Source organism: Deferribacter abyssi, assembly GCF_049472655.1.
Lineage (GTDB): Bacteria > Chrysiogenota > Deferribacteres > Deferribacterales > Deferribacteraceae > Deferribacter > Deferribacter abyssi.
In genome coordinates this window covers 1-57,671 of record NZ_JAQNCS010000012.1, presented here as the reverse complement: position 1 = coordinate 57,671, position 57,671 = coordinate 1, and the positions used below count along the sequence as shown (strand labels likewise).

Sequence of the window (57,671 nt, the reverse complement as noted above, 5' to 3'; positions counted from 1 at the left end):
TTTATAAGTCATATTTTGAATTTTTCAAAACCTGGCATTGATAAACAGATTATTATACATATTTTTAATTTTGGAATTTCATTTATTCTTAGAGTTTTGGCTCCTTTTTTTATGTTGATGATTATGGTGGGGGTAATAGTTAATATTGCACAATTTGGATTTATTATATCTCCTAAGGCCTTAGAACCTAAATGGGATAGACTAAATCCTGTAAACGGATTTTCAAATCTTTTTTCTAAAAGAAGCTTTGTAGAACTTCTTAAGTCTTTATTTAAAATTTTTGTTGTAGGGCTTGTGGCTTTTTATATTGTAAAAGGTAAGATGGTTACTATACTCAATTTGGCTGATACAGATCCGTTTTCGAGCATGGCTTTTTTAGGTAAATTAGTTTTTGAATTGTGCTTTAAAATAGGTTTATTAATTTTATTAATGGCTATTTTAGATTTTTTTTATCAAAAGTGGCAGTATGAACAGGATTTAAAAATGACAAAACAGGAAGTAAAGGAAGAATTTAAGCAAATGGAAGGGGATCCTTTAATTAGACAGAGGATCCGTAGTATGCAACGTGAAATGGCTAGGAAAAGAATGATGGAGGAGGTACCTAAAGCTGATGTAGTGATTACTAATCCAATACATTATGCAGTGGCTTTAAAATATGAAACAGGGAAAGATAAAGCTCCAAAAGTAGTGGCAAAAGGACAACGGCTTATTGCTCAACGAATTAAAGAAATTGCAAAAAAAAATGGTGTTTTTATCCATGAGGATCCACCTCTTGCAAGATCACTTTATTCTCAAGTTGAGATAGGAGATGAAATTCCAGAAAATCTATATAAAGCTGTTGCTGAAATACTTGCCTTTGTATATAAAATGAAAAATAAGAAAATTTCTAATCAATAGGTGTGTAATTAAATGGCAGAAAATGTTATCGTTAAATATTTAAAGCAATCAGAAATGCTTATAGCTTTAGCTATCGTTGGTATTTTGATTGTAATGATTTTACCAATGCCAGCCTTTTTGTTAGATTTTTTCCTTACATTAAGTATTACTTTGGCAGTGATGATACTTCTTGTTTCTGTTTATATAAAAGAGCCTCTTGAATTTTCAACGTTTCCTTCAGTATTACTAATTGTAACGCTTTTTAGACTATCGTTAAATGTTGCCACAACAAGAAGAATCTTATTACATGGTAGTGAAGGGGAAGAGGCAGCTGGAGCTGTGATTAAGGCTTTTGGACAGTTTGTTGTTGGTGGTAACTTTGTGGTGGGATTTATAATATTTTTAATCTTAGTGATTATAAACTTTGTTGTTATAACTAAGGGCTCTGGAAGAGTTGCAGAAGTTGCTGCAAGGTTTACTCTTGATGCAATGCCTGGTAAGCAAATGAGTATTGATGCTGATTTGAATGCTGGTTTGATAGATGAACAGACCGCAAGAAAACGCAGAGAAGAAATTCAGAAGCAAGCTGATTTTTATGGAGCTATGGATGGTGCTAGTAAATTTGTTCGGGGAGATGCGGTTGCTGGTTTGATTATTACTGCAATTAATATTGTTGGTGGTCTAATTATTGGTGTAGCTCAGCATAGTATGACAATAAGTGATGCAGCAAAAAGATTTACTATTTTGACTGTTGGTGATGGGCTTGTAAGTCAGATTCCTGCGTTAATAGTTTCCACTGCAGCTGGTATTGTGGTCACAAGAGCTGGTTCAGAGGCTGATTTAGGAAGCCAACTGATAAATCAATTATTTCAAAGTTCAAAAGTTTTATTTGTAGCAGGTGGAATACTTTTCTTTTTTGCAATAATTCCTGGTATGCCTAAGGTTTCTTTTGTTTTACTTGCTACTCTTCTTTTTGTAGTGGGTTATATGATGAGGAATATTAAGGAGAGTGTTACTGCTGAGACAGAAGAACAAGATGAACAAGAATCGGAGGAAACTCCTGAAGAAGAGATGGTTAAAGAGCTTTTAGATATTGATTTAATGGAGTTAGAGATTGGTTTTAATCTTATTCCACTTGTAGATACGAATAGAGGAGGAACTCTTTTAAACAGGATAAAATCTTTGCGTAGGCAAATCGCTATGGAGATGGGGTTTATTGTACCTCCAATAAGAATTCGGGATAATTTACAGATTGATTCAAATTCGTATTTAGTTTTTATAAAAGGAGTTAAGGTTGCATCTGGTTCTGTATATCCAGATAAATACTTAGTTATGAATCCTGATGGTGACCTTGAAAATATTGATGGGATACCTACAAAAGAGCCTGCTTTTAATTTAGATGCAAAGTGGGTGGATGATATAGAGAAAGAAAAAGCTGAACTTGAAGGAATGACGGTAGTTGATCCAGCAACTGTGATATCTACTCATTTAGCAGAAATAATTAAAACATACGCTTACGAATTGCTTGGAAGACAGGAAACTCAAGAATTAATTGATAGATTAAAAGAAAAATATCCTAAGTTAGTTGAGGATGTTATACCTAATATTTTAGATATCGGTTTGGTTCAAAGAGTTTTGCAAAATTTACTTAAAGAGAGGGTGTCCATAAGAAATTTGCCTACAATTTTAGAAACACTTGCCTCTTATGGAACGCAAAATAAAGATGTTGAATATCTCACAGAAAAGGTAAGGGCAGCTTTGAAAAGACAGATAACAGAAAGTCTTTTAGCTCCTGATGGAAGGCTGTATGTTTTTACTTTGGCGCCACAAATTGAACAGGTTATTGCACAAAATATTCAGCAAGGAGATGATGGAAGAGAAGTGGTAATGGAACCGAATACTGCACAGAAATTGTTGCAGCAGTTAATAAATAAAACTAAAGAGATAACTGATCAGGGGTTTAATCCGGTTTTAGTAATTTCACCACCTATAAGATTTCCATTTAGAAGATTTGTAGAAAAATATGTACCTAATCTTTATATTATTTCTCACAACGAGATTTCTGAGAATGTTCAGATTGAATCATTAGGAACAGTGGAGATTAAAAGATGAAGATAAAAAAGTATGAAGTTTATGATATGCGAGAAGCTATAGAGCTGATAAAAAAGGATTTAGGTCCTGATGCAGTTATTTTATCCACAAAGAAGATTGTAAAAAATGGGAGTTTTGGTCTTTTTTCAAGACCTATTATAGAGGTCACTGCTGCGGTAGATTATGAACCAGATGTTAGAAATAAGAAGGAAAAAGTAATTAATAATGCTAAGCAGAGTAAAAATATTGGTTTTGATATAGAGGAGCTTATTAATAGACTTGGACTTGATAAATTTGAGGTAATGTTAAAAGAGATAAGTGAAATTAAAAGGCAACTTTCAGAAATGAAGAACCAGAGTAAGGGTGAATTGAGTAGTATTGATTTGCCAGAGAGACTCAGTTTCATTTACAATATAATGGTAAAAAATGGTGTTGATGATCTTATAGTATATAAATTTTTAAGAAAAATAGAGAAAAGGATATCTACAGAATTTAGTAATGCTCAGATTAAAAAGGTTGTTGTACAGTTGATGGGAGATCTTATACCAGTTGAAAAAGATTATCTTACCTCGCTGAGGCAAAAGATAGTAGCAATGGTTGGACCCACAGGTGTTGGTAAAACTACTACAATTGCAAAAATTGCGGCTAATTTAAGTTTAAAACATCAAAGTAAAGTTGCTCTTATTACCATTGATACTTTCAGAATAGGTGCTGTTGAACAGTTGAAAACATATGCTGAAATTGTAAATATACCGTTAAAAGTTGCATCAACACCTAATGAACTAAAGTCTCAGATTGCTGAGCTTAAAGATTTTGAGTATATCTTTATAGACTCTATGGGAAGAAGTCAGTATGATGACGCACAAATCAGAGAGTTAGCTAATTTTTTAGATGTTAGTCCATTGATTACAACAGTATTGGTATTATCTATGAGTTCAAATCATGCTGAGATGTATGATACATTTGATAGGTACAAAATGTTGCACCCTGAATATCTTATATTCACAAAACTTGATGAAACAAGACATTTTGGCCCATTGATAAATGTTCCTATTATAAAAAAAGTGCCGTTATTATTGCTTTCTACAGGACAGAATGTTCCTGAAGATTTAGAAATACCAGATGGCAGAAAGATTGCTATTAAATTATTGAACGAAATTCAGAGGATGTGGAGAGAGTAGTGATTGATCAAGCAGGACTATTGAGAAAAATGGCATGGGCTAAGAATAGAAAATCTGTTTATATATCTGTTGCGAGTGGAAAAGGTGGGGTAGGTAAAACAAATTTTGCGGTAAATCTTGCCTATCAACTTGTGAAAAGAGGGAAAAAAGTTCTTCTATTTGATGCTGACTTGGGGCTTGCTAATGTAGATGTAATTTTAAACATAGCACCAATTAAAACAATTAAGGACTATTTTTTAAATAACGCTAAAATCGAGGAAATAGTTATAAAAAATGTGAAAGGGTTTGATGTGTTTCCTGCCTCAAGTGGATTTTTGGAGTTAACTCATATTGAAACGGAAGTTTTTGATAAGATTTTAGATATGTTTGTATTACTTGATGAAAGCTACGATTATATAATTTTTGATACAGCAGCAGGAATAGCAGAAAATGTTTTAAGATTTATTATTTTTTCTGATCTTTTTATTGTGATAACACTTCCAGAACCTACTGCAATAACTGATGCATATGCATTGGTTAAGGTTGTGCACAATAAAAATAAAAATATTACACCGCATTTTGTTATAAATATGGTTAAAGGGGAAGTTCAAGCTGAGACTGTTTATGAGAATCTAAGAAAAGTTATTTATAATTTCTTAAAAAAAGATATCGAGTTATTAGGTTTTATAAGAAGAGATGATAAACTTGTAAAGGCTGTAACTAGGCAAAAAATTCTATCGGAAATTTTTCCATCAACGGAGTATGCCAAAGATTTAAGAATGATAGTTGATAATGTGTTGAGATTTAATGATAAAAACAGAAGCATAAATGTAGAAGAATTTTTTGTTATGAGAGGCTGATATGAAAGGGATTTATGGCCATGTAGCATTATTAATTGCTTCTTTTGTTTTTATAATATCTTTTACTTATAAAATTATTCATTTTTACGATATAAGTTTAACTGTTTTTTTTAGAGATTTATTGATTTTTATAATAATATATAATATTTCAAAATATTTTTTACGATACATTGAACAACTTTTTAATAATTATAGAAAAATATTATGAATAGTTATTACAAGGTAAATAACAGTTATTTAAATCAGGAAGAGTTGATTAATGAGTTTATTCCTAGAATAAAATCGTGGGTCATTCGTGCTGTATCTGCTTTACCTGATAGTGTTGATGTAGACGAGATTTATTCGGCTGCATGTTATGGTTTTGTGGAAGCATTAAATAGATATGACAAATCTAAAGGGGTTGATTTTAAAGTATATGCTGAACGCAGAATAAAAGGTGCTATTTTAGATTGTCTTAGAAGTTTAGATAATCTTTCAAGAGGTATGCGTAGTAAAGTTAAAGATTTAGAAGAGAAGGTAGCAAGACTGTCAACAAAACTGGGAAGAAAACCGACAGTTGAGGAAATTGTGAAAGAATATCGTATGGAGGAGGATGAGGTTAACAAGCTGTTAGAATTGATTGAAAATTCAGATACAGCTAGCCTTGATACAGTAGTAGGAGATGATGAAAATAGTTCATTAGTTGATTTTATTAAAAGTGATATTTTAACACCAGAAGAAAATATAGAGAAACAGGAATTAATAAATATTTTGTCTAAAGAGATTGAAAACTTAAAAGAAAAAGAAAGACTTATTGTTACTTTGTATTATTATGAAGAGTTAACGATGAAAGAAATAGGAGCAGTTTTAGGTATTTCAGAATCAAGAGTGTGCCAAATACATAACAATGTAGTGAATAAACTCAAGAGGAGGATTAAAAAATACTATGAATAAAATAAAAGTTTTAATTGTAGATGATTCTGCTTTTATGAGAAAAGCTATAGAAACCATGTTAAGAAAAGAGCCAGAGATAGAGGTTGTTGGTTTTGCTAGAAATGGTAAAGAAGCTATTGAGTTAGTTGAATCGTTGAATCCCGATGTTGTTACCCTCGATATAGAAATGCCTGTAATGGATGGTTTAGAAGCTTTGAAAATCATAATGAAAAAGTTCCCTAGACCAGTAATAATGGTGAGTTCGTTAACAACTGAGGGAGCAGAAGCTACTCTTAAAGCATTAGAATTAGGTGCTGTTGATTTTATTCCAAAAGATAAGTCATTTGCTACATTAACAGTAATGAAAATTGAAAGGGAGCTGATTGAAAAAATAAAGCATTTTGCAAAAAAGAGAATAACAGAAGTTTTTTCTCATAAAACCAGAAAGGTTACATTTGGTAGAGAAGATAAAAAAGAAAAGCCTGCACAAATTCAGCCAGTTGGTAGAGCTGTAAAGAAAATTCCAATTAGTATGGTTTTGATAGGGACATCAACAGGTGGTCCTCAATCTTTACAGCGTGTTATTCCTCAGATAAGCCCAAGTATTAACAAGCCGATATTAGTTGTTCAGCATATGCCACCTAATTTTACAAAGTCTCTAGCAAATAGACTAGATTCTTTGAGTAAATTGACAGTAATTGAGGCTCAAGGAAAGGAAAAGATTGAACCTAATGTCGTTTATATTGCAAAGGGAGGATTTCATCTAAAGGTTCGTAAAATTGGGACGAATTATTATACAGAAGTTACAGAACAGCCCAAAAATATACTACATATACCAAGTGTTGATGTGATGGTGAGTTCCGCAGTAGAATGTATAGGGGGAAATGGGTTAGGGGTGATAATGACAGGGATGGGATCTGATGGAAAAGAGGGGTTGAAAAAATTGAAGCAGCGAGGTGGTATTGTTATCGCTCAGAATGAGGAAACGTGTGTAGTATACGGAATGCCAAGAGCTGTGGTAGAAGCGAAAATAGCTGATGAGGTAGTTCCTTTAGATAGGATTGCCGAGAGGATTGAATATTATTGTAAATAAAAAATGGATAAAATATGGCTGATATCTTAAGTCAAGAAGAAATTGATGCACTTTTATCTACAGTAGCTGAAGAAGGGTTAGATGAAAAAAAGGTCGAGACCCTAGAGTTTGTTCCTAAGAAAGTATCGGTATATGATTTTAGAAGACCTGACAGGGTTTCTAAAGAACAGCTTCGTTCTATTAGAAATTTGCATGATAAATTTGCTAGGAATTTCAGTTCAGCATTATCTAACGTTTTAAGAGCAATTACAGATATAAACCTAGTTAGTGTTGATCAGATGACATATGGCGAGTTTTTGATGTCTCTTCCAGATCCCACAAGTTTTAATGTTTTGAGCATGATTCCCTTAGAAGGTAATGTGGTGTTGGAGATTAACCCTTCAATTGTTTTTCCTATTGTAGACAAGCTGTTAGGAGGGACAGGCCAACCATTATACAAGATGCGTGAATTAACAGCATTAGAACAGAAGTTGTTGGATGGTGTAATTAATCTTTTACTTAAAGAGCTAGAAGATGTTTGGAGGCAGGTTATTCCTAATGTGAAATTTAAAAAAGAAGTGAGTGAAAATAGTCCTCAAGTTATACAAATAGTTGCTCAGAACGAAGTTGTGGTATTGATAGTTTTTGAGTTAAAATTTGGAGAAGCATCTGGTTTAATAAATCTTTGTTTTCCAGCAATAACTTTAGAACCTATCTTAGGAAAGATTAGTTCACAGGATTGGATAATAGGGGGCAAGAAAGGGAAGTTTGGGAATTATGAAGAGCAGATTTATCAGTTATTAGAAGATATTTTAATAGAGATTCGTGCTATATTGGGAGAAAACATTCTAACAGTAAATGATATATTGTCGTTAAAGGTGGGAGATACTGTTGTTTTGAACAATAAAGCATCTATGCCGGCCGTATTGTATATTAATAACTTAAAGAAATTTGAACTAGAATTAGGAATTTCAGGTGTAAAAAAAGCGGTTAAGCTTAAAAGAAATATTGTTGAAGAAAACAAAGTTGGGGTAGATTTGTGAAAAAGATAATAAGTTTTGATGAGATTCCAAAGTTAAAGGATGTAGTTAATTTAATTAACGAACATTTTTCAAATTCTTTAGAAACTGTGATAAATCAAGAAGTTAAGTTGCAAGTAGAAGAATTTTATACTGGATATTTAGATGATATTGTCAGTGATATAGAGAATCCAGTTTTTGTAAAAGGTGAAGAAAATGAAAATAATTTATTTTGTGGTTTTATCTTTAGTTTGAAAGATATAACAGCATTGGTAGATTATATGATGATGGGAGAGGGGGAATCCAAGGACGAGCTTGATGAGGATACGAAAGATGCAGTTAAGGAACTGACTAGTCAAGTTGTATCTTCATTGAATGTTCCTTTATCTGAGTATGTTGAAAAGAAATTTAGTTTTTCTATAGCTGATGTTGTATTTGAAAAACCAGAATTTGAAGAAGAGATTTGTGGAATTACTTTTATCCTTAAAGCTGGTAAAATTGATTCTAGATTTGTATTTTTCGTAGATTCTAAGTTTAATGATATGATAAAGTATAGTAAAGAGGTTGATGATATTACACCAGATGTTGGTGATTTTGATAGTAATTTGGGTAATGAAATTGAGGTAGGTGGTAATATAGATATATTGCTTGATGTAGAAATACCTGTTTCCGTTAAAATAGGTTCTACGAAAATGTATTTAAAAGATATTTTGGAACTTGGCCCTGGTAAAATTATTGAATTGGAAGAGTATGCTGATGAACCAGTAGAACTTTTAGTTAATAATAAGGTTATTGCTAGAGGAGAAGTTGTTGTAGTTGATGGTTATTTTGGACTGAGGATTCAAGAGATTGTTAGTCGGGCAGAAAGAATAGAAAAGTTGAAAGACTGACTATGAAAAAACTTGAATAAATTTAAATAACAATGTATTAATTTTTTAAATATAGTATTTAGGAGGCTTTAATGGCTTATGATGATGTTATTATAACAGTTGATGATTCATCGACAATGCGTAGGATTATAAAGAATACTCTACATAAAATAGGATTTTCAAATGTACTGGAAGCATCTAACGGTGTTGAGGCTTTGGAAGTTTTATCTAAAAATAGTGTTGATCTTATTATAACGGATTGGAATATGCCAGAAATGGATGGATTGACCTTTGTTAAAACAGTTCGAGCTAACAAAGAGTATGATGAAATACCTATTTTGATGGTTACTACAGAGGCTGCTAAAGAAGATATTTTAATTGCTTTGAAAAGTGGGGTAAATAATTATGTTGTTAAACCTTTTACTCCAGATACTTTGAAGGAGAAGGTATTTAAACTGCTTGGATATTAAGATGAGTGAATATTTGAATGATTTGAATGAACTTATTGAGATTGCGAAAAAGATAAATAGTGGGGATTATGATTTAATAGAGATTAATATTAAGCCTGAAAGTGAGTTGTTTCATATTGCACAATATTTTAATGAAGCTTTGAAAAAGCTAAAGATAGTGGATGATACTTTTTCTGATGCTTATGAGGATTTACCTTTATTTGAGAAAATATTGCGCGAAATAATTAATGATATGAAAAAAGCTACTGAATCAATTTTGAGTGAGATTGATAAAATCAATTTTAACATAGATTCTATAAAAGAAAGTTTAAAAGGGTTGAAAGAAACAATTCAGCTTGGAGATTTTGATAAAGCAAAAATATATTTAAACGGGATAAAAGATTCGATCATGGAAGGTGAAGATATTTGTTTTGATATGATAGCTGCTTTAGAGTTTCAAGATATAACCAAACAGAAAATTGATAAACTTATGATCATCTTGGATGAAATAGAAAACAGAATTGCTGATTTGATAATAAAACTAGGCTTGAAAACTAATAAGCTAGATTTAGAAAAATTGAGTGAAGTAAAAGAAAAGAAAGAAGTTTTAGAGGATCAAGAGCTAGTAGATAAGTTGCTGGAAGAATTAGGTTTTTAGGAGTGTGTTATGGATAATGAAATGGGTGATTTAATACAGGATTTTTTAATTGAAACAGAAGAGCTGATTGAACAGCTTGATCAGGATCTTGTGGAACTTGAGCAGAGAAAGGATGATTTAGATTTACTAAATAAGATTTTTCGTGCTGCTCATACAATTAAGGGTTCGTCGTCTTTCTTAGGTTTTGATAAATTGACAGAAGTGACTCATGTGGCAGAAGAGATATTAAATAAATTGCGTAAAGGAGATATGGTAGTTACAACTGAGGTAATGGACGTTCTTTTAGAGTTTGTTGATTGTGTGAGGAAAATTGTTGAGGATATAAAAAATGGTAGTGATACGACGGATACCACTGAAATTGTTAAAAAGCTAAAATTGGTTAATGAGGGTAAAGCTTTAAAAAAAGAATCTCAGTCTGATGTTAAGAAAGCTGAGAAATCTAAAACTACTGGAAAGAATGAACCTTCACAGATAAGTAAAGTAACGAAAGCTATAGAGCAGACAATAAGAGTAGATGTAAGTAGACTTGATACATTGATGAATCTTGTGGGAGAACTTGTTTTAAGTAGAAATAGAATAGCTCAGATATCAACAGAATTTGAAAAAAAATTTGATGGGGATTTTCTGGTAGAACAACTTCTTGAAACATCTTCTCATCTTGGCCTTATTACAACAGAATTACAATTAGCAGTAATGAAAACAAGGATGGTACCTATTGGAAAGGTATTTAATAAGTTTCCAAGGATGGTTAGGGATTTATGTAGGGAGTTAAACAAAGAGATAGATTTGGTGATTTCTGGAGAGGATACAGAGCTTGATAAATCTGTTGTGGAAGAGATTGGCGATCCATTAATTCATATGCTTAGAAATGCCGTTGATCATGGTATTGAGCCACCTGATGTGAGATTAAAAAAAGGAAAACCAGAAAAAGGTACAGTACATCTTACAGCATATCACGAAGGTAATCATATTGTAATAGAAATACGTGATGATGGTAGAGGAATGGATCCTGAAAAGCTTAAAAAGAAGGCTGTTGAAAAAGGTATTATTACTCCAGAGGAAGCTAAGACATTGAGTAAAGAAGAAGCCTTAGCATTGATTTTTAGACCTGGATTTTCCACTGCTGAAAAAGTGACAGGGGTTTCTGGTCGTGGTGTTGGGATGGATGTAGTAAAAACTAATGTAGAGAAATTAAATGGTATTATACAGATTGATTCAGAAATTGACAAGGGAACTACCTTTAGGATGAAATTACCTCTAACTTTAGCAATAATACAGGCGCTTCTTGTAGAAGTATCCGGTGAGATTTTTGCTGTTCCTATTGTGTCTGTAATTGAGACTGTTAAAATTGATGAAAACGAGATACATAACTTTGAAGGTAGAGAGGTTTTGAAACTAAGGGAATCAGTTCTTTCGCTGGTTAGGATTAATGAAGTTTTTGAATTAGAACCTACATTTAGCAACGAAATGTATGTTGTTGTGGTTGCATTAGCAGAAAAACGTGTTGGTTTTATTGTGGATAGGCTTATAGGGCAAGAAGAAATAGTAATTAAGTCTTTGGGTGAGTATTTAGGTGGAACTGTGGGAATAGCAGGTGCTACTATTATGGGGGATGGTACTGTCAGGTTGATACTCGATGTTGCAGGAATAATGGATATAGCTTCGAAAATGCCGAGAATTCCAAGGGCAAGAAAAGGAAAAGGAAGTAAAACAACAGTTCCTGAGACTGGAAATAGGATAAGGCTAATGTTAGTCGATGATTCTGCTACTGATAGAAAGATAATGAAAAGGTTGTTGGGTGGTACAGGTTGGATAGAGGTGATTGAAATTACTAATGGTAAAGATGCTATAGCTGCTGTTAGAAATTTTGATGTGGATATGGTAATAACTGACATTTTTATGCCAGAAATGGATGGTTTTGAGCTGGCAAGGTCTTTGAGGGAAGCTGGGTATAATGGACCTATTTTGGCAATTTCATCAAGAGGAGAAGTTAACGATAGTAAGAAATTTTCTGCATATGGAATCGATGCCTTTTTGACTAAACCAGTAAGTTTGGATGATATTTTAAATAAAATAAATGAACTTAATTCGATTTATAAAAAATAGTATAATTTTTCTTTTAGTTGTGTTTGTTTATGAGGTTACCACCTTAGATAGGAGATTTCAAACGGTAAGTAAGTTAGATTATAAGTCTTTTTATTACTATAATGGTGGAGCCGACGTAATAAAAGAACTAAAGATTATTAAGATATATTCCGATTCTAACTTTAAAAGGGCTTTAAGGGATTTTAAAATTGAAAAAACAAATTATAAAAAACTTTTACCTAAGTCTGTTAATCGTTTTAATAAGTATCAATATATCTGGTGGAGATGAAAAGTATAAGTTCAAAGTTATTGCAGAAAAACCAGGTTCTATAAGTACATCTTTTTACGTATATAGCGAAAGTATCGAAGATGCCAAAGAGGAAATCTCATTAAACGGTTGGAAAGTAATTAGTGTCGAAAAGGTTGGGGCAGTTAGGCTGAAACAAAAGCCGGATGATAGCTTGGTAATAGAAGATACACAGGCAAGCTTTACAAGATTAAAACTTATAAAAACTTTTTATTTTGATAAAGGTTCGTATTCTTTTAGATTGGATAATAAAACGTTGGAATTTGTTAAGTCGTTAGATAAAAAAAAAGTTTATTATATCTATGGGCATACGGACTCAGTGCCTGTAAAACCTAATAATAAATATAAAAATAATTATGAATTATCTATATTAAGAGCAAAGTTTGTGAAAAATCTTTTGAAAAAATATGCTGATATTGATGAGAATGCGAAGATTGTTGGTTTAGGTGAATTTTATCCTTTAGTATCCAATAGTTTTAAGGGAGCTGTTCAAAATAGGCGAGTAGAGCTTTATGAGTCAGATTAGAAAAATAAATCCTAAAGATTTGTATGATATCAATATTGCAAATTTTTATAATTATGTTGCTGAGATAATGGATGATTTTCATTATGCATTTCATGTTAGTATTAGAGAAATTCCAAATAAAACAAGATGTGAGATATGGAAGCATAAAAAAAGTGATGAAGAGGCCTTAGTATGGGTTGAAGTTGTTAAAGAAAGCAAAGATGTGGCATCTGATATAGTTGTGGAAGTACTTAGAATTATGAATGACAACAACCTTACTAAATTGTTTTTTTTCACTAATGGTTCATTGAGGGATGATGATAGACAAATTTTAGATGATGAAGGGCATTTCATTTTTACTACAGATGAAATAATAGAGACTCTTATAGCATTAGATAAAAAAAAGATTCCTAAAAAGAAAGTTGTTAGAAAACGGGTTAAGGTTCCATCAGGTTTTGTTTTAATTAAAAATTATCTTAGAAGTAGAGAATTGCCTAAAGAAAAGAATGTAATTAGGATAAATTTGATAAAAGACATTGTTTATAGATATGTTTCTCTTTATGAGCCTATTAAAGAGATGATTTCAAATATAAAAGATTTTGATGAAATACCTGATGATACAAAAGAAAGATTAAAAAAAGAACAGTTTAAATTGCTACCTAACTTAGTTGTTATTTCTACATATAGTTTTATGGATAAATTTCAATATTTAAAAGTAGATTTATTTAACTATGTAAAACTTTTGATTATGTATATTGGGGCTATCATTGAATATGAATTAATGGAGGATGTTGAGAAATATAGAAAAGAAATTGAAAAATATCTTGATAAATTTAATAAGATAGAAGAAGAGATTGAGCAGTATAAAAGAGAGTATATTGATGAAAACAAGAGATTATCTATGAAATTGCTAGTGTCATCAGCACTGTTTATTATTATTTTTTTTATATTATTAATAATCTTGGTAGTTAAATGATGAAAGGTTTTGATTTTTCGATACTGCTAAATAGTATTGATGAAATTGTTGTTGTGGTTGATGAAGAGTATAGAATTCAGTTTATAAATAATAAATTAAAATTGCTCACCAATAAGATTCCTTCTCAGGTAATTGGTAAAAAATGTTATTCAATATTGTTTAAAAGAACAGAACCTTGCGAAAACTGTTCTTTATCTGTCTTAAAGGAAAAAGGGTTTGCTAAGGATATTATACACGATACGATAAATTTTAGAGGATTTAGGAAGATTTTTAGAGGGAAATTTGAGTATGTTGATGACAAATATTTTATTGAAGTGCTTGATGATATCACTGAAGCAAAAGTACTGGTAGATAAACTTACACATCAAGCTAAAGAATTGAAAGCAAATAATGTTATTTTAAATCTCAAAAAACAAGAGATTGAAAAAAAACATCGTTTTTTGACAAAGGTGATAAATAGCATTAGTGACGGCTTGATGGTGGTAGAAAAAGATTATTCTATAAATGTCTTAAATTATAAAGTTTCAGATTTCGTTGGTAAGCATTCTGAAAAATTAAAAGTTGGTAAATGTTTTGAAGTTTATGGTTTTACTGAGCCTTGTACAGAGTGCCCTTTGGTAGATAAAAAAATAGTAAAGTCTGTTAGAAAAGTTAATAATAAGACTCTTACGTTACAGTTTAATAGTTTCGATAATTATATAGTTGAAAGTATACGTGATTCCACAAGAGAAGTGTTGCTTCTTGATGAAATCAAAAGACAACAGCATGAATTGAAAGAGAAGCAACATCAGATGATGAAACTTAATGAAGATTTATTAAAAATGAATGAGAAACTCAAAAAAGCTCAAGAGATTATTGATGAAGAGTTGCGTCAAGTTGGAGAGATTCAATCAAGTCTTTTACCAGAAAAATTGCCTGAAATAGACGGGTACGAGTTTGCGGCTTTTTATACCCCTGCAGAGCAAGCGGGTGGTGATTATTATGATTGTATTGAAATGAGTAACGGTTATTGGGGATTTACTGTGGCTGATGTTAGTGGTCATGGTGTACCTGCTGCGGTAATAATGGCTATTACACGAGCGATTATGCGATCTTATACTTATGATGTAATATCTTCATCTGAGGCTTTAACTATGGTGAATGAGATTTTGTGTGAAAATATCTATACAAATGACTTTGTGACAATGTTTTATGTTGTTATGAATAGTATTACTGGTGAATGCAATTATGCAAGTGCTGGGCATAACCCACTGCTTTATTTTGATAAATCTGAAATGGTTGTAAGAAAAATTACTGCAAATGGTTTATTTTTAGGTGCTTTTGATGTAGTGGAGTATGAAGAAGGGAACTTTATCTTTGATGATGGTGATATTGCATTTATGTATACAGATGGACTTGTAGAAGCTATGAATAAAAATGATGAACAATATGGATACGATAGATTAATAAATAAAATAATAATGTTTCACAATGAAAAATGTGATGATATAATTAAATATATTATGGAGGATGTAAAAGAGTTTGCAGAGGGAAGACCTTTTGAAGATGATATTACTATATTTATAATAAAGAAAAAAGGAGGTTAGTGATGTATGAAGTGAAGGATGTTTCCGGTAAGAAAGTTGTTTACCTGACAGGGGAAATCAATGCACAGACAGGACAGATAATGAAAAATGAAGTGTTAAAGTTATTCAATGATGTGGACACGGTTATACTTTCATTTAAAGGGGTTGTATATATGAACAGTTCGGGACTTAGAGAGATTATAGATTTATATAAACAGAGCAACAAGAATAAAAAAAGCTTAAAGATTTGTGATTTATCAGCTGATTTAAAGGAAATGTTTTCTTTTACAGGTTTAGATAAAGTTTTTAAGATTTTTTCTACTGAAAAAGATGCTTTGAGGTAATGTATGTCATATAAGCTGGATAAAAAGGATGGTGTTTTAAAGGTAATTTTAAGTTCAGATATTAGTTTAAGTGATTTTAAAGGTATTAAAGAGGAATTGAAATCTTATGATAACGTTAAAGAGGTAAGGCTTGATTTAAAAAATTGTGAATATATTCAAAGTAAAGAGTTGGCTGGATTTGTGCAGTTAAATAAATTTTGTAAAGAAAAAAATATAAGTTTCATATTAGTAAATGTTAATGAAAGTATCATTCAGCTTTTAGAGCTGACAAATTTACTTACAATTTTCAAAATTGAGCAAGATTTTACTTCTTATACTCCTGAAGAATTGATTGGTTTTTTTGATGATGTTGAGCTATCAGATAAAGTGTCAGATTTTATTGCAGAAAATTATAGTGATAGCTATAAAGTTTTGATGAAAAATTTAATCATAAGTGATGATCCTATTCTAAAAGAATATGCAATTTTAACAGTGGGAAAAGCTCATGATTACGATTTCTTGGAGGATATTAGAGCTGCACTGAGAGATGAGGTAGGAAATGTGGTAAAAGCAGCAATAACTGTTTTGGGTTGGTTGCAAGATTTTGATTCTAAAGAAGAAATATACCCCTTTTTGAATAGTGAATTTGTAGATGTGGCTGAGGCTGCAGCTGCTACAATAGCTTTGTTAGCAGATGACGATGATGCTGAGAGATTAGCTAAGCTATTGGAAAAAAAAGATGAAAGATTAAAGAAGATTGTAATCCAAGCGCTTACACTCATAAATGATGATAAATGTTATGATATAGTTAAAAGGGAGTTAGAGGTAGAAAAAGATGAACAGCTTATTGCTTATATTGTGAAAATGTTATCTTTTTTTAATAGAAAAGAAGTTGAAGATATTTTAATTAATTATTTGTCACATGATTCAAATATTGTCAGAGAAGCTGCAGCATCATCACTCGTTAGGATAAATGCCGTATCTAAAGTAGATGATATTTTAAGAAAAGTAACAGATCCTGATAGTATGGTGGGGTATTTTTCAACAAAAGCTGTGGGTGAACTTTGCAAAGATAAAAAATGTGCTGATTATTTGATGAGAGTTTATCATGAGGTATCTGATAATGTAAAATTAGCCATCATTGAGGCTCTTGGTAAAATGAGTGTTGACTGTTCAGATTTTTTATATCAAGCACTTTCTGAAGATAATGAGGACATTAGAAAAGAAGCGCTTAATTCACTCTATTTGGTATTGGGAGATAAAGTTGGGAATATTGCATTAGATTGCTTAAAGGATGAAAGTTGGCTAGTTAGATATAAGGCTGTAGAAATTCTCGGGAAAATTAATATTGCTAATTTAGAGAAGATTTTGAATGATCACTTAAAAAGGGAAAGTAGCAAATTTGTGAAAGAAAAAATATACTTAATTTTGGGAGAGTTATGATTAATACAGGAATAATTAAGATTAAGGACGATGAATTTTTAGAAATTACTGAGCTAATTTATAAGCATTCAGGAATTTACTTTACTCAAAACAAAAAATATTTGTTGGAAAACAGATTGTCAAGATTGCTTCATGAGCATAATTTTACATCCTTTAAGGATTATATTTATTATCTTAAATATAATTCTAGAGGAAAGAGTGAGTTAGAAAGGTTGATAAATTTAGTAACAATAAATGAAACCTATTTTTTTAGAGAAAAAGGACAAATAGATTATTTGGTAGATAAAATTATTCCTTCTGAAATTCAAAAGGGGAAAAGAAGCTTTAAAATTTTGTCGGCTGCTTGTTCTACTGGAGAAGAACCGTATAGTATCGCAATGGCATTAAAAGAGAAAATGCTTGATACTAAAGCAAGATTTGATATTATTGGTGTGGATATAAACACAGATGTTATTAAGACTGCTCAGGAAGGTATTTTTCGTTCTGTATCATTTAGAGGTGTAGATCCTAAAATTATTGCAAAGTATTTTAAAAAAGATGGATTCAATTATTATTTAACCAATGATATTAGACGTATGGTTAGATTCATGCAGGGTAATTTGACTGAAAGAACTATGTTTATAAAGATAGGTAAATGTGATGTCATTTTTTGTAGAAATGTGTTGATATATTTTGATGTAGAAACAAAAAAGAAGGTAATTGAGCATTTTTATAATTCATTGAATATTCCTGGTTATTTATTTTTAGGCCATTCTGAGACAATGAATAGACTTAGTGATAAGTTTGAAATGAATAATTTTAGAACAGGTATTGTGTACATAAAAAATAAGTGAGTAAAAAATGGGATAGGTCCAAAAGATTTGCAACATGTAATAGGCAAGGCTAGTTTCCCTGAGAAAGTACAGGAGGTCCTTGATAAGAGTAGTTTTAATAAATACGGTTTTGTTTCTAAAGAATTTATAGAAGGTAATTTAGTTAATTTATCAGTTATTTCAGATATCAAAAAGATTGAAATGTCAATAATTGATAGTAGAAAAAGTGTTAAAAAGTTTTTAAAAGGTAAATCTAAGGATAAAAAGATAATGAATAAAAAAAGAAAATCTATTTTAGAAGAAGAAGTTGGTAAAATAATAGATACAGAGGGTTAAGTATGAATAAAGTTGTTTTAAAGATTTATCAACCAGAAGATGTAAAAACTGTTTATGCGATGTTTGTAGATGAAAAGAACTTTGGTATAAAATCAAATAGTTTAAGTGAAGATTTATTTATGGATTCGCTGAAGATTAATGCGTTGTGGTATGAAGGTGATGTATTGGTTGGTGCTGATGTAGAATATGTGAGAAAAGATAAAGATATATATTATTTTAAAATAACATCAAAGATTGCAAAAGGACTAAAAAGGGAGCATTATCGTATCGACTATAAAGGTAATTACTACATAAAACTGATAGATATGGATTCTGTTAGTGAGTTTAAGAGATTGATAGATAGAAAGAGTATTCAAGCAAAAACAAAAATGTCAAATAAAATAAAAAACATTATCCAAAAAGAAACTACAAACATGCAATATGTTCTTAGGTTTTTATTAGAAATTGATTTAAAATTAGATACAATTCTTGAGATGATAGGGGATAAAGAGGTGGACTTGGATTTTATGTTGGTTGATGCAATAGATATTAGCGGTGGAGGTATAAGTTTTTTTTCAACTGAGCAAATTGACAAAGATCTATACTTATATATAGAAGGTGATATTAGAGAGGCAATGAATAGGGTTACGTTTTATGCTTTAGGCAAAGTAGTCACAGAATTTAAAACTCCTAAAGGGTATATATATGGTGTTGAGTTTAAATATATAGATCATGAATTAAGGGAAGATATAATAAGATTTGTTTTTGAAAAAGATAGGGAGCTAATTAAAAGGGCGTTACAGAGTTGATGAGGTAATATGTGAATTATAATTTGATTTTAATAATTGCTTTTTTGTTGATAGGTATTTTATATGTTTTTGTTTTTATATTATTGATCAAGTTGAAATCTATTGAAAAAAAGTTGATAGATGTATCCTATGAGGATGTGCAAATTATAATTAATGAGCTAAAAGAATTATTAGTTGAGAGTGAAAGGGTATCAGAGCAAATTGATAATAATCTTAAAGAAAAAGAGGCTTTACTTGAAGATCTTGTTGATCTTATTGATGCTAAAATTAATAGGTTGGAAGTGATTTCCTCTTCAGTTCCTTCAGAGAAAGATTTAAAATCTCAAATAATAGCTCTTTATAAAAGTGGTAAAAACGTGTCTGAGATTGCAAAAGATTTAAATATATCTGTTACAGAAGTTAATCTTGTTTTAAAATTGCTCTATGAAAATTGAGAACAGTAATCTCTCACATATTCTCAGTAAAGAACTACCTCCGTTGAAAAAAGGTGAAGTAGTAAATGTAAAAATAATAAGATTAATTGATAAAAGGCAGTTTATAGTAAGTATTAAAGGGAAGCTTTTAAAAGCTATGATTAATTCTGAGATTACTTTATCTAAATTCAAAGCTGAAGTTATAAAAACAGAGCCATTTTTAGAGCTGAAAACTGTAAAAGAGCCGGTTCAAAACCTTGACGTAATGTTTTTAAAAAAGATTGCTGTAAGATTTAGTAAAGATGAGATTTTTAATTTTCTAAGATCTTTTACACACTTTAATTTAAAAAAGCTAGACAAAGAAGAAATAATGAAATTAATAAAGGATAGCGGTTTGTTTTTTGAAAAGAAGATTGCTGATGGTGAGGATGTGTCTAACAATGTGAAGGGGCTTATTTATAAAGATAATAGTAACTTAAAAGATATGTTTTTGAAGTTACAGGTAAATCTTTTAATGCATGGTGAGATTTTTTTGCCCTTTAAATCATTAGAGTATGGCATAGAGGATGGAGAGATTAAAATAAAAAAAAGTAGAGATTGCTTTTATGTTACTATAAAAACAACTTTTTCCAAACTTGGGACAATAATGGTTAAACTAAGAGAATTTCAAGGGGAAATAACAGGTACTATATTTACAGAAAGTAGGTTTAAGGGATTGATAAATCAAATAAATGTTGAAAATGTTAGATTAAGTTGGAAAGAGCTTAAAGAGGAAGAAATAGAAAAAGAATTTGATTTCGATTCAATGTTAATATCAACTTTAGGGCATTTTGAGACGATTGCATAAAAAAGTTCTTTACAAATGAAAAGTATGTTGTTATATTTTACATATGATGAGTTCAATATTTTTTAACGCTAATTTAGCATCAAATTTTAAAGCTTGGTGGTGGACAGCATTGGATAAGTAGGCTGTTCACCATAGATGTGCGATTAAGAGGGCCGTGTGGTGGACAGCCACACGGCCCTTTTTGGTATACAGAGTTTAAGGGCCGTGGGATGAAAAATCTCACGGCTTTTTTTTTTTGAAAACTGGAGGTTGAAATGATAAACATTACTTTTGATGAATTTAAGAAATTGTCAGAAAAATACACTCATATTCCCATTGTCAGGGAAATTGTGGGAGATATTTATACTCCCATTTCGCTTCTTAGAAATTTTTCCAATGAGAAATTTTTATATCTCTTAGAAAGTGCGAACATTGATAAGAGTTTTTCAAGATTTACATATTTTGCAAAAAGGCCTGAAAAAGTGTTACTGTTTCAAAAGGGGAAACTTATTGAAGTTGGAAATGGTAAAAAAAGCGAGATTTTTTTAAATCCCATTGATTACCTAAATTATGAGATGAATGCATTTAATGGGATGAGGGATGAAAATATTGGAGATTTTTGCGGTGGTTATGTAGGTTTTTTTGGATATGAGATGATAAACTATATGGGAATTTTGCGCAAAAAAATAAAGGAACCTGATGAGTTACTTATGGGACTCGCATTGATAAATGAGTTTTATGTTTTTGATAATCATTTAAATAAATTTTATGCTGTTTCAGTGATAAAGACAGATTTAGATCTGGAAGAAGCTTACCGAATAGGACTGGGTAAAACCATTGAGATGGTGGACGAGCTTCATAGGGTAAACTTTGACCTGTCAAACTCAGATGAAATCATCTCTATAAAGAAGGATTTTGATAAGGAGGATTTCATAGAAATTGTGGAGAAAGTGAAGAGGGAAATAATTGACGGTGAAGCAATACAGATTGTTATATCAAATAAATATGAAGTAGAAGGATTTATAAATCCCATTAATTTTTACAGAGCATTACGCAATATAAACCCTTCGCCATACATGTTTTTCTTTAAATTTGAAGATTATATTGTATGTGGTTCATCTCCAGAAATTCATCTAAAAATCAAAGATAATAAAGCAATTTTAAAACCCATTGCAGGCACTTATCCTGTGGAAAAAGATATAAAGTCTGTAAAAAATAGTCTTTTGCATGATGAAAAAGAAATTTCAGAACACCTTATGCTTTTGGATCTTGCAAGAAATGATCTTTATAGCGGTTGTTATCCAGAAACGGTAAAAGTTAATTCTGCTTTTATCCCTGAGGTATATTCCCATGTGGTGCATATAGTTTCAGAAGTGGAGGGAGTGAAAAAGAAAGAAATAAGCAATCTTGATTTATTTATCAGGACGTTTCCCGCTGGCACAGTTTCAGGTGCTCCAAAGGTGAGAGCTATGGAGTTGATAGATGAGTATGAAAGGAGTGCAAGGGGGTTTTATGCAGGATGTGCCGGATATTTCTCTTTTGCAGGGGATATGGATACGTGCATTACCATCAGAAGTGCTGCTTTCCTGAAAGGGAAAATGGTACTTAGAGCTGGAGCAGGTATTGTGTATGACAGTGTGCCTGAAAAGGAATTTTATGAGGTAGAAAACAAGCTAGGGGCTTTGTTTAAAGCAATAGAAGTAACAAAAAATATGGAGAGTGGTCATGTTTTTACTGGTAGATAATTATGACTCTTTTACTTACAACCTTTTTGCACTTTTTAAAGAGGCAGGTGTTGATCTTGATGTGATAAAAAATGATGAATTTAGGGATGCATCAAATTATGAAGGGATAATTATTTCACCTGGGCCATCAAATCCTCAAAATTCTGGTTTTTCAATGAAATACATTGAGGAATATGCCGGGAAAAAGCCTATCTTTGGTGTCTGTCTTGGTATGCAGTGTATTGCTTATTATAAAACCGGGATAATTCGCAGTGCTAAGACTATTATGCATGGGAAGATTGATGAGATAGTTAAAACTAATGACTCAAGGATTTTGAAGGGGTTGCCTGATAGATTTAAATCTGTGCGTTACCATTCTCTGGCTATAGAAGTAAGTGAGCAGTTTGTCTGTGCAAGGGCATTATCTGATAATGAAATTATGGCCATAGAGTTTAATGAAGAAAAGCTCTATGGAGTTCAGTTTCATCCAGAATCTATCAAAAGTGAGTATGGCTTACAACTTATTAATAATTTTATAAAAATATGTAGGGAGGATGTAACATGAATGAAATTATAAAAAAAGTATATAGTGGGCAAAAACTTACTGAGAATGAAGCATTATTATTTTTTGATTCAATAATGACTGGCAGTTTAAGTGATGCTCAGATAGGTGGAGCATTAATAGCTATGAAAATGAGAGGGGAAAGTGCTGATGAGATTTTTGCAGCGGCTAAAGTATTAAACAAATATAAAGTTAGATTTGAACACAGTAAACAAAGATGTATTGATACATGTGGGACTGGTGGTGACGGTAAAAGTTGTGTGAATGTGTCATCAGCAGTGGCTATTATACTTTCGTCCATGGGATATTCTGTAGTAAAGCATGGAAACGTGGCTATAAGTGGTAGAGTAGGTTCTGCAAATATTTATGAGTCTTTTGGTATTCCAGTGAAAATGGTGCTTGATGAAGCCAGAAGGTTTTTTGATAACCACAATTTTGTTTTTCTTTTTGCACCAAATTTCCATCCTGCAATGAAATATGTTGCCCCAATAAGAAAGGATTTGATGGTGCCCACAATTTTTAATCTTTTAGGACCTTTAGTTAATCCAGCAGAGCCAGAATACCAGATTATAGGTGTGGGAGATTTTTCTAAATTGGAAATTTATGCTGAGGCAGTAACAAGGTTTAAGAATAGGAAATTTATAGTTTATTCATCAAAAGATGGATATGACGAAGTTTCAACAAAGGATATGACAATCTGCTACAAGATTGTTAATGGGGTGGTCGAGCACTTAACCGTTAACCCTGAGGAGTTTTTTGAGCCTTTTGATATGCCTTGTGTGAGGGATGAAGTTGAAGCAAAGAGACTTTTTCTTAATGGAATAACTGGAGAAGATGAAAACGTGGCCAAACTTTTTGCACTCAATACTGCCCTTGCTCTTCATCTTTTAGAAGATATAGATTTGAAGAGTGGATATTTGAAAGCGTATGAAAAAATAAAAAGTGGTGAATGTTACAATAAGATGAAAATGCTATCAGCTGTTGAGGTATAGCATGTTTTTAAAAAAAATTTATGAGCTTAAAAAAGCTGAAGTAAAAAAACTTAAAAAGGGGGTAGGGGAAAGATTTAAAGAGGTTATCCCTTTTGAAAGATTTCTTTCTGATAGAAGGATTATTGCTGAGGTGAAGCAAGCTTCTCCGTCACTTGGTGAAATAAAGAAGGTGGATGTAAAAAGACAGGCTAAGTTGTATGAAAAAGGTGGTGCAGCAGCTATTAGTGTACTAACTGATAAAAATTATTTTAACGGTGATTTCAAATTTTTAAAAGAAATTTCTAGTGCGGTAAATTTGCCAATTCTTTGTAAAGATTTTATTGTTGATGAGGTTCAGATTGATTTGGCTTATGAGTATGGAGCTGATGTAATTTTGCTAATAGCTTCGATGTTAGAAGGTGATGAACTGAAAAGATTGTTTGAATATTCTAAAAAATTAGGTTTAGAAGTATTGGTAGAAATACATAAATATGAAGAACTTATTAAATTAGAGAACCTTGATGTTAAATTTATGGGAGTCAATAGTAGGGATTTGACTACTTTGAGGATAAATAAAAATAGAGCAATGGAAACATTGTCCAGGATAAAAGGTAATTATATTAAAGTAGCTGAAAGTGGGATTGAGACAAAAGAAGATATTATAAGATTTAAAGAAGCTGGAGCTGATATGTTTCTAGTGGGTACATCACTAATGAAAAGTGATAATCCAGTAAAGCTGCTAAATGAATTATCTGCGGGGTGTTTATGTTTGTAAAAGTATGTGGTATAACAAATTTTATTCAGATTGACTGGGCAGTGGAGTTAGGTTTTTCTGCTATTGGTATAGTTTTATATCCAAAAAGTAAAAGATATATTGATAGTAATTTTGCGAAAAAATTAAGTGCTTATGCAAGAGGAAAAATACTCACAGTATGTGTAAGTCTCACTTATGATGAAGTGAAAGATTGTGTTGCTTTGTTTGATTATGTACAGATTTATGAGTATAAAAAAGTTAAAGGTTTGATATATGCTTCTAGCACAGAACCTCTTTGTAAAAATTATGATTATTTTTTGTATGATTCAAGTATGGGGAGAGGTGTTTTTAACGAAGATGTTCCTGAATGGATATATAATTATAAAGAGAAACTGATTTATTCTGGTGGTCTTGATGAAAAAAATGTTCGTAACGTGATAGATAAAATTAAACCTTTCGGTGTAGATGTATCGTCATCTGTTGAAAAATCTCCAGGTGTCAAATGTTTTAATAAGATGAAAAGATTTATTGAAGCATGTAAAAGCGTTGTTGCAAAAGATTAGTGGATAGAGACTGTAATAAGTTTTACTATTTTTAATAGTTGTAAAAAGGTATAGAGGTGGAAGATGGAAAAATTATTTTATGGAGAGTTTGGTGGTCAGTTTGTAGCAGAAACCCTTATTCCTGCTCTTGATGAACTTGAAGAAGCTTTTTTTAAGATAAAGGATGATATAAATTTTAATAAAGAATTAGATGCCTTATTAAAAGATTTTGCAGGTAGACCAACCCCTGTGTATTTTGCAGAAAATCTATCTAATAAATATGACATAAATATTTATTTGAAAAGAGAGGATTTGCTTCATACAGGTGCTCATAAGATTAATAATACTCTTGGTCAGGCTCTCCTTGCGAAATTTATTGGGAAGAAAAGGGTTATTGCTGAAACTGGAGCAGGGCAACATGGTGTAGCCACGGCTACAGTTTGTGCTCTTTTAAATCTTGAATGTACTGTCTATATGGGTAGTATCGATGCGCAGAGGCAGGCTGTAAATGTGGAAAGGATGAAGATGCTAGGTGCTGAGGTAAGAGTGGTAGATGAGGGGAGTAAAACTTTGAAGGATGCTGTGAGTGCTGCTCTTAGAGATTGGGTTAGCAGTGTGGATAATACACATTATCTCATTGGCTCAGCAGTGGGGCCATATCCATTTCCTGAAATAGTGGCTCATTTTCAATCAGTAATTGGTAATGAAGCAAAAGAATACTTTTTTACAAAAGGGGTTATGCCTGATGTTGTGGTGGCCTGTGTGGGTGGAGGAAGTAATGCCATAGGTATTTTTAGAGGTTTTATGGATGATAAAGATGTGGAGTTGATAGGGGTAGAAGCAGGTGGTATTTCTGATGAGCCTGGAAAACATGCTATGAGTATTAGAAAAGGGAAAAAGGGAATTTTTCAAGGTAGTCTCTCTTATGTGATTCAGACAGATGAAGGGCAAATTGCAAAGGTTCATTCAATTTCTGCAGGGCTTGATTATCCTGGGGTGGGTCCAGAGCATGCATATTTAAAGGAGGCTGGTAGAGTGAAATATGAATGTGTGAGAGATGAGGAAGCTCTCAAAGCATTTTTTGAGCTGACAAAGAATGAAGGGATTTTACCTGCTTTGGAATCGAGTCATGCTATTGCATACGTTCTTGAAAATCATAAAAAATTTAAAGGTAAAAATGTGTTGATAAATCTTTCGGGAAGAGGGGATAAAGACTTGCATATTATACATGAGGTAAAGGAGCTGATATGAAAGGTGTATATATTGTTTTGAATTATCCAGATAAAGAGAATTTTAGAAGAATTTATGATTATTTGATTAATTGTAATTTAATAGATTTTATTGAAATTGGTTATCCTTTCAATGACCCTGTAGCTGATGGTTCAGTGATAGCTGAGGCTGTTGAAAAGGTTTATGATAAAGTTAGTTATAACGATTTGAAGGATATATTGAAAATCCCATGCAATAAAAAAAGGTATGTAATGACTTATGCTAATATTATATATAACTATGGTATAAAGAAATTTTGTGAAGAGTTTTTATCCAACTTAAATGGTGTAATTATTGCTGATTTACCAAATCGTATGCATACAATTTTTAAGAGGATGGGTTTTAGTATAAAAATTACTCCGTTTATAACACCAGCTAGTAGACTGGTAGATATTGAAAAATTAAAAGAAAGTGATTCAGATTTTATATATTATGTTGGGGTAAAGGGAACAACTGGTACATTTGTAGATAGTGATAAGAGTTTAAATGAGGAGAAAGTGAGGCTTATAAAAGAGATTACTGGGAAAAAAGTTGTGTATGGCTTTGGAATAAAAAGTAAAGACGATGTGACACGAGTGTTAAAATTTGCAGATGGTGTAGTAATTGGCACTGAAATTGTGAGAAGACAACCAAGTTATAAAAGTGTTAAATCATATATAGAGAATATTTATAAAATGCTTTAAAATGCAATACTTTCAATCAGAAAAATGTATTTTTAACAGTAAGAAGAGTTATTCATCATTATCTAATGATAAGTCAAAGATATGCATATCTCCTACATATTTCATGAGTCTGTATTTTTTTAGAGAAGACAACTTGTCTACAATTTTTGAAATTTTTGCAGTAGAATCTTCGCACATTTTCAGATATTTATCTATAGTTTTTAATGCTTCTGGGTGCTGCGTTTCTAAAAGAGTTCTTATTATTTCAAATCCCATAGTTAACACTGTTAGTGGTTGATTAAAATGATGAGCAATACCTCCTCCAAGTTGTAAGGCTACTTTATCCCTTTCATATCTTAGTAGCTCTTCTTCCATTTCTTTTGAACGCAAAATTCTTTTTACTCTAGCAAGTAGCTCGTTTTCATAAAATGATTTTAATATATAATCATCAGCTCCTCTTTCAAAAGCTTCATCAATTGCTTCAGCATCAGCTTTTACTGTAAGAATAATAATAGGTATCCTTTTTAAGTTTTCATCTTCCTTAATTTCAGATAATACTTCAAAACCACTTTTTTCAGGCATGAGTAAATCTAGTAATATTAAGTCCACAGGATTTTCACGTATAAAATTTAACCCTTCATCTGAGTTTTTAAAGCCGTAGAAATTGCATTCAAGGAATTTCTTGAGTTTTTTTTCTAAGTTTATTAATACAGATTCTTCATCATCAATGGCAACAATGTGTTTTTTCTTAAATGTCATGTTACACCTCATCTCATTTGTAAGATTTAGAACTTATATGATTTAAAATTATTTTTTTTATTGCATTTTTGTTAACTAATGACTCAAATATACTATTAATATAAAAAAATTTCAATGAAAGTGTAAAAAATATTTTTGCATTTTCTAAATCTCCTAATGCCTTAAGTGAAAGAGCTTGATAAAAGTAATATATATAATCATCTTTTAACATTGTAGCTTTTCTAAAGTTATCAAGAGCATTTTTGTAATCATTTTTAAGATAATATTTCATACCAATCAAAAAGAAATATTCGTCATCATTCAATGTGAATTTGAATTCTTTTATTTTTTTCTCTAAATTGTATATATCTCCAGTATCTATGTATATTACAAGTTCTTCTAGATTTGAATTCTTTACGTCTTTAGACGACTCAAAAGATATATTATGTAAATAGTTTAAAGCATCATCTTTTTTGTTTGATAGTAAAAGAGCATTTAAATTTTTTTTGATTTTTTTAAAATTTATAGAATGTTTTTGTCTATTAAATGTGATATCAGTAATATTACTAGATTTCTTATAAACAAATGTATTTTGAATGTTTAGAGGAGTGAAACCTAATGAATTTAGTAAAGTAAACTCTCCTGGAGCTAAAAATAAATAACCATTTTCAACTAATGAGTCATTTATAAATCGTTTTAATATGTGGGTGATATTTTCTTGTGAAAAGTATATTAAGACATTTCTGCATAGAATGATATGACAGTTTGAGAAAAAAGGATCATGTAATAGGTTGTGTCTTTTGAAATTTACCATTTTTTTTATATTTTCACTTAAATAGTAAATATTATTTTTTTTGGTAAAATAAGTATTTAAAACATTATTAGCAAGGTTTCTAATATGCCACTTTGAAAATTCACCATTTTCGGCTATATTAAGGGCTTCTCTGTCGATATCTGTACCTATGATTGTAATTCTATCTTTGAGATGGGGATATCTTTTGTCTATTATCATAGCAATAGTGTAAGGCTCACACCCTGTTGAACAGCCAGCAGACCAGATTGTTATGGTATTATAGTTTTTAGAAATATCAGGGATTATTTTTTCTTCGATAAGTTTAAACTGATTTTCATGTCTATAAAAAAATGTTTCGTTAATGACAAGAGACTCTATAATTTCTTCTAATAGATTCATGTTTTTCAAAGATTCTTCGATTATTTCATCAACTGTTGTTATTCTTTTTTCAGCAATTCGGTTTAAAATTGTAAGTAAATTGGATTCGTAAAAACTGTAAACTCTAAAACCACTTACATTTTCTATTTTTTTACAGAGTATGTTGAAAAGAGTTTTATCCATTTAGTAATACCTTGTTTAAGGATTGTAATTCAAATATATTATCACATAATCCAGCATCTATTACTGATTTGGGCATTGTATCAATCAAAGCTTCTTTGGGGGATTGACAAAACACTTTTCCTCCATGTTTTTTTACGGCTTCGGCACCTTTTAATCCATCTGAACACATTCCGGAAAATATTGCAAATATGATTTTTTCCTTAAAAACTTCAGAGATACTAATAACAAAAGGATCAGCAGGTGGAGAATAAAGGTCTGTTTTTAAATGAGGCCTGGTGATAAATTTTGTAAATAATGTTTTTTTTATGGTGGTATGAAATTTTGGATGGAGAACGTATAAACAATCTTTTATTTCAAAAGGGATATCTAAGTTTACTGATATTACTTCTTTGTTGGTTTTTGAGCGTAACCAATCTATATAACCTTCAAACATTATTGGCTCAATATGTTGTATTAACACAAATGGTAAAGGAATTACTTCTATTTGTTTTAAGATATCAGGTATCATTTTTGGACCACCCGTAGACATGGCAAAAATGATAATCTTAGAAGAATCTTTTTCAAAAGGCTCAGGTATTATAATTTCATGTTTGTGTTTCTTCCCCTTGTTTTTGTAATTTGGTAACCTGTTTTTCACGATAAAAGCATTTTTTATTTTTCTCAGTAGAATTTTCGAAAAATTTTCATCTATGTTTTCAGGTTTATTAATTACATCTATGCAATAGTTGTATATTAGATCAAAAGCTTCTTTGATTATATAATTGTCTAAAGAAGTGAGAATAATAATAGGCAATCCAAATTGTTCGAAAATAATTCTTGATGCTTTTTCACCATCCATAACTGGCATATCAAGGTCCATAAATACTACATCTATTGTTTCTTTTTTGCATATTTCTATAGCTTCTTTACCATTTTCAGCTGTGAAAATTTTGTTTATTTCTTCATATTTCGAAAGTAACTCTTTAATTGTTTCTCTAACAAAAAGGGAATCATCTGTTAATAAAATATTAATGTTGAACACCTATTAGACTCCTTATTTTGTCTAAAAATTCTTCTTCGGAAAATTTATTTTTTGTTATGAAAAAGTTTGCACCACATTTTAGTCCTTTATTGATGCTTTCTTTGTCTGATAGAGTAGATATGAGTATTATAGGAATGTTTGGATTTCTTATACCGGTTCTAATATTTTTTGTCAGAGTAAACCCATCCATTTCTGGCATTTCTATATCAGATATTATAATTTTTATATCTTCCCTATTACTGAAGATATTCAGAGCTTCTTTTCCATTTGTTGCTTCAATAACGTCAAAACCAGCCGTTAATAAAATATGTTTTTCAAGTTCTCTTGTGGCAAACGAGTCTTCTACAAGTAAGACTTTAGGTCGTTCTTTTGTGTCATCTATAGTAGTTTGTCTCATAGGTGTTGTTTGGTTGATTTTTTCATATAGATAATCGATATCTATTAATGGAATAACTGATCCATCAAAATTTGCTATGAAATGGGAATAGGTTTTTAAATTTTCAATAAGTCCACTATATTTATATATTTTCATTTTTGAATTTGTTTTTATATCTTTAGCTGTAATACCAAAGGTTTTGCCACGGTAATCTATGAAAATAATAAAATTATTTAAGTCATTTTCACAATTTAAAATATCAGAAGTATAAGAGAATTTATAAGCGTTATTGTTTACTGTGTAAAGCATTGTATTGTTACTGTAGATAATTCTTGATTCATCAAAAGTTATTATTGATTTGATATGATTTAAAAAAAGTGCGAAATCTAAATTTGCGTATTTAAATATTAAGACTTCAGTTTCCATAAAACTAACAGGAAAAATGAGTGAAAATTTTGTAAATAAGCCAGGTTTATAATCAATTTCTATTTTACCTCCTATTTTATTCATAACCTCTTTAACAATGCTTAACCCTTCTCCTCTACCTGAGATGTTTGTAGTATTATTTTTAGTAGAAAAGGAAGGTTGAAAAATCAGATAAATCAGTTCTTTGTCACTCATTTCACCCACTTCATATCCTAGAGACTTAGCTTTATTTCTTATTTTTTTTATGTCAATTCCTCTACCATCGTCTTTGATTGTAATTTTTGCGTAATTCTTATCAGCTAAACATTCAATTTCAATTGTACCTTTTGGATTCTTGTTTTTCTTGATTCTTTCACCAGGTGTTTCCAGACCATGGTCAATACTGTTTCTTATTAAATGAATAAGGGGTTCTTGTAATTTCAGCAATATATCTTTATCAAATTTAATTTCTTCTCCTTTAATAATAATATCTGCCTCTTTGCCAAGTTCTGCAGCTAATGTTTTAGCACTTTCTTTTAAAGTATCCGTGATTTCTTTGAATTTTAGCATTTTAAAAGAGAGAGCATTTTCATGATTTATTCTACAATTTGTTTTTATTTCAGTAATTATTTTTTCTAGGTCGTTTGAGAGTTTATTAAGTTTAATTTCATTTGTTTTAATAATGTTTTGGATGAAGTTTTTATATTTTTCGTCACCTATATTTGATTTTAAAGATTTAAGGTTATTAAGCATTGATTCAACTAATGAAACTATATCATTCTTCAAAAGAGATAAATTTTCAGATTTAGATATCATATTGTAAAGACTTTGTAGGTGTTGGTTTAGCTCTGTTTCATGTATTTTGTATATATGTTGTTTTAATAAACTCTTGTTTTCTTCATCAAAAGGGAAATATGTTGTTTTGTCATGATCTGTAGTACTGTAAGATGAGAAATCTTGCATTTTTAAAATCTCTTTTGTTAGACTTTCAATTTCTTCATCAGCTACGTTATCAATGTCACTTAGTATAGAGATAATTTTATCAGATACCGAGTACAGAAAATTTATAAAATTACTATTAATTTTATTGGGAGAATTATTTATTTGTTTTACTTTTTCCTCAATAACATGAATAAGGTTAGAAAAAGTTTTGTAGCCCATCATTCTAGATGAACCTTTTAATGTATGAAGATATCTAGCTATAAGTTCTAGGTTGCTTTTTTGATGTTTAGGATCAAGCAACTTGCTGGTAGCAGATTTGATATTTACTGCATTATCTATGCTTTCTGAGAGGAAAAGTTCTTTCAATCTTTTATTCATTATCTACCTGTTTCATAATCTCTCTTAATTTGATTATATTTTCTGATATTATATTTGCTGAATCTTTAGTTTCTTCACTAGACTTTGTAATATCAGTTATTGCTTGAGAGATATCTTTTGTTGTAGCTGTTATATCATTTAGCCCGATTGTGTGATCTTTGAAGGATTCTGTAATGTCAGTTATGTTGACAGCTATTTTTGATACCGAATCTTTATTTTTCATTATAAGGTTCTTTAACGGTTCAAAATAATCTTTTGAATGAAGAATATTTTTTAAAGCTTCTTCAGTAGTCATAGTTGTTTTATTAATGCTTGTGATTATATCATTTACCATTTTTTTGATGTCAGATGATGTGGACTCTGCTTTATTAGCTAGTTGCTTTACTTCTTGTGCTATAATTGTAAATTTACCTGATTCGTTTTCAGATTTTGCTGCTTCAATGGCTATATTAATTGCAAGAATTTTTGTTTGGTTGGCAATATCGAAAATGCTGTCCACAAATGAAGTAATACTATAAGCTTTTTCAGTTAAACCAGCAATTTCATTTGATATAAAAGAAGCAGATTGATTTATTTTGTCAATAACTTTTTCAAATTCCAATAGTTTATCAGTACTTTCATAACTGGTTTCTTCAATATTTTCTATAAGCTTTCTCATTTTTTCTAAAGATATATCAAGATTTTTCACAACGTTTCTTATTTCGTCAAGTGCTGAGCTAATTTCTGAAAGTGCTGAGCTTTGTTCTGAAAGAGAAGATGATGTATTTAGTACTGTAGATTTAAGTTCGTTTGATATAGAGGTTAGTTCGTATATAGTGGGTTCTATTTTTTCAATATTTGATTTCAATTTATTATACTTTTTAGATATAAATTCAATTTTATTTTTAAAATCTGTTACATCTGTTATGATAATTAAAATATTATTTTCAGGAGTTGTTTTCTTGCGAAGTAAAAAGCTGCTATTATTAAATTGAAATTCAGTGTTATCTTCCAAATTATCAATGATATTTAAGAAGTTATTAAAAGACCTGTTTTTTAAAAGTTCTTTTTTTCTATCTAGTTCAACACTAAAATATTTATAAACATAATCTGATGCAAAAATAATCTCATTTTTCAAGTTTTTCAATAAAACAATATTTGTGGAGATTTTAATAATATTTTTGAAAATATTTTTTTCCTGAACTTCTTTGCTTATTTCGTTGGCAAAGTTTTCAAAGATATTTCTGAGTTCATTTGGTAGAGTTTTAATATCAATATCATTAATCTTCTTATTTTGCAAAGATATTAGCATAGTGTATAATTTGTCGATTTCTGATTGGTAATTTTTTAAGTAATTAACTATACTCCATAAACCTAATGATAATATCGAAGCAATGACTAAAACAAATAAAAATGTTTTATTAAAAATACTTACACCATTTTTGATGATTATTTGATTGTTAAATGTGTAATATTTGTTTTTTTCTACTGGTTGATCAGGATCATTGATACTCTGATGTATTGGATAAAAAATAAGATTATTGTTTGTGATATCGATTTCTTGTTTAATGACGTATAATGTTTTTTCATCTAATCTATAGAGAGTGTTTATTTTTAGTTTGTTTATTGTACCTGTGACAGCTGTAACTGGTTTGCCTATGATAAGATCATTGTAAATAAAAGATTTTTTTGTTACAGGTGTTGTTTTTATTTCATTTATAGTTTGTATAGGAATAAAATTATCGTCATTATTTTTTATAAGTTTTACAATTTTGTAATTTTCTGAGGGTTTAAAATTTTTAAGACTATTTTTAATAATTGATTTTAAAATAACAAGATTTTCTGTTTCTTTTGATTTTATCATATTGTTAAGTTTTATTGATTCAATTTGGATGTGAGTATCAAATTTGTTTTTAAGATATTTATAAAAATATGTAGATGATACTAATAAGAAAAATAATGAAAATAATATATAGATATATATCACTCTGTTTAAGTATTTAATAGTGTTTTCTTTGTTCATTTAAGCCTCCTATTCGTTAATTTTCATTTCAGATGCTTGAAAAAGCATAAAATAATCTAGTAAAAAATGATTCATATTATTACAGAGTAAAATTTTATTTTTGTTTAAAAATGAAATATTTGTAATATTTTCACTCTTTATGATTTGATAGTTAGTGGTAGTGTCAATTTTTTCTACTGCAAATGATAGAATAATATTGTTTTTAGAGAAAAAAAGTAAATAATTGGTATTAAATCTGTTTATATTAAAAAAATGAGCTAAATTATAGATAGGTACAATTTGTTCGTTAAAAACGGTGAAAGATAACAGTTGTGGAGGCAAATTAGGAAGTTTTTTAATGTTTGAAATAGACATAGATTTATAGATGTATTTTAATTCTATAGCAAAACCTATGTTGTTTATGTAAAATAAAGATATCGCATCCATTAAAAGTATTATACATAAAATAATTAATAATGACAATAGTTTTGGTAGATAATATTTTTATGACTGTTTGGTTTAAATGTAAAAGATTACAAAGTCTGGAAAACTAGTTTGAAGTGTTACTTTCTATGAATAAAATATTGTGTATCTATATTTTTGAAAAGATATTATAGCGTATATTTATAACTGCTTGTCAGAATGCAAAAATATATTAATTTCGAATATGATTTTTAAATTACTTTATTATAAATATGGTCTAACATTGAAGATTTTCAATCATATTGATAGTAAAATAGAAAAAAAAGAGGCCAATAGGCCTCTTTGATAGTTTACTCTCCGACTTCAATTTTTACTGTTTTTTCTTTTTCTTCTTCTGCTTTTGGTAGCTTTATTTCAAGTACACCATTTTTAAATTTAGCCTTAACTTTATCAGATTGAACTTTCTTAGGAATTTGTATTTCTCTCAAAAAGCTGCCAAAAACTCTTTCTTTTCTATAGTAATTTTTATCTTTTTCTTCTTTCTCTTCTTTTCTTTCACCTTTTATTGTTAATATATTGTTTGTTAGGCTGACTTCGATGTCTTTTTCAGATAGACCTGGTAAATCAGCTTTTATTATAAATGCGTCTTTTGTTTCAGCAATATCGATGTCAGGTATAAACTTAGCAACATCATCAAGTGTTTTTGGTACTTTGAAAAAGTCGTCAAAAAGCTTGTTAATTTCTTCTTGAAATGTTAGTAGTTCTCTGAATGGACTTGTTACTGCAGGTTTGTTACCTCTCCACCTTTCTAACATAGCCCACCTCCTGATCTTTATTTTAATTTCTAATAAATAAAATATAGTTGAGTTAGTTTATGTCAAGTTTTTTTATTGCTATGACTAATAAATTTTTTATGTAGAAATTATAATGATTCTATGAGATAAAGATAAAAAAATAAAAAAAGGTTATGAAAAATTATATTGGTATCAACAGTGAATATAACAATGTAATAAAAATACTTTTTGATAATATTTTTAATATCAATAAGTTATGCTCTATTGCATACTGTATATTGTATACAATATACAGTATGTGCAAACAAAGTCTTTCTTGAGAGTATTTAATGGTTGACAATATTAAAACAATGTATTAAATATTAGACGGGTTATGTGGATGATAATTTAAAAATTAGGAAAGGAGGTGAGATAGGAAAGTAAGTTTGATATATCTTTAGTTTGTATTTTTAAATGTTTTTCTAAGATTTTAAAGTGAGGTGAAGTATGGTCGATAGGGAAAAATTAGAAGCTTATTGGAAGAAAAATCTGTCTTTAATAAGAAATGTATTAATTGTGTGGTTTTTAGTATCTTATTTAGCAGGAATACTTTTAGTTGATGTATTAAATACTATTAAGATTGGCGGGTATCCTCTCGGATTTTGGTTTGCACAACAGGGCTCAATATATGTATTTGTCGCTTTGATATTCATTTATGCTAAATTAATGGGTAAAATAGACGAAGAATTTGACGTCGCAGAAGATTAAGGAGGATGTCCATGAGTTTACAAACAACAACATATATAATCGTAGGTCTTACTTTTGCTCTTTATATAGGTATTGCTATTTGGTCAAGAGCTGGTAGTACTAAAGAATTTTATGTAGCTGGTGGTGGAGTACACCCTGTATTAAATGGTATGGCTACAGGTGCTGACTGGATGTCTGCAGCTTCATTTATATCAATGGCTGGTCTTATTGCATTTATGGGGTATGGTGGATCACTTTTCCTTATGGGTTGGACTGGTGGTTACGTTTTACTTGCCATGTTATTAGCTCCTTACTTAAGAAAATTTGGTAAATATACAGTTCCTGACTTCTTTAAAACTCGCTATTATTCAGATGGAGCAGCTATCGTTGCAGTTTTATGTTTGTTAATAGCTTCAACAACATATATTATTGGTCAGATGACAGGTGTTGGTGTTGCATTTTCAAGATTTTTAGGAGTATCTAATACAACGGGTGTAATAGTTGGTATGGCGATTGTTTTTATGTATGCTGTTTTTGGTGGAATGAAAGGTATTACTTACACTCAAGTTGCTCAGTATTGTGTATTAATTTTGGCTTATACTATACCAGCAATTTTTATCTCATTACACCTTACTGGTAATCCTATCCCACAGCTTGGGCTTGGTTCTAAATTTTCTGGGACAGACATGTATCTTTTAGACAAATTAAATCAAGTTGTTACTGAACTTGGTTTTTCTGAGTATACTACTGCTCCTAGAATTAGCAAGCTTAATATGTTTGTTTACACTTTGTCTTTGATGATTGGTACAGCAGGTCTTCCTCACGTTATTATACGTTTTTTCACAGTACCAAAAGTTAAAGATGCTAGAAGTTCTGCTGGATGGGCACTTGTATTTATTGCTATTCTTTATACAACTGCACCAGCAGTTGCTGCGATGGCTAGACTTAATCTTCATGCAACTATTAATAAAGCTGTTGTAGCTGCTGGAGATATTTTTGCTCCAGAAAGTAGTATAAAATATGATGATCGTCCAGATTGGTTTAAACGTTGGGAAGTAACTGGTTTGCTAAAATTTAAAGATAAAAATGGTGATGGGCGTATACAATATTATAATGATAAAAGTAAAGATAAGAATTTTATTGCTAAGACTAAAGAAGCAGGTTGGAATGGTAATGAATTATATGTTAACAGAGATATAATGGTTTTGGCAAATCCAGAAATTGCAAATCTTCCTAACTGGGTAATTGGTCTTGTTGCAGCTGGTGGTTTAGCTGCTGCATTATCTACAGCTGCTGGATTGTTACTTGCAATCTCTTCAGCAATTTCGCATGATCTCCTTAAAAATATGTTTATGAAAGATCTTTCTGATAAAGGAGAGCTTTTAGCGGGAAGGATAGCAATGGCTTGTGCTATTGTGGTAGCTGGATATTTAGGTCTTAATCCACCAGATTTTGCTGCTGGTACTGTTGCTATTGCGTTTGGTCTTGCTGCTAGTTCTATTTTCCCTGCATTAATGATGGGGATTTTTAGTAAGACAATGAACAGGCAAGGAGCTATAGCAGGGATGATTGCAGGTATTGGTGTTACAATGTTCTATGTGTTTGGATATAAAGGTATCTTTTTCATAAAAAGTACAGCTTTTTTCCCAAGTCCAGCTGAAACCGGAGGTTATTTATTCTTTGGTATAGAACCTAATGCTTTTGGGGCTATTGGTGCTTTGGTAAACTTTATTGTGGCTTTTATTGTTAAAAATATGACAGAAAAAGTACCGGAAGATATTGCAGAGATGGTTGAAAGTGTTCGTTATCCTAAAGGTGCTGGAACTGCAGTTGAACATTAAAAATGTAATAATGGGGTGTTTGTAAAGCTTCCTCGTAATGAGGAAGCTTTATTTTCTTTTGCATATAAATTGATAATCTATGCAGACTAAGCTAAAATGAATATCAATAAGGAGTGTTTATGCCTGATATAATAACAACTATGAATTGGATTTTATTTCTTGCATTATTCCCTTTATCATTTGTATGGTTGAAAAACGCATATAAGATTTTTATAAAGAAAGATTTTACTAACGTTGCAGTGAAGAAAGGAGAGCTACCACCAAACCCTAAAAAGTGGGCACCTTACGTTGGATTATTGAACCTTTTTGCAGGTTTAGCTTTAATTTGGGCTATTTTTGGGGTAGTACTATTTGCTTATCCTTATAACCTTTGGACAGGAATAGCTAGTGTGACAATATGGTTTAAAGTAATAGGGGAATTTATCATTAAACAACACGCTCATCCGATAAGTTTTAATAAGAAAAAAGTTTTGAAAGGATGATAGCTGACAAGGGGATTTTGTGGGTATTCTTAAACGACTAAAACAGTCTGAACCTTTTAAAAATTTACCTGATCATGAAATAGAAAAATTTCGAGAAAAAGTATTTGTTAAAAAGTTTAGTAATAATGAGGTTATATTTTCACAGTATGATGAACCTACAGGCTTTTTGTACTTTATTATTGATGGAATTGTTGAAATATTCACAGAAGCAACCGAAGGTGTAGAAGTTGTTGTAGATATAAGAAAAGAAGGGGAATTTTTTGGATGGACTCCGATTTTTTCTAATGAAGGGTATACTGCCGGTGCTAAGACTGCTACTATAACAGAATGTTTATTAATACCTAGAGAGTTAATTCTTGATATTTCAAGAAAATATCCTATCATAGCTAATTTTTTTAGTAAAGCTGTTTTTTCAAGGATTAAGAGACTATATTCTGATGTTGTTAAAACTCAATTATCAGAACCTGTTTCACTTATTGAGGCTTTTCCTTTTCAGAAAAAATTGATTGAAATTATGTCGTCACCAGTTGAAATTTGTTTTCCAGAAACAACTGTCCATGAAATTGCAAAAATAATGACGATAAAAGGCATAGGATCAATTCTTGTTTGTGATCATAATAGAAAATTAATTGGTATAATTACCGAACGTGATCTTGTTGTTAAAGTATTAGCTAGAGAAATAGATAGTAATCTTGGTACATTGCAAGCTAAAGATATAATGACCCCTGAACCTTACTATATGTCTCCAGAAACTTATATGTACGAGGCGGCTGCATTCATGCTTCGGCATAAAATTAGACATTTGCCTGTACTAGATGGAGATAAAATAGTTGGAATAGTTACTATAAGAGATTTAATGAAGTTTCGCAGTCAAAAAACTATTTTCCTTGTTGGAAAAGCTAAAGAAGCAAGATCTCTAGATGAACTTTCCAGGATAAAAAAAGAACTTGTTTTAGTAGCAAAGGTGCTTTTGATGGAAAACAGGTCTCATGTTGAGACTATGGAAATTATATCATATATTCACCACAATATAATAAAAAGATGCTTTAAATTAGTTTATGAAGATATGATTTCAGATGGGTTTAAACCTCCAGATATCAAGTTCTGTTTTATGATAATGGGGAGTGGCGGTAGGAAAGAGATGCTTTTAGGACCTGACCAGGATAATGGTTTTGTTTTTGAAGACTATCCTGATGAACTACATGATGAGGTTGAGGCCTTTTTTGTCCCATTTGCGGAAAGACTTGTAAATGCTTTAGCTAGAGTAGGTTATTCTTTGTGTCATGGTAAGGTTATGGTAAATAATCCTCTATGGAGAGGAAGATTAAAAGATTGGAAAGAACGCATTGCTAAATGGATAGAAGTTCCGGAACCTCAAAGAGTCAGATATTCATCGATTTTTTTTGACTTCATGCCTCTAATTGGAGAAACTCGATTATGTCATGAATTAAGAGATTTTGTATATAAAGAAATTAAAGAGAACTCAATTTTTTTGTATCATATGATGGAGCTAGATTTCAAACATAAAGTACCTCTAGGTATATTAGGTAGATTTATTACTTCAAGCGATGATAAGCATAAGGGGAAATTGTCTGTTAAGGAGAATGGGAGTATTTTTATTGTTGATTGTGTAAGGATGTATATGCTTGAAAAAGGTATATATGCTACTACGACAATAGATAGACTTGATAAATTGCTTGAGTTAAAAGTTTTTAATGCCGCAATGGTTGAACATATAAAGGCGGCTTTTGAGTTTTTTACATATATAAGGCTAAAGAATGAGATTAATTTGATAGAGCAAGGTAAGGAGCCGAGTCATTATCTTGATCCTTATAAACTACCAAAACAAGAACAAGAATTATTAAAAGAAGCCTTTAAGGTTGCTGATAAACTGCAAGAATCTACAAGAAGATATTTTTCACGTATTGTTGGCAGATAATTTCTAATATCTTAAATATTTTAAGAATTCTGTTTTAATTATAGCTTATTTTCATTTACAGTATTTAATATTTTTTGAGTTACTATACCCGTAATAATTTATACATTATATAATTCACCTAATAGTTGACTTTTATAGAATTAAATATTTTCTCACTAAAAGTTTGTATATTTTTATTTGTTTTAACGTAAGTGATAATAAATTGGTAGAAAACTTTTTTTCCGGTTATTAATTTTGCCATAAAACCGACTTTATATTTTAAATTTTTGTATTGCATATCACCTTTTATAATTCTAATTTTCCAGTCCTTATTGTTTTCTTCTTTTATTGTGTAATGTAATGAATTTTTTTTGCTTTCTCTTTGCAATTGACCAATAAACCAGTTTTGTAAAGTTTCGATATTTGGATTTGCTTTACCATAAATAAATTTTGAAATACTGATTTTATATGCACCAAAACTATAATCATAGACTGCTCCGTCCTTGATTATATCTTTTTGACTTTTTTTTACTTTTACATCATGTTTTTTTAACTCCCCAGGGGATAATAACGTGACACCTATATCTCTCAATTCATGAATTTTTAATTTTTTGGTGAGTAAGATATTATTCTGTTTGAATATCTTTTTGTTTGTCATACTTTTGTTTATTAAAATTCCTATAAATATTAGACTAAATACTATGGTTGTAATCCAAAATACCTTTTTGCCCATATATGACCTCCAGAAGAAGTTGTTTTTTAGCTCTAAATACTTTAATATAAAGGTAACATATTACTCAAATAATATCAATTGGTTATATAAAATAATGTGTATCGTGCTTTTCAGTTATTAAAATTAAAAAAAAGAAAAACTTTTAATGAATGTATTTAGTGATTTTAAAGTTTTGGTATAAATGTTCGATTTTTTAAAATTAAAGTTTTGTTGCCTGTTTTATCGATACCAAAAACTGTAGGATAAAGTATTAAATAATCTTCATGAAAAGGTGCCTGATTTTTTCCACCAAAAGCATGGTTGTCGCCAAATGCAATGTGAACTGTACCATAGATTTTTTCTGATTCTAAAATGTTGTCAAGCATTGTGGCGGTTTTGTTTGTACCAAAACCAAGTTCAGCTACAAATTTATTGTTTGGGTGGAGATTAATTTTTTGAATCATTTCATTTACATAAGTTTCGTTTCCTGAAATATCTTTAATTTTTCCATTTTCGATAATAATTTTGATTGGAGAATCAAGTTTTTTTGTGGGTGCATATTCCAATATTATTATTCCATTGCTTTTACCTTCTACAGGTGCGAAAAAAACTTCTCCAGCAGGAAGGTTGCCAAAACTTCCTGGCTTATTCAGTTTTCCCGAATCAGGAATGACTTCTCTATCTTTTTTTGAAATGTATATATTCGTACCATTTTCGCTTATGATTTGAAAACCAGTGAAATCACTTATATAAGTTGCTAACTTTAAGGTAAACTCAGCAAGTTCGTTGATGTCAGTTCTCATAGAAGTATTAAACATTTCAGGATCAAACAAAGGCATACTAGCGTATCTACCGCCAGCAATTTCTGTAAATAATTTTCTAAAAAATGTATGACTAGTAGAGAAATTTGTAATGGCCATGATTACATCAAATTTTGGCTTATTTGAAAAAACAAAATTACCAATTAAGCCTTTATCGTTTACACTTAAACATTTATTTAACAATTTTTCAGTTAAGTTGTGAGATTTCAAATAGGAAATGAAATCTTCACCAAACACATATTCCCAAACTGTTAAATCAGGTTCTTTTCCATGTCCTTTTGTAGAAGGGTATTCTAATAAATAGGTATTTTGATGCAACATTTTCAATTGATGAAAGAGAGCTTTTGTGAATTTAGTTAATTTTTCCCATCTAACTTTATCTTTACTACTAAGATCTATAGTATTGTCAAATAATTCAGAAATTATTAAAAGTCGTTCTTCTTTTTTTAATTGAAAAGCATTTTCAATAATATTTTTTGCTTGGATTTTTAAATTCACTACAACACCTTCCCTTTTAAGTATGGAGCATATTTTTTATCTTCACCCATAATATGTTGTATGAGCCATTTTCTCAAAAAATTCATTAGTGTAAAGCCGATTGCTTCATCCCCACTTTTAAATTTATTTATGAAATCAACAACTGTTGCTTTTAAATTTTCGTGTATTTTATGATGATTTTCATACTCTGGATAATTGTATTGTTTAAAAGCTTCTTCCTCTGAATTAAAGTGATAAACAGTGTATTCAACTAGTTCGTTTAAAATATTTTCTAAAACTTGAGCAGATCTATCAGCTTTAATGGCACCATATAACTTATTAATTATTTCAACTAATTTTTTATGTTGATTGTCAAATTTTGACACCCCTGTTTCCATTTTTTCTGACCATTGAATAAAATCTTCACTATGATCAATTTTAAAATAACCTAACTCTCGCATTAGTTCTACAGAGATTTCAAGAAGGTCGTTACTTGCTTGTTTTGTCTTGGTGTATAAATCTTTAATATTTGAAATTTTTATGGCTACATCTGAAATGTTTTTAGAAATATCTTCTATTGCAAAAGATTCTTCATTAATCGCTGTCGTAATAGCCTCTAGCTTTGTTTTTATTTCAGTAAATGATTCATTTACTTCTCTTATTGCTGATATTGAAGTGTTAGCAGTTTCTACACCTTTATCCACTTCTTCCACTTCTTTGTTTACGACATCTATTATGTTGTTTGTTTCTTTTTGAATGTTTTTTATAGATTCTTCTATGAGTTTTGTTGAATCGGTGGTTTTGTTGGCTAATTTTCTAACTTCATCAGCAACAACAGCAAATCCTCTACCATGTTCTCCAGCTCTTGCAGCTTCAATGGCAGCATTTAAAGCTAGCAAGTTTGTTTGGTCGGCTATATCGTTGATGGTGAGGATTATTTTTCCTATTTCGTCGGATAGTTTCTTGAAATTTGATATTCTTTCAGCAATTTGATTGGATGTATAGGCTATATTTTCTATTTGTTTTTTGTTATCTTCTATCATATTGACAGATTTTAACAGCTTGTCTTCAGCCTGATTAGTTGTATCTCTAATTTCAATTGTGTTATCAAGAATGTTTTTACTTGTAGAATTTAGTTCTTCTGCTGCTGATGATACTCCTTGAATTTCATCATTTATACTAACAATATTCATTTCCATATTTTCACTTGTTACATTTAAATCTTCGGATGCAGATTTTAATGATACCGATGTATTGTAAAAATTCTTTATAATGTTACTGAATTTTTCTATTGAATCAGTGAAAACTAAAACCAACTCAGAAAGTTCATCATTTTTTGTAGTAATGTCTAATTTTTTGAAATTAAGATTACCATTTTTAATCTCTTCAGTGTATTTTTTTAGAATATCGATGTATTTGAAGAGGTACTTGAGAATAAAAATAATAACTGAAATGGCAGAAATGGTACCTATGAACATTAGTATGACATTTATATAAATAGCAGTATTTTTATCAAAATAGTTGTTTTTTAAAATATAAATATTAAATAAGCCTATGATACCACCAAGAATTCCTACGAATAAAACTCCAATTGCTATTTTAATTTTTAAGCTAACTTTCATTTGATTCCTCCAGATTTTTACGTTATATTTTATTATATTAAATTTGATAAATTTCAAGAAGATTGATAATAATATGGATGTTTTTTATAACAAATGTTTAAAATTTTAATTGATCGTATTGTTTTTGTTGTGTTCATAGATAGTTACAAGAAGTAATAACTAAGAAGTAATAACTCAAAAGTGTAGCATACGTTTGTTTTTTGTTGTATTTTTTGACAAAGTGGTAACAAATTAAAGTGAATTGATTATTTTTATAATTTTGGTTTTTTTATTAAAAATTCCTTAAAAATTACGTAAATATATAATTCCAATTAACTGGAATTGTTATTCTTAATCCCTTGTTTTCACAGTACACTTTTTTGTTTTGAACACCAAAATTGAAAATTTTATATGTTATTTCAACATCTTTTTTACAATACTCTATAATCTTTTCAAAATTACCATCTTTATACCATTTTAATGACTGCAGTCCGTCTGCACTTTTTTGAATATTCAGTGTGGATTTAGCTATATTGTTTAGAGAAAAACGTTTACCAGTAATACATTTGATATCATATAAAATATCTAAAACTACGGATTGTTTTAAATTTATGTTTAGATATGCGCTTAACACTTTAAAGTCAAAATTAATGATATTAAAACCGATAATCGCCTTGGCATTTTTAATAATATTTTCAAAATACGCCATATCATTTTCGTAAAAAACTAGATATTTATCTTTTTCAAATGAATAAGCTACGAGAATAGCTACTCCCATCTTGTGAGCGTTTTTCCATCCACCTACTTCATCAGCTGAATATTTTGTTTCAATGTCGAATACAAGTATATCTTTTTTATGTGGATAATTTGAAAACTTACTGATAGAATGTTTATTGTTTAGAATAAAACCAAGAAGAGTTAATGCTCCATTTTTATCGAGGGGATAATTGCCTGAACCGCATTTTGGAGAGATTATACATGCTGGACACCCAGTTTCGCATTGGCAGTTTTTTATATTTAGTAAAGTGATTTGAAGTATTTTTTCAATATTGTCGAAGACACGCCTAGTTATACCAATACCGCCAGGATATCCATCATATATAAAGATGGATATATTTCCTGTTTGTGGATGTGCTGGATAAGATATTCCGCCAATATCATTTCTATCACATAATATTTCGGTTGGTATCATTGCTATGATTCCATGTTCTATAGCATGAATAGAACCCATAATATTGGTACTTTGTTGGTTTTCAGGTATTTCTATTACAATTCCTTTAGTTTCAAACTGTATGGGTTCTGTTTTAATATCTATTTTTCCTAGTTTTTCTCCTGTTTTATCTGAAATTTTCTCATAACCTGTCAAATGTTCTGTCACAATGAGATCAACATACTTGCAGTTAAAATTTCTTATTTTTTTTTCTTTGTGAACTTTTAAAACTACTGTTTGTTTTTCTAGTATAGGTCGTGTATAGTAATTTGGATTAGCAGGTTTTACGTGAATTTCTTTTTTTGAATGGTCGATATTTTTTACAATAAATGTTTCTCCCCTGTGAATGTAAATAGCACCTATGTAATTTTCAGTATATGCTTTTTTTGCTGAGTTTGTGCCTATTATAATATCATTCATCATTATTGTATAGGTGCTACCGCTAGCTCTTAAATCAACTTCTTTGTGGGGGTAATTTTTAAAAGTAACAACAACTTTTTTTTCATCATCTTGGAAGAGTTCTTTTGATTCGAGCATTTTATCAATGATTCTAATATTTTGATTATAATAATATTCATTTGTAATTATAGGTTTTTCATAGGCTGCGCACTGTACATGTTGTTTTTGAATAATTTCATTTTCTTTATCAATTAAGGCATCTTCGAACTTTGAAGATAAAAGCTTATTGGGATTTTTAACAAAATATTGGTCAAGAGCATCGTTGGTTGCGATCAATATAATAAGACTTTCGTTGTTGTTTCTACCTCCTCTTCCTGCTCTTTGCCAAAGACTCATTAGAGAACCAGGAAAACCTAAAATTATTGTAGCGTCAATTCCTCCAATATCTATTCCAAGCTCGAATGCACTTGTGGCAATTACACCTTTGAGTTTTCCATCTCTAAAATTTTTTTCAATAGATCTTCTTTCTTCAGGTAAGAATCCTGCCCGATACGATGAAATGGAATTTTTGCTAATATTTGCATCAGAAATAAGTCTTCGGTATATAGTTTCTGTTTGAACTCTTGATTTTGTAAAGCAAAGAGTTTTAATTCCTGACTCTATAAATATTTTCATGAAATAAGAGGCTAGAGTTGCAGCAGGAACTTTTTCAGGATTGAAAAAAAGAAAATGTTTTTTGCTAGATGGGGCACCATTTTTATATATATGTTCGAAATCGATATCGAAGAGATCTTTTGCAAGCTCTTTTGCATTACCAATAGTTGCCGATGATGTAATAATTTGTATATTGGGTAAAAAACGTTTTAATCTTTGAAATATATTTCTTACATGTGAGCCAAAAATACCTCTGTAAGTATGCAATTCATCGATTACTATGTATTTTAAATTTTTTAAGAATGGTTCCCATTCTGGGATTTTAGGTAATATAGAATAATGTAATATATCGATGTTTGATATAATAATATCGGGTGGATTAGCTAAGATTCTTCTTCTTACTTTTTTATTAGTATCTCCATCGATTACATCTACTTTAAAATCAAAAAGAGGTATTTTGTTTGCGAAATTTTCTAGTTTTTCTTTTTGGTCGTAACCCAATGCCTTTATAGGAAAAAGATAAAGAGCTTTCGATTTATTCAGGTAAATGTCTTCCAATATAGGAAGATTGTAACATAATGTTTTTCCTGAGGCTGTTGGAGTGGTTATAAGAACATTTTTGCCATCTTTTATTAAGCTATACGATTCTGCTTGATGAGAATAAAGATGATGTATCCCCATCTCTTTTAGTGTTTCTTTTAGAATTTGATTTTCTATAATTTTTAAGTCTACAAAAGAACCTTTATGTTCTTCTAATATTTTTTCAAAAACAAGGTTATTTGCAAATTTACCGTTTTTTATATACTTAACAAGAGATTTTATCATAATACCTGAATAAAAAAGCCTTTGAGATAAAATGTCTCTTTCATTTTAGGGTTGACCGGGTGGTCAAAGCCTTGTGTTAATTTTGAAAGAATTTTGAATTTTTTGCCGGCAGTTTTAGCTGCATTATTTAAAATCCAGTGAAATTTTTCTTCGTCTACATGTTGTGAACAACTACATGTAAAAATAAATCCATTTTTTTTCACAGATTTTAGTGCCCACTTATTTAAGTTAATATATCCTTTTAGTGCTTCACTTAATTTCTTTTTAGATTTAACAAAAGCTGGAGGATCAATAACGAGAATGTCCGGTTTTTCTTTATTCTGAGCTAGATTTTTTAAAAAATCTATGGCATCAATTTTTAGAAATTCTGTTTCTGCTTTGAATTTATTCATTTTTACATTTTCTTCAGCACATTCAAGGGCAAAAGCTGAGATATCTACAAATGTAACCTTTTTAGCATGGTTCTTTAAAGCATTTAACCCCCATCCTCCTATATAAGAAAAAACATCTACCACATACATATTATTTGCAATTAATTGCATTAATTTTTTGTTTTCACGTTGATCAAAATAGTATCCTGTTTTTTGAGCCTTAAAAATATTTACATACATTTTAATATTATTTTCCTCAAAAAATATATCACCATTAAATTTATTATTTAGTGATTCTACAGTAAGAGGTAATGTCTCGAGAAGTCTAGCGGTGTTATCATTTTTTAAAACAATCTTTATATTATCAGAAAATAATTCTTTTAAAGCTGTTATTATAAGGTCTTTATTTTTGTCAGCCCAGAATGTATTTAATTGAATTGAAAACAAATTGTCGTATCTATCTATGATTACGCCTGGGAGAAAATCACCTTCACTAAATAGTAAACGATAATAAGGTTTGTCGTATAAGATTTTTCTTAACGAGAGTGCAGTGCTAATTCTGTTTTTTACGAAGTTTATATCTATATTAATATCTTTTTTGCTTAATATTCTTGCACATATGAGCGAATGTGGGTTTACATATCCTATCCCAAGAAACTCTTTGTTATGAGTATAGATTTTTGCAACTTCCCCAGGAACAAAATCTCTTATATTTTCTACTTCGTTTGAAAATATCCAAAGATAACCAGCTTGAACCCTTCGATCAAAACCTTTTTTCAAGAAAAGTGTTTTCATATTTTTATTTTAAACAATAAACGACTTAAAAAGTCAAATGAAAAAGAGCCAGTTTTCACTAAAACAGTACAACTGTTTCATAATAAAAGCATGTTTTTCAATAGTAAATGTTTGATTTGATAATTTTTTGATAAACAAAAGATTGCTTTATTTCTACCAATTTTTGCAACTCATTATTATTTTTTCAAATTATAAAAGTGGTTTTTTATTTTTTTATTAAAAGAGAGTGCTAATAGTAAAAGATTTGCCAGTACTACACTTAAAAGTATTATTATCATTTTCATATAAGGTTCATTAAAATGCAAACGGATAATTGTTAATTTATAAGTAGTAATTACCCATATAACTGTACCTAAAACAAAGGAAATTTGAAGTGTATACATTGCAAATTTTCTTTTTATAAAAAAGAATATAATCATACTGATAAAAACTGCAGTTAAAAGCATATTTCCTCTTCGTAGAAAATGAGCAGCATTGATTAGTTCTGTAACTAATAGTAATATAAAAAAAATAGTTTTTATCTTATTCCCTCCATGACAGAATAATAAATATTTGATGCTTTAACAACATCTGCAAAATTTACATATTCATCCCCAGTATGAGCATTAGATAAATCTCCTGGCCCGAGGATAATAGGTTTGATGCCAAATTGCCATAATATTGGGGCATCAGAATCACTTTTAAAAAGTGAAGGGGTAAAATGGATATTTTGTTCATTGTAAATATTTTTTAATTGTTTTGGTAAAGATGCTTTTTCAGACAATTCATAACCATGGTGTATAGTTTCTAATGAAAATTTTATCTCGTTATCTGTAAATTTGTTATAGATTAATTCTTCAATTTCAAAAGCTAATATTCCAAGGGGATACTTTGTAGGCAAATGTAAATCTAGGTATGCTTCACACTTATCAGGACTTGCGAATCCAGCCTGTGAGCTATTGAAGTCTCTTATATTGTATAGGATGTCTCCTTTTTCATCTATATAGTTTATTATTAGATTAATACAATCCATCATCAATTTCACTGCATTTTTGTCTGGTTTTGAAATAGAAGCGTGTAGTTTTTGCCCATAAGTTAATAATGACATTTCTATATAACCATAATGACCAAAACATGGGTTTAAATTTGTGGGTTCACCAATAATTGCCCAATCAAAAGAGTATTCACGAGCAAGTTCAAAAGCACCATCACCAGATTCTTCTTCTCCTACAACAAGGGCAAGAGAACAAGGAAAATCTGATTGATGTTTTTCTTTATATGTTAAAAAAGCTTCTATCATGGCTGCACAGCCGCTTTTCATATCAGCAGAACCAAGACCATAAATTTCATCATCATAAACATCAGCTTCATAATTTTCATAATCAAAAGCAGGTACAGTATCTATATGACCTACCAATACTAGATTGCTTTCCCCTTCTTCAGGAAGAATTAAAAGATTACCTCTTGAGTCTTCAACCTTCTGATATACAAACTCTATGCTATGTTTTGTGAAAAGATTCTTTAAAAAATGTATAATCTCCCCTTCTTTACCAGATGGGCTATAAATATTGATCATATCGATTAATAAATTTTTTAGTCGGTCTTCATTTATCATTTTTTCTCACTTTCTTCTAAATAAAGAGTTAGATAAATTTGTTCTTTTGGTTCACTAAAACCTTTATTTCTAAAAAATTTTAATGCTTCGTTATTACTTTTTTCAACATCTACAAAGAGAGTTATAACACCATTTTTTTTCATATATTTTTTAAATTCATCAAAAAGTTTAGAAGCAACTCCTTGTTTTTTGTATTCTTCATCTACACATAACCATACGAGATAACCATACTTTATTAATGCTTTATTAACAACGTAAGAAAGTATAAAACCAACAATTTTTCTATCTATTTCCGCTACAAAACAGCTTTCTTTATCATTTATAAAAAACTCTGCTACTTCATTCTCATCCCATACTCTATAAAGGTTTGGATAATTTTGTAATGTAAAAACTTTTTCACCAAGCTTATAGATGTGTGGTAAGTCGTTAATCGTTATTGTTCTTATAACTATGTCTTTCATAAAATAGCCCTTCTATGCATAATACTTTAATATTGTCTAATTCCTTTTATAAATCAATTAAAAAATTGAATTTAAAAAAGCTATGTTGTTATAGTCAGTTTATCCTGTTTTTAATTCATTATATAGAACATCAACTTTCTATTATACAACAAAAAACTTAGGAATTTTCAACGGAAAATTAATTACAAGATGTGTGTAATATTTTTTAGTGGACTTTTTCTAGTTTTGAATTCTTTTTTTGAAAACTTGGATAAAAAAAATTGAGCAGTATTTGGTTTTATAACGCTTTGATAAGCTAGTTATAGTTTTGTTACTGTTTGCGATAGTGACTATGTAGCTTATACTGAACAGTGAAGAAATTATCTTCTTGCTGATGATTGTTTATATTATATTTACTTCCTTAAATATCTAATTTTTATTCTGCAGTAATTTTAAAATATATGAGATTTATAAAAATAGTTGAATATACAAATAGTACAATATTGGTCCTAATATAACTCATTGTAAATGTAAATAAAATTATGTTTGAAACTATTGGTAAGTATAAGTAATTATTTGTCATAAGAAAAAAAAATTACTTGCATATGCTAATAAAATATGTATATTGTATACAATTCTAAGGTAGCTAAGCTATTAAATACAGGAGGACTGCTATTATGAAGCTAGCAGATTTAAAAATTAGCAGAAGAAAGTTTTTAGCAGCTTCAGGTACTACTGCAGCAGTCATAGCAATGACTGGTGGATTATCAAGTTTAAAAGCAGTAGCATCTGAGCACAGTGCAGAATCAAGTAATGGTGGTGAACGTGGAAGAAAGTTCATTCCTTCTACATGTGCAATATGCGTTAATAAGTGTGGATTGATTGCTGAAGTTGTGGATGGAAGAATCAAAAAGCTAAACCCTAACCCAAAATATCTTAAAAGTAGAGGGATGTTGTGTGCTAGAGGAAATGCAGGGGCTGCAGTTCCTTATGATCCAAACAGGTTGAAAAAACCTTTACTGAGAGTTGGAAAAAGAGGTGAAGGTAAGTGGAAAGAGATTAGCTGGGATGAGGCTTTCAAATATGTGGCAAACAAACTGGCTGAGTTGAAACAGAAATATGAAAATAGATCTACCGTATTGTTTGCATCCACTGAAGGGTTTCAAGAAGAATTTTTCTACTTCTTGGCACAGTCTTATGGTTCTCTCAATACCGTTAGACATCCAACCCTTTGTCTGGCTTCTGTAATTCAGGGATGGATGTCTGTTTTTGGGACATATCCAGATGCGGATATGAGAAACGCTGAATTTGTTCTTATGTTTGGAGCAAATAGAGCTGAAGGGCTTGTGACTCCTGATTCTGTAGATTTTCAGAGATTTAAACCAAAAGGGCAGCAGCTTATATACTTTGACCCAAGATTTACCAATACTGCTGCCAAAGCGGATAAATGGTATCCAATTAAGCCTGGTACCGATATGGCTCTTGTTCTCGCTTTGATAAATGTAATCATTAGCGAGAATTTGTATGATAAAGAGTTTGTTGAGAAATATACTTACGGTTTTGATAAGCTTGCAGAACATGTAAAAAAATACACACCTGAGTGGGCTGAAAAAGAGTGTGAAATTACTGCATCTGAAATCAGATGGATTGCTAGAGAATTCGCAAAGTACGCTCCAAGAAGTCTTGTGTATCCAGGTAGAAGGAGCTCTTGGTATGTAAATGACACATATTTCAGAAGAGCATGTGCCATCTTAACGGCTATTTGTGGTAGCTGGGATGTCCCTGGTGGTATTGTACCTAAATCAAAGATAGCTTTGGCTAAACATGATGACATAGTTTTTCCTATTTTTGATATGGCTGAAGATAGAATTGATAAAGAAGCTGAGGGAATTATTAGAGAGCTTCTTCCTGATGATGAGAGAACGTCAGCTGGCCTACCTACAGATTCCTGTACATTTTTAGGTGAAAAAGATGGTAGCTGGCTTGCATTAAGGGAAGCTGTGCTTAAAGGTGAGCCGTATCCTGTGAAAGGGATGATGGTTTACAAACAAAACCCTGTTGAATCTGTACCAGAAAGACGTAAGACACTGAAAATGCTTAAACAGATGGAATTTATCTGCGTAATTGATGTGCAGATGTCCGATACAGCTTGGTTTGCAGATATTGTGTTACCTGAATCTACATATCTTGAAAGATGGGATCCCTGTCATGGTGAATCAGGTATTTGGCCTGTTGTTGCATTTAGACAACCTGTAATTAAACCTTTGTTTGATACAAAATCAATGCATGAAATTGCTGCTGGAATCGTGGATGAAATGTTAAAGATTCCTGCACTTTGGGATGATGCTGATCCTGAAGAGGTGGAAGAATTCAAAGAGACTGTAGTTGAAGAGATTTTCCATAAAACAACAGAAGAATTTGTAAGACATCAGTTATCTAAATATCCAGGTGCTTTTGAAAAGTGTAAGAAGGAAGGGACCTTTTATCTAACAGATAAACCACATTATGGCAAAACAAAGAAACCAGGATTCAGATTTAAAACACGTTCCGGTAAAATTGAACTGTACAACCTTAAATATGAAGCGAAAGGGCTTGATCCTCTTCCAGTATACAGAAGGCCAAAAGATGCGCCTGGTAAGTATAGATTTATTGTGGGAAGACATGGGTTTTATACCCATACAAGTACCCAGAATAATCCATATTTATGGGAACTTTTAAAAGAAAATGTGATTTGGATAAATACTAAGGAGGCTAAGAAGTTGGGTATTAACACAGGGGATTATGTAATTGTGAAGAGTGAAGTGGGTGAACAAAGAGTAAAAGCATATGTTACAGAAAAAATTAGACCTGATTGTGTTTACTATGCCCATGGATATGGAAGATTATCCCCTTGGTTGAAACTTGTATATAATAAAGGTGGATCACAAGCAGCTATTATTAAAAGTGCTATTGAGCCTATTTCTGGTAATGCTGCAATGCATGAAACTTTTGTTGAAATAAGGAAAGCGTGAATAGGGGTGCAGCTATGAGTAAAAAGCGTTATGCTATTGTATTAGATACAAAGAAATGTTTAAACTGCAAGGCCTGCACCGTTGCCTGTAAGTTTGAAAACGGTGTTCCTGTCGGAGATGAAACATATAGAATTTGGGTAACTGAGTTGCCATTACAAGGACATTTTCCTAATTTACATCAGGAGTATCAACCTTCTCAATGTCAGCATTGTGAGAATACCCCTTGTGAAAGTGTATGCCCTACTCATGCAACATTTAGAACTGAAGAAGGGGTAGTATTGGTTGATTATGATAAATGTATACTTTGTAAAGCATGTATGGCAGCTTGTCCGTATGATGCAAGATTTGTTAGTGAGCATCATAAAGCTATTGAAAAGTGTACTATGTGTTACCACAGACTTGGTGAAGGCAGAGAACCTGCCTGTGTGGAAACATGTCCAACTAAAGTTAGAGTGTTTGGAGATCTAAATGATCCTAATAGTAAGGTGAGTAAGTTGTTGGCTTCGAGGGCATATTATCAGTTGAAACCTGATAGAAATACTCGCCCAAGATTATTTTACCTAAAGTAGGAGGATAATATGTCTGCTCATGTAGAAAAGAAATCATTTTTTAGCGTAAATAAGGAAATTCCAGCCTATCCATTTATTTTCATAGGTTTAATTTTGTTGGCTATTGGTGGGATAGCTGTTTTGCAAGTATTGATGAAAGGACATGAAGCTGTTTATGCTGTCAATAGAGAAGTACCTTGGGGATTGCTGATTGCAACCTACGCATATTTTGTTATTACTTCTACCGGGCTTGCTTTTATAGGTGGTTTGGCTCACGCTTTCGGTTATGAGAAATATGGAAAAATTAGCAAAAGAATAGTTGTTATGGCATTTGTGATTCTGTTGACAGGTTTTACTCAAATTGGTATGGAGATCGGCCATCCTATTAGACTAATGATATATTTGATTTTATCTCCTAATTTGAGAGCTCCTATTGTTTGGATGGGTGTGTTCTATTCCATCGAGCTTGTAATCCTTGCCATAGAATTATACCTTGTGTTTAATCCTAAGGGTACAAGCCATACTGCATCAGCTATTGTGGGATTTTTTGCATTGCTCGTAGGTACAGTTGCTACAAGTAACCTTGGTTATGTTTTCGGATCCCTAAATGCAAGACCTTTTTACCATGGTATATATTTCTCAACATTTCTTGTAGTTTCAGGGATTACAGCTGGCGCTGCTATGCTTATGTTAATCCACAATATTGTTTATAAAGGAAGAATCCCATCCGATTTAGAAGAATCAATGACTGCTCTTGGTAAATTAATGGGGATGGGTATAGGGATGATGATGTTCCTTTATTTCTGGAAGATAATGTCATCTTTGTACACTGAGCCAAAGGGAGCGTATGAAGCTATTCTTGCTTTGTTAAAAGGACCTTTAAGTTTGAATTTCTGGATTGGTGAAGTTTTATTGGCTGTTGTGTTACCATTACTCATTATTGTAGTTACTAAAGCTAAAAGCATGAAAGCTCTGGGTGTGGCTGGATTTTTTTACATGATAGGGCTATTTTTTACTAGATACGATTTTATTGTGGCAGGTCAGTTACCACCAATGAGAGCTGGTTATGAAGGTTCTGGAGTTCATACAACCATTTCCGGTTTGGCTCATTATTCTCCATCTATTGGAGAATGGATGATATTTGCACTTGGTTGGGGTGTATTTCTCTTCTTATATTTTGCCGCTGAAAAGTTTCTGAATTTGGAAACAGAACATCATTGAAGTTGTAAGGGGAGCTACAGAAGGCTCCCTTTTTTAACATATTACGTCTAATAATGAGTTTTTAAACTTAATTCTAATTCATTGCATTACGTTTCAGTATATTTATGAATATCAATAATCAGTTGCCATATTTATATGAGATTAATTGAAATTACTATCAAGTTGATAGGTTTTTGTTGTGTTAATTATGAAATTATGTAAAATAAAAAAAAAGGGTTGAATTATGAACATATGCTTATTATATTATTAAGTGAGGTGTAAAATGGCAAGACCAAGTAAAGTAAGAATGATTGCTTTTAAACCCCTGTGTTACGAATTTAAACCTAAGGGGATTCCAAGCACAGAGCTTGAAAAAGTAGAACTTGCTATGGATGAGTTAGAAGCGGTCAGGTTGGCAGATTATGAAGGGCTAGATCATGAAGAAGCTGCAGAACTTATGGGAATTTCTAGGCCAACTTTCTCGAGATTGGTGGAAAAGGCTAGAAGAAAAATAGCAGAGATGCTTGTTGAATCTAAAGAACTGGTTATTGATGGTGGGAGTGTAGAGTTTGTTAGAAGACATAGATGTCGTAGATGTGGTAAGGAGACAGGGTTTTTAGGAAGTAAACATAAATGTAAAAAAGTTGAAAAATAAAAATAAAAGGAGGTGAAATATGCCAGGATTTGATAGAACTGGACCAATAGGTGAAGGCCCAAGAACAGGTAGAGGCCTTGGAAGATGTAATGGGAATGTTGAAAAAAGAGAAAATACTAATGTAGAATATCCAGTAAGAAGAAGATTAAGAGATGGCAGCTGCCATAATGGTAGAGGTCGAGGGTTAGGCAGAGGATACGGACGTGGTTTTGGATGTAGACGAGGATAAGTGGTGAAAGTTGCAGTTATTAGTGGCAAGGGTGGTACAGGTAAAACCACCTTTGCCATTAATTTTTCAAAATTTTTAGCAAAATAGGTAAAAAAGTTTTATTGGCTGACCTTGATGTGGAAGAGCCGAACGGTAATCTATTTTTTAACTATCTATTAAAATATAGTGAGTCTTATACTTATATTCCAAAACTGATAAAGGAAAATTGTGCATACTGCAGAGAATGTGCAAAGAAGTGCATGTTTAAAGCTTTAGCGGTTTCTAAAGGTTTCTGGATGCTTTTTCCGGAGCTTTGCCATGGTTGTAGAGCGTGTGAATACGTATGTAAATTTGAAGCTATAGCGGAAGATAAAAGGTGCATAGGGAAAATAGGTATTAATGAAGTGAATAATCCTTCATTTATTGAGGGGAGATTAAATGTCGGTGAAGTGCTTACAACTTCTTTGATCAAAGATGTGAAAAAGAAAATAAAGAGAATTGAAGAAAAATACGAAGTGGTTGTAATGGATGCCCCTCCTGGAACATCATGCCCTGTTATTGAAGTGGTAAAGGATGTTGATAAGGTGATTGTTGTAGCTGAAGATTCCCCTTTTGGATTTTATGATTTTACATTGATTCACGATTTGCTTAGCGAATTAAATAAAGATTATCATCTCGTTATAAATAAATTTAAAGATGGGAAAGAAATAATACCTTTTTGTGATAAAGAAAGTATTAATGTTCTTGCTAAAATTCCATTGGAGAAAAATATAGCATATAAGTATTCAAAGGGAGAATTTGCGCTGGATGAGTATGACGAAGTTTTTCGAGATGTTTATTATAAGTTAATTGAGGTAGAAAGTTGAAAGAGATAGTGGTTGTTAGTGGAAAAGGTGGTGCAGGTAAATCTACGATAACTGCATCCCTTGCATATTTTTTGAACCACAATGATGTATTAGTGGATGCGGATGTTGATGCGGCTGATTTACATATTTTGATGAAGCCTGATATTGAAACGGAAAAGGATTTTTATTCCGGATTAGAGTTCGTAATCGATAATGATGTTTGTACTAATTGTGATGAATGTCGTCAGAAGTGTGAATATAACGCCATAAATGTAATTGATGGGCGTTATCTTATTGATGGGATTGCTTGCGAAGGGTGTGGTTTTTGTAGCTATGTTTGCTCAGTGGAAGCCATTTCATCAAGTGAGAAGTTAACCGGTAAAAAATATATTTCGAACACAAGGTTCGGCTTTAAAATGGTTCATGCAAAACTAAATGTTGCGGAGGAGAATTCCGGTAAATTGGTGGCTGAGGTTAAGAAAAATGCGAGAGAATTGGCCGAAAAGCAAAATAGTGAAATTATTCTTGTAGATGGACCTCCTGGAGTAGGATGTAGTACCATATCTGCACTATCTAATGCTGATATAGCGTTGTTAGTGGTGGAATCGACAGTTTCAGGGTTACACGATATAAAAAGATGTATGGTGTTATTACAACATTTTAAGAGTAAGATATGCGTAATTATTAATAAATTTGGATTAAACCCTGACATAGATTGCGAAATTTTAAATTATTTTGAAGATAAAGAAGTTGAGATGCTTGGGAAAGTTGATTATTCGCTGAATGTTGTAGATTCATTAAAAAGATGTATGGTGCTACCTGAGTACGCTGAACTTTATAAAAAAGTTTTTGCTGAAATTTTTGATGGGTTAAAGAAAATGTGAGTTTTGGAGGTGAGTATGAAAATATTGGTTACAGCCTTAAAAGATGATGTAAATGAGAAGATGGATCCAAGGTTTGGACGAGCAAGATATTGGTATGTTTATGATACAGAAAAGAATGAGGAGTGTTTTATAGATAATTCTAAGAATATATCTCTTGATCATGGTGCAGGGATTCAGGCTGCTACTTCAATTGTGGATGAGGGAATAGATATA

At 30.8% G+C, this 57,671-nt stretch carries 56 protein-coding genes (1 of these 56 running past the window's edge); 42 read left to right on the top strand and 14 right to left on the bottom strand.

Annotated elements, in window-relative coordinates:
* The 29 genes from flhB to trpA form a co-directional block, all read left to right on the top strand.
* Positions 1 to 897 carry the 3' portion of a flagellar biosynthesis protein FlhB gene (gene flhB, locus OWK30_RS08040; protein ID WP_423325344.1) on the top strand. It extends 177 nt beyond the left edge of the window, so only the last 897 of its 1,074 coding nucleotides appear in the window; its start codon lies off the left edge, out of view; its stop codon occupies positions 895 to 897.
* A gap of 12 nt (positions 898 to 909) precedes the next feature.
* Positions 910 to 2,988, top strand: a complete 2,079-nt coding sequence (gene flhA, locus OWK30_RS08035) for a flagellar biosynthesis protein FlhA (protein ID WP_423325342.1) — start codon at positions 910 to 912, stop codon at positions 2,986 to 2,988.
* Entirely contained in the window at positions 2,985 to 4,148 is a 1,164-nt protein-coding gene (flhF, locus tag OWK30_RS08030; protein ID WP_423325340.1) for a flagellar biosynthesis GTPase FlhF, read from the top strand. Before flhA ends, flhF begins: the two co-directional genes overlap by 4 nt.
* A complete protein-coding gene (locus tag OWK30_RS08025; RefSeq protein WP_423325338.1) occupies positions 4,148 to 4,987 on the top strand; it encodes a MinD/ParA family protein in 840 nt (279 codons plus the stop codon). Before flhF ends, OWK30_RS08025 begins: the two co-directional genes overlap by 1 nt.
* Position 4,988: 1 nt before the next feature.
* Positions 4,989 to 5,195, top strand: coding sequence for a hypothetical protein (locus OWK30_RS08020; protein ID WP_423325336.1), 207 nt, complete (start codon positions 4,989 to 4,991; stop codon positions 5,193 to 5,195).
* Positions 5,192 to 5,920, top strand: a complete 729-nt coding sequence (locus OWK30_RS08015) for a sigma-70 family RNA polymerase sigma factor (protein WP_423325334.1) — start codon at positions 5,192 to 5,194, stop codon at positions 5,918 to 5,920. The genes OWK30_RS08020 and OWK30_RS08015 overlap by 4 nt, the downstream gene beginning before the upstream one ends.
* Positions 5,913 to 6,992, top strand: a complete 1,080-nt coding sequence (locus OWK30_RS08010; protein WP_423325332.1) for a protein-glutamate methylesterase/protein-glutamine glutaminase — start codon at positions 5,913 to 5,915, stop codon at positions 6,990 to 6,992. The genes OWK30_RS08015 and OWK30_RS08010 overlap by 8 nt, the downstream gene beginning before the upstream one ends.
* A gap of 14 nt (positions 6,993 to 7,006) precedes the next feature.
* Positions 7,007 to 8,014, top strand: a complete 1,008-nt coding sequence (fliM, locus tag OWK30_RS08005; protein ID WP_423325330.1) for a flagellar motor switch protein FliM — start codon at positions 7,007 to 7,009, stop codon at positions 8,012 to 8,014.
* The gene (gene fliN, locus OWK30_RS08000) at positions 8,011 to 8,880 is read left to right on the top strand and encodes a flagellar motor switch protein FliN (RefSeq protein ID WP_423325328.1); all 870 of its coding nucleotides are present in this window, start codon (positions 8,011 to 8,013) and stop codon (positions 8,878 to 8,880) included. Before fliM ends, fliN begins: the two co-directional genes overlap by 4 nt.
* A gap of 71 nt (positions 8,881 to 8,951) precedes the next feature.
* The gene (locus OWK30_RS07995) at positions 8,952 to 9,329 is read left to right on the top strand and encodes a response regulator (protein WP_423325326.1); all 378 of its coding nucleotides are present in this window, start codon (positions 8,952 to 8,954) and stop codon (positions 9,327 to 9,329) included.
* A 1-nt stretch (position 9,330) separates the two neighbouring features.
* Complete coding sequence (locus OWK30_RS07990) at positions 9,331 to 9,966, top strand: protein phosphatase CheZ (protein ID WP_423325324.1); 636 nt, start codon at positions 9,331 to 9,333, stop codon at positions 9,964 to 9,966.
* A 9-nt stretch (positions 9,967 to 9,975) separates the two neighbouring features.
* Positions 9,976 to 12,072, top strand: a complete 2,097-nt coding sequence (locus OWK30_RS07985) for a hybrid sensor histidine kinase/response regulator (protein WP_423325322.1) — start codon at positions 9,976 to 9,978, stop codon at positions 12,070 to 12,072.
* 188 nt (positions 12,073 to 12,260) lie between these two features.
* The gene (locus OWK30_RS07980; RefSeq protein ID WP_423325320.1) at positions 12,261 to 12,884 is read left to right on the top strand and encodes an OmpA family protein; all 624 of its coding nucleotides are present in this window, start codon (positions 12,261 to 12,263) and stop codon (positions 12,882 to 12,884) included.
* Positions 12,871 to 13,839 (top strand): hypothetical protein, encoded by a 969-nt coding sequence (locus OWK30_RS07975; RefSeq protein ID WP_423325318.1) that lies wholly within the window; start codon positions 12,871 to 12,873, stop codon positions 13,837 to 13,839. Before OWK30_RS07980 ends, OWK30_RS07975 begins: the two co-directional genes overlap by 14 nt.
* A complete protein-coding gene (locus OWK30_RS07970; protein WP_423325316.1) occupies positions 13,836 to 15,425 on the top strand; it encodes a SpoIIE family protein phosphatase in 1,590 nt (529 codons plus the stop codon). The genes OWK30_RS07975 and OWK30_RS07970 overlap by 4 nt, the downstream gene beginning before the upstream one ends.
* 2 nt (positions 15,426 to 15,427) lie before the next feature.
* Positions 15,428 to 15,748, top strand: coding sequence for an STAS domain-containing protein (locus OWK30_RS07965; protein ID WP_423325314.1), 321 nt, complete (start codon positions 15,428 to 15,430; stop codon positions 15,746 to 15,748).
* 3 nt (positions 15,749 to 15,751) lie between these two features.
* On the top strand, positions 15,752 to 17,170 hold the full coding sequence (locus OWK30_RS07960; protein WP_423325313.1) for an STAS domain-containing protein: 1,419 nt from the start codon (positions 15,752 to 15,754) through the stop codon (positions 17,168 to 17,170).
* A complete protein-coding gene (locus OWK30_RS07955) occupies positions 17,167 to 18,003 on the top strand; it encodes a CheR family methyltransferase (protein WP_423325312.1) in 837 nt (278 codons plus the stop codon). The genes OWK30_RS07960 and OWK30_RS07955 overlap by 4 nt, the downstream gene beginning before the upstream one ends.
* Positions 18,004 to 18,030: 27 nt before the next feature.
* Positions 18,031 to 18,318 (top strand): hypothetical protein, encoded by a 288-nt coding sequence (locus OWK30_RS07950; protein WP_423325310.1) that lies wholly within the window; start codon positions 18,031 to 18,033, stop codon positions 18,316 to 18,318.
* A gap of 2 nt (positions 18,319 to 18,320) precedes the next feature.
* Entirely contained in the window at positions 18,321 to 19,106 is a 786-nt protein-coding gene (locus OWK30_RS07945; protein WP_423325308.1) for a PilZ domain-containing protein, read from the top strand.
* An 11-nt stretch (positions 19,107 to 19,117) separates the two neighbouring features.
* A complete protein-coding gene (locus OWK30_RS07940) occupies positions 19,118 to 19,540 on the top strand; it encodes a DUF6115 domain-containing protein (protein ID WP_423325306.1) in 423 nt (140 codons plus the stop codon).
* Positions 19,530 to 20,366, top strand: coding sequence for a hypothetical protein (locus tag OWK30_RS07935; RefSeq protein ID WP_423325305.1), 837 nt, complete (start codon positions 19,530 to 19,532; stop codon positions 20,364 to 20,366). Before OWK30_RS07940 ends, OWK30_RS07935 begins: the two co-directional genes overlap by 11 nt.
* Positions 20,367 to 20,620: 254 nt before the next feature.
* Positions 20,621 to 22,090, top strand: coding sequence for an anthranilate synthase component I family protein (locus OWK30_RS07930; RefSeq protein ID WP_423325303.1), 1,470 nt, complete (start codon positions 20,621 to 20,623; stop codon positions 22,088 to 22,090).
* Positions 22,071 to 22,634 carry an anthranilate synthase component II gene (locus tag OWK30_RS07925; RefSeq protein ID WP_423325301.1) on the top strand — a complete coding sequence of 188 codons (564 nt, stop codon included), beginning with the start codon at positions 22,071 to 22,073 and terminating at the stop codon, positions 22,632 to 22,634. The genes OWK30_RS07930 and OWK30_RS07925 overlap by 20 nt, the downstream gene beginning before the upstream one ends.
* On the top strand, positions 22,631 to 23,623 hold the full coding sequence (gene trpD, locus OWK30_RS07920; RefSeq protein ID WP_423325299.1) for an anthranilate phosphoribosyltransferase: 993 nt from the start codon (positions 22,631 to 22,633) through the stop codon (positions 23,621 to 23,623). The genes OWK30_RS07925 and trpD overlap by 4 nt, the downstream gene beginning before the upstream one ends.
* Before the next feature lies 1 nt (position 23,624).
* Complete coding sequence (locus OWK30_RS07915) at positions 23,625 to 24,377, top strand: indole-3-glycerol-phosphate synthase (protein WP_423325297.1); 753 nt, start codon at positions 23,625 to 23,627, stop codon at positions 24,375 to 24,377.
* On the top strand, positions 24,368 to 24,919 hold the full coding sequence (locus tag OWK30_RS07910) for a phosphoribosylanthranilate isomerase (RefSeq protein ID WP_423325295.1): 552 nt from the start codon (positions 24,368 to 24,370) through the stop codon (positions 24,917 to 24,919). Before OWK30_RS07915 ends, OWK30_RS07910 begins: the two co-directional genes overlap by 10 nt.
* 63 nt (positions 24,920 to 24,982) lie before the next feature.
* Complete coding sequence (gene trpB / locus OWK30_RS07905; RefSeq protein ID WP_423325293.1) at positions 24,983 to 26,149, top strand: tryptophan synthase subunit beta; 1,167 nt, start codon at positions 24,983 to 24,985, stop codon at positions 26,147 to 26,149.
* Positions 26,146 to 26,850 carry a tryptophan synthase subunit alpha gene (gene trpA, locus OWK30_RS07900; protein ID WP_423325291.1) on the top strand — a complete coding sequence of 235 codons (705 nt, stop codon included), beginning with the start codon at positions 26,146 to 26,148 and terminating at the stop codon, positions 26,848 to 26,850. Before trpB ends, trpA begins: the two co-directional genes overlap by 4 nt.
* A 48-nt stretch (positions 26,851 to 26,898) precedes the next feature.
* Here trpA and OWK30_RS07895 read toward each other — a convergent pair whose 3' ends face one another.
* From OWK30_RS07895 to OWK30_RS07865, 7 genes are all read right to left on the bottom strand, one after another.
* Positions 26,899 to 27,588, bottom strand: a complete 690-nt coding sequence (locus OWK30_RS07895; protein WP_423325289.1) for a response regulator — start codon at positions 27,586 to 27,588, stop codon at positions 26,899 to 26,901.
* Between the two features lie 13 nt (positions 27,589 to 27,601).
* Positions 27,602 to 28,921, bottom strand: coding sequence for a CheR family methyltransferase (locus tag OWK30_RS07890; RefSeq protein WP_423325287.1), 1,320 nt, complete (start codon positions 28,919 to 28,921; stop codon positions 27,602 to 27,604).
* The gene (locus OWK30_RS07885; RefSeq protein WP_423325285.1) at positions 28,914 to 29,942 is read right to left on the bottom strand and encodes a chemotaxis protein CheB; all 1,029 of its coding nucleotides are present in this window, start codon (positions 29,940 to 29,942) and stop codon (positions 28,914 to 28,916) included. Before OWK30_RS07885 ends, OWK30_RS07890 begins: the two co-directional genes overlap by 8 nt.
* Positions 29,929 to 32,043, bottom strand: coding sequence for a hybrid sensor histidine kinase/response regulator (locus tag OWK30_RS07880; RefSeq protein WP_423325283.1), 2,115 nt, complete (start codon positions 32,041 to 32,043; stop codon positions 29,929 to 29,931). Before OWK30_RS07880 ends, OWK30_RS07885 begins: the two co-directional genes overlap by 14 nt.
* On the bottom strand, positions 32,036 to 34,045 hold the full coding sequence (locus tag OWK30_RS07875; protein ID WP_423325281.1) for a methyl-accepting chemotaxis protein: 2,010 nt from the start codon (positions 34,043 to 34,045) through the stop codon (positions 32,036 to 32,038). The genes OWK30_RS07880 and OWK30_RS07875 overlap by 8 nt, the downstream gene beginning before the upstream one ends.
* Positions 34,046 to 34,054: 9 nt before the next feature.
* Positions 34,055 to 34,471, bottom strand: coding sequence for a chemotaxis protein CheW (locus OWK30_RS07870; RefSeq protein ID WP_423325279.1), 417 nt, complete (start codon positions 34,469 to 34,471; stop codon positions 34,055 to 34,057).
* A 326-nt stretch (positions 34,472 to 34,797) separates the two neighbouring features.
* Positions 34,798 to 35,262: an Hsp20/alpha crystallin family protein gene (locus tag OWK30_RS07865; RefSeq protein ID WP_423325277.1), complete on the bottom strand. Its 465-nt coding sequence runs from the start codon at positions 35,260 to 35,262 to the stop codon at positions 34,798 to 34,800.
* A gap of 465 nt (positions 35,263 to 35,727) precedes the next feature.
* On the opposite strand from OWK30_RS07865, the gene OWK30_RS07860 reads away from it, so the two are divergent.
* The 4 genes from OWK30_RS07860 to OWK30_RS07845 all read left to right on the top strand — a co-directional run bounded on the left by OWK30_RS07860 (position 35,728) and on the right by OWK30_RS07845 (position 40,229).
* Positions 35,728 to 35,988 (top strand): DUF4212 domain-containing protein, encoded by a 261-nt coding sequence (locus tag OWK30_RS07860; RefSeq protein ID WP_423325275.1) that lies wholly within the window; start codon positions 35,728 to 35,730, stop codon positions 35,986 to 35,988.
* An 11-nt stretch (positions 35,989 to 35,999) separates the two neighbouring features.
* Complete coding sequence (locus OWK30_RS07855) at positions 36,000 to 37,808, top strand: sodium:solute symporter family protein (protein WP_423325273.1); 1,809 nt, start codon at positions 36,000 to 36,002, stop codon at positions 37,806 to 37,808.
* Between the two features lie 119 nt (positions 37,809 to 37,927).
* Positions 37,928 to 38,290: a hypothetical protein gene (locus tag OWK30_RS07850; protein WP_423325271.1), complete on the top strand. Its 363-nt coding sequence runs from the start codon at positions 37,928 to 37,930 to the stop codon at positions 38,288 to 38,290.
* Positions 38,291 to 38,309: 19 nt separating this feature from the next.
* Complete coding sequence (locus OWK30_RS07845) at positions 38,310 to 40,229, top strand: putative nucleotidyltransferase substrate binding domain-containing protein (protein ID WP_423325269.1); 1,920 nt, start codon at positions 38,310 to 38,312, stop codon at positions 40,227 to 40,229.
* Between the two features lie 118 nt (positions 40,230 to 40,347).
* Here the strand turns inward: OWK30_RS07845 and OWK30_RS07840 are convergent, their stop codons facing one another.
* The 7 genes from OWK30_RS07840 to OWK30_RS07810 all read right to left on the bottom strand — a co-directional run bounded on the left by OWK30_RS07840 (position 40,348) and on the right by OWK30_RS07810 (position 50,128).
* The gene (locus OWK30_RS07840) at positions 40,348 to 40,941 is read right to left on the bottom strand and encodes a hypothetical protein (protein ID WP_423325267.1); all 594 of its coding nucleotides are present in this window, start codon (positions 40,939 to 40,941) and stop codon (positions 40,348 to 40,350) included.
* Between the two features lie 164 nt (positions 40,942 to 41,105).
* On the bottom strand, positions 41,106 to 42,239 hold the full coding sequence (locus tag OWK30_RS07835) for an aminopeptidase (RefSeq protein ID WP_423325265.1): 1,134 nt from the start codon (positions 42,237 to 42,239) through the stop codon (positions 41,106 to 41,108).
* Positions 42,239 to 43,840 (bottom strand): bacteriohemerythrin, encoded by a 1,602-nt coding sequence (locus tag OWK30_RS07830; RefSeq protein WP_423325263.1) that lies wholly within the window; start codon positions 43,838 to 43,840, stop codon positions 42,239 to 42,241. Before OWK30_RS07830 ends, OWK30_RS07835 begins: the two co-directional genes overlap by 1 nt.
* Before the next feature lie 289 nt (positions 43,841 to 44,129).
* Entirely contained in the window at positions 44,130 to 46,907 is a 2,778-nt protein-coding gene (locus OWK30_RS07825) for a DEAD/DEAH box helicase (RefSeq protein ID WP_423325261.1), read from the bottom strand.
* Positions 46,904 to 48,073, bottom strand: coding sequence for a class I SAM-dependent rRNA methyltransferase (locus tag OWK30_RS07820; protein ID WP_423325259.1), 1,170 nt, complete (start codon positions 48,071 to 48,073; stop codon positions 46,904 to 46,906). Before OWK30_RS07820 ends, OWK30_RS07825 begins: the two co-directional genes overlap by 4 nt.
* Before the next feature lie 517 nt (positions 48,074 to 48,590).
* Positions 48,591 to 49,667, bottom strand: a complete 1,077-nt coding sequence (locus tag OWK30_RS07815) for a M20/M25/M40 family metallo-hydrolase (RefSeq protein ID WP_423325257.1) — start codon at positions 49,665 to 49,667, stop codon at positions 48,591 to 48,593.
* Positions 49,664 to 50,128, bottom strand: a complete 465-nt coding sequence (locus OWK30_RS07810; RefSeq protein ID WP_423325255.1) for a GNAT family N-acetyltransferase — start codon at positions 50,126 to 50,128, stop codon at positions 49,664 to 49,666. The genes OWK30_RS07815 and OWK30_RS07810 overlap by 4 nt, the downstream gene beginning before the upstream one ends.
* Before the next feature lie 656 nt (positions 50,129 to 50,784).
* Here OWK30_RS07810 and OWK30_RS07805 point away from each other — a divergent pair.
* The 9 genes from OWK30_RS07805 to OWK30_RS07765 form a co-directional block, all read left to right on the top strand.
* Positions 50,785 to 53,118 (top strand): molybdopterin-containing oxidoreductase family protein, encoded by a 2,334-nt coding sequence (locus OWK30_RS07805; RefSeq protein WP_423325253.1) that lies wholly within the window; start codon positions 50,785 to 50,787, stop codon positions 53,116 to 53,118.
* A gap of 14 nt (positions 53,119 to 53,132) precedes the next feature.
* Positions 53,133 to 53,687 carry a 4Fe-4S dicluster domain-containing protein gene (locus OWK30_RS07800; protein WP_423325251.1) on the top strand — a complete coding sequence of 185 codons (555 nt, stop codon included), beginning with the start codon at positions 53,133 to 53,135 and terminating at the stop codon, positions 53,685 to 53,687.
* A 9-nt stretch (positions 53,688 to 53,696) separates the two neighbouring features.
* Positions 53,697 to 54,887 carry an NrfD/PsrC family molybdoenzyme membrane anchor subunit gene (gene nrfD, locus OWK30_RS07795; RefSeq protein ID WP_423325249.1) on the top strand — a complete coding sequence of 397 codons (1,191 nt, stop codon included), beginning with the start codon at positions 53,697 to 53,699 and terminating at the stop codon, positions 54,885 to 54,887.
* A 262-nt stretch (positions 54,888 to 55,149) separates the two neighbouring features.
* The gene (locus OWK30_RS07790) at positions 55,150 to 55,521 is read left to right on the top strand and encodes a DUF134 domain-containing protein (RefSeq protein ID WP_423325247.1); all 372 of its coding nucleotides are present in this window, start codon (positions 55,150 to 55,152) and stop codon (positions 55,519 to 55,521) included.
* A gap of 19 nt (positions 55,522 to 55,540) precedes the next feature.
* Positions 55,541 to 55,750, top strand: a complete 210-nt coding sequence (locus OWK30_RS07785; RefSeq protein WP_423325245.1) for a DUF5320 domain-containing protein — start codon at positions 55,541 to 55,543, stop codon at positions 55,748 to 55,750.
* Positions 55,751 to 55,837, top strand: a complete 87-nt coding sequence (locus OWK30_RS07780) for a nucleotide-binding protein (RefSeq protein ID WP_423325373.1) — start codon at positions 55,751 to 55,753, stop codon at positions 55,835 to 55,837.
* A gap of 14 nt (positions 55,838 to 55,851) precedes the next feature.
* Positions 55,852 to 56,595 (top strand): 4Fe-4S binding protein, encoded by a 744-nt coding sequence (locus OWK30_RS07775; protein WP_423325243.1) that lies wholly within the window; start codon positions 55,852 to 55,854, stop codon positions 56,593 to 56,595.
* Positions 56,592 to 57,458 (top strand): ATP-binding protein, encoded by an 867-nt coding sequence (locus OWK30_RS07770; protein ID WP_423325241.1) that lies wholly within the window; start codon positions 56,592 to 56,594, stop codon positions 57,456 to 57,458. Before OWK30_RS07775 ends, OWK30_RS07770 begins: the two co-directional genes overlap by 4 nt.
* 15 nt (positions 57,459 to 57,473) lie before the next feature.
* On the top strand, positions 57,474 to 57,671 hold a 198-nt coding region (locus OWK30_RS07765; RefSeq protein WP_423325239.1), incomplete at its 3' end, for a NifB/NifX family molybdenum-iron cluster-binding protein.

Excerpts from the sequence above, each read along its gene's own strand:
- flhA (WP_423325342.1), top strand. The coding sequence starts at position 910 with ATGGCAGAAAATGTTATCGTTAAATATTTAAAGCAATCAGAAATGCTT.
- flhF (WP_423325340.1), top strand. The coding sequence starts at position 2,985 with ATGAAGATAAAAAAGTATGAAGTTTATGATATGCGAGAAGCTATAGAG.
- OWK30_RS08020 (WP_423325336.1), top strand. The coding sequence starts at position 4,989 with ATGAAAGGGATTTATGGCCATGTAGCATTATTAATTGCTTCTTTTGTT.
- OWK30_RS08015 (WP_423325334.1), top strand. The coding sequence starts at position 5,192 with ATGAATAGTTATTACAAGGTAAATAACAGTTATTTAAATCAGGAAGAG.
- OWK30_RS08010 (WP_423325332.1), top strand. The coding sequence starts at position 5,913 with ATGAATAAAATAAAAGTTTTAATTGTAGATGATTCTGCTTTTATGAGA.
- fliM (WP_423325330.1), top strand. The coding sequence starts at position 7,007 with ATGGCTGATATCTTAAGTCAAGAAGAAATTGATGCACTTTTATCTACA.
- OWK30_RS07995 (WP_423325326.1), top strand. The coding sequence starts at position 8,952 with ATGGCTTATGATGATGTTATTATAACAGTTGATGATTCATCGACAATG.
- OWK30_RS07990 (WP_423325324.1), top strand. The coding sequence starts at position 9,331 with ATGAGTGAATATTTGAATGATTTGAATGAACTTATTGAGATTGCGAAA.
- OWK30_RS07985 (WP_423325322.1), top strand. The coding sequence starts at position 9,976 with ATGGATAATGAAATGGGTGATTTAATACAGGATTTTTTAATTGAAACA.
- OWK30_RS07975 (WP_423325318.1), top strand. The coding sequence starts at position 12,871 with ATGAGTCAGATTAGAAAAATAAATCCTAAAGATTTGTATGATATCAAT.
- OWK30_RS07970 (WP_423325316.1), top strand. The coding sequence starts at position 13,836 with ATGATGAAAGGTTTTGATTTTTCGATACTGCTAAATAGTATTGATGAA.
- OWK30_RS07965 (WP_423325314.1), top strand. The coding sequence starts at position 15,428 with ATGTATGAAGTGAAGGATGTTTCCGGTAAGAAAGTTGTTTACCTGACA.
- OWK30_RS07960 (WP_423325313.1), top strand. The coding sequence starts at position 15,752 with ATGTCATATAAGCTGGATAAAAAGGATGGTGTTTTAAAGGTAATTTTA.
- OWK30_RS07955 (WP_423325312.1), top strand. The coding sequence starts at position 17,167 with ATGATTAATACAGGAATAATTAAGATTAAGGACGATGAATTTTTAGAA.
- OWK30_RS07945 (WP_423325308.1), top strand. The coding sequence starts at position 18,321 with ATGAATAAAGTTGTTTTAAAGATTTATCAACCAGAAGATGTAAAAACT.
- OWK30_RS07935 (WP_423325305.1), top strand. The coding sequence starts at position 19,530 with ATGAAAATTGAGAACAGTAATCTCTCACATATTCTCAGTAAAGAACTA.
- OWK30_RS07930 (WP_423325303.1), top strand. The coding sequence starts at position 20,621 with ATGATAAACATTACTTTTGATGAATTTAAGAAATTGTCAGAAAAATAC.
- OWK30_RS07925 (WP_423325301.1), top strand. The coding sequence starts at position 22,071 with ATGTTTTTACTGGTAGATAATTATGACTCTTTTACTTACAACCTTTTT.
- trpD (WP_423325299.1), top strand. The coding sequence starts at position 22,631 with ATGAATGAAATTATAAAAAAAGTATATAGTGGGCAAAAACTTACTGAG.
- OWK30_RS07915 (WP_423325297.1), top strand. The coding sequence starts at position 23,625 with ATGTTTTTAAAAAAAATTTATGAGCTTAAAAAAGCTGAAGTAAAAAAA.
- OWK30_RS07910 (WP_423325295.1), top strand. The coding sequence starts at position 24,368 with ATGTTTGTAAAAGTATGTGGTATAACAAATTTTATTCAGATTGACTGG.
- trpB (WP_423325293.1), top strand. The coding sequence starts at position 24,983 with ATGGAAAAATTATTTTATGGAGAGTTTGGTGGTCAGTTTGTAGCAGAA.
- trpA (WP_423325291.1), top strand. The coding sequence starts at position 26,146 with ATGAAAGGTGTATATATTGTTTTGAATTATCCAGATAAAGAGAATTTT.
- OWK30_RS07895 (WP_423325289.1), bottom strand. The coding sequence starts at position 27,588 with ATGACATTTAAGAAAAAACACATTGTTGCCATTGATGATGAAGAATCT.
- OWK30_RS07890 (WP_423325287.1), bottom strand. The coding sequence starts at position 28,921 with ATGGATAAAACTCTTTTCAACATACTCTGTAAAAAAATAGAAAATGTA.
- OWK30_RS07880 (WP_423325283.1), bottom strand. The coding sequence starts at position 32,043 with ATGAATAAAAGATTGAAAGAACTTTTCCTCTCAGAAAGCATAGATAAT.
- OWK30_RS07875 (WP_423325281.1), bottom strand. The coding sequence starts at position 34,045 with ATGAACAAAGAAAACACTATTAAATACTTAAACAGAGTGATATATATC.
- OWK30_RS07870 (WP_423325279.1), bottom strand. The coding sequence starts at position 34,471 with ATGGATGCGATATCTTTATTTTACATAAACAACATAGGTTTTGCTATA.
- OWK30_RS07865 (WP_423325277.1), bottom strand. The coding sequence starts at position 35,262 with ATGTTAGAAAGGTGGAGAGGTAACAAACCTGCAGTAACAAGTCCATTC.
- OWK30_RS07860 (WP_423325275.1), top strand. The coding sequence starts at position 35,728 with ATGGTCGATAGGGAAAAATTAGAAGCTTATTGGAAGAAAAATCTGTCT.
- OWK30_RS07855 (WP_423325273.1), top strand. The coding sequence starts at position 36,000 with ATGAGTTTACAAACAACAACATATATAATCGTAGGTCTTACTTTTGCT.
- OWK30_RS07850 (WP_423325271.1), top strand. The coding sequence starts at position 37,928 with ATGCCTGATATAATAACAACTATGAATTGGATTTTATTTCTTGCATTA.
- OWK30_RS07840 (WP_423325267.1), bottom strand. The coding sequence starts at position 40,941 with ATGGGCAAAAAGGTATTTTGGATTACAACCATAGTATTTAGTCTAATA.
- OWK30_RS07830 (WP_423325263.1), bottom strand. The coding sequence starts at position 43,840 with ATGAAAGTTAGCTTAAAAATTAAAATAGCAATTGGAGTTTTATTCGTA.
- OWK30_RS07825 (WP_423325261.1), bottom strand. The coding sequence starts at position 46,907 with ATGATAAAATCTCTTGTTAAGTATATAAAAAACGGTAAATTTGCAAAT.
- OWK30_RS07820 (WP_423325259.1), bottom strand. The coding sequence starts at position 48,073 with ATGAAAACACTTTTCTTGAAAAAAGGTTTTGATCGAAGGGTTCAAGCT.
- OWK30_RS07815 (WP_423325257.1), bottom strand. The coding sequence starts at position 49,667 with ATGATAAATGAAGACCGACTAAAAAATTTATTAATCGATATGATCAAT.
- OWK30_RS07810 (WP_423325255.1), bottom strand. The coding sequence starts at position 50,128 with ATGAAAGACATAGTTATAAGAACAATAACGATTAACGACTTACCACAC.
- OWK30_RS07805 (WP_423325253.1), top strand. The coding sequence starts at position 50,785 with ATGAAGCTAGCAGATTTAAAAATTAGCAGAAGAAAGTTTTTAGCAGCT.
- OWK30_RS07800 (WP_423325251.1), top strand. The coding sequence starts at position 53,133 with ATGAGTAAAAAGCGTTATGCTATTGTATTAGATACAAAGAAATGTTTA.
- nrfD (WP_423325249.1), top strand. The coding sequence starts at position 53,697 with ATGTCTGCTCATGTAGAAAAGAAATCATTTTTTAGCGTAAATAAGGAA.
- OWK30_RS07790 (WP_423325247.1), top strand. The coding sequence starts at position 55,150 with ATGGCAAGACCAAGTAAAGTAAGAATGATTGCTTTTAAACCCCTGTGT.
- OWK30_RS07785 (WP_423325245.1), top strand. The coding sequence starts at position 55,541 with ATGCCAGGATTTGATAGAACTGGACCAATAGGTGAAGGCCCAAGAACA.